Below are 57,671 nucleotides of genomic sequence, written 5' to 3'. Positions count from 1 at the left end.
CACAGGAACGAGCCGCGCGGCATCGGCGGGATTTTTTTCGACGATTACTCGGCGCCGGGCTTCGATCAATCGTTCGCGATGATGAGAAGCGTGGGTGAGGGATTCCTCAAAGCCTACCTGCCGATCATCGAAAAGCGCCGCAACATTCCGTACGGCCAGGCCGAGCGCGATTTCCAGGCTTACCGGCGCGGACGCTACGTCGAGTTCAATCTGGTCTTCGACCGTGGCACACTGTTTGGGCTGCAGAGCGGCGGACGCACCGAATCGATTCTGATGTCGATGCCGCCTGTGGTGAACTGGCGCTACAACTGGCAGCCCGAGCCGGGCACGCCGGAAGCGCGCCTTTATAGCGATTTTCTCGTGCCGCGCGAGTGGGTTTGAGTGCTGTGAGCGCCCCGCAATTCCGGAAGCCCGCACTGCCCGCCACGTCACGACAAAGGATCTTTACCTGAAGCCGAACGCTCATCCCGTTGCGCTGCCTCGCCGGATCGGTCTGCTCGGCGGCACCTTCGACCCGATCCACGACGGCCACCTCGCGCTCGCGCGGCGTTTCGCCCACGTGCTGCGCCTGACCGAGCTCGTGCTGCTGCCGGCCGGCCAGCCGTGGCAGAAAGCGGACGTGTCGCCCGCCGAGCATCGGCTTGCAATGACGCGCGCGGCGGCAAGCGAACTGAAGCTGCCCGGCGTCGAGGTGCGAGTCGCCACCGACGAAATCGAGCACGAAGGCCCGACGTACACCGTCGACACGCTGCAACACTGGCGCGAACGCGAAGGCAACGAGACGTCCATTGCGTTGCTGATCGGCGCGGATCAACTGGTGAAGCTCGACACATGGCGCGACTGGCGGCGCCTGTTCGACTTCGCGCACATCTGCGCGGCCACGCGGCCCGGATTCGATCTCGCGTCGATTCCGCCCGCCGTCGCGCAGGAAATCGACGCGCGCCGCGCCGGCGCCGAGGTTCTGCAAGCCACGCCTTGCGGCCACTTGCTGATCGACACGACGCTCGCGTTCAACGTTTCGGCCACCGACATTCGCGCGCATCTGCGCGAACAGGTGAGCCAGCGGCTTGCCCATGTAGGCGGCGAACAGCACGGCGAGGCCGCAAGCCACGTCCCCACCGCGGTGTGGGACTACATTCTTCAACATCATCTGTACCACCGGTAACCTCATGGATATTCGCAAACTGCAACGCGTGATCGTCGACGCTCTCGAAGACGTCAAGGCGCAAGACATCAAGGTGTTCAACACCAGCCACCTGACCGCGCTGTTCGATCGCGTGATCGTCGCGAGTGGCACCTCGAACCGGCAAACCAAGGCGCTCGCCTCGAGCGTGCGCGAAGGCGTGAAGGAAGCCGGCGGCGACATCATCAGCACCGAGGGCGAGGACATCGGCGAATGGGTGCTGGTGGATTGCGGCGACGCGATCGTCCACATCCTGCAACCGGCGCTGCGCCAGTACTACAACCTCGAGGAAATCTGGGGCGACAAGCCGGTGCGTCTGAAGCTGTCGACGCCTGATCCGTTCGGCGGCGCGCGTTCGAGCGAGCCCGACGAAGAAGACGAGGACGACGAAGCGCCGGCCGTCAAAAAGCCCGCGCGCAAGACCGCCACGCGACGCAAGTGAGCGGGCTTTGCCCGGTTCTCTTCGATCCGTTCACTGTAGACGTCCGCGAGCAGCGCTCTAAAGCTCGATGAAACTGCACATTCTCGCCGTCGGCCACAAGATGCCGGACTGGATCGCGACGGGCTTCGACGAATACGCGAAACGCATGCCGCCCGAGCTGCGCATCGAACTGCGCGAGATCAAGCCGGAGCAGCGTTCGTCCGCGCGCTCGGCCGAAAGCGTGATGGCCGCCGAGCGCGTGAAGATCGAAGCCGCGCTGCCGAAGAACGCGCGCATTGTCGCGCTCGACGAACGCGGCAAGGACTGGACCACCATGCAGCTTGCGGGCGCCCTGCCCGGCTGGCAGCAGGACGGCCGCGACGTCGCGTTTCTGATCGGCGGCGCTGACGGACTCGACCCCGAACTGAAGGCGCGCGCCGACCTGCTGCTGCGCGTGTCGAGCCTCACGCTGCCTCACGCGATGGTGCGCGTGCTGCTCGCCGAACAGCTTTACCGCGCGTGGACCATCACGCAAAATCACCCCTATCATCGCGTGTGAGCAGACGCGGACGGTGACGCGCCACGTCCCGCGCCGCATCGTATTGCATCACCACTCGGCGCACGCGACGCATTGCTTCAATGGCGTCCGTCCCCGCGCCTTTGCACGCGAGCGCAGCGCGATAACGCCTGTCCGCACTTCGCGCCCGACATCATCGCGCTACCGCTAATCCGTTCCAACGAGACTCGTTATGCCAACGTCCGCTGCCTCGCTGCATCCTTTCGTCTATCTCGCGTCGCAGAGTCCGCGCCGTCAGGAGTTGTTGCAACAGATCGGCGTGCGCTTCGAGTTGCTGCTGCCGCGCCCCGACGAAGATGCCGAAGCGCTCGAAGCCGAACTGCCAGGTGAGCGTGCGCGCGACTATGTGCAGCGCGTGTGCGTGGCTAAAGCGCGCGCCGCGCATGCGCGTCTCGTAGCCGGCGCTCATGCCGCGCGACCGATTCTGGTTTGCGGATACAACGGTCACCATCGACGACGCGATTCTCGGCAAACCGCTCGACGCCGACGACGCCGCCGCGATGCTCACGCGCCTCGCGGGCCGCGATCACGAAGTGCTGACCGCGGTTGCCGTCGTCGATGCACAGGGTGAGTTGTTGCCGGCCGCGCTGTCCGTGTCGAAGGTGCGCTTTGCTGCGCTGCACGCGGACGCGATTCGCCGCTACGTGGCGAGCGGCGAACCGCTCGGCAAGGCGGGCGCCTATGGCGTGCAAGGGCGCGCCGCGGAGTTTATCGAGCATATCGACGGGTCCTATTCAGGTATCATGGGTTTGCCGCTTTTTGAAACCGCTGCCCTTCTGCGTGCAGCGCGCATCGACTTCTAGAACAACACCATGAATGAAGAAATCCTGATTAATGTCACGCCGCAGGAAACGCGCGTCGCGCTCGTCCAGCAAGGCGCCGTCCAGGAACTTCACGTCGAACGAACGCTGTCGCGGGGCCGCGTCGGCAACGTCTATCTCGGCAAGGTCGTGCGCGTGTTGCCGGGTATGCAATCGGCGTTTATCGACATCGGTCTCGAACGTGCCGCGTTTTTGCATGTCGCGGATATATGGCATCCGCGCATTGCCGGTGAGCCGCAACATCAAACGCCGCACCAGCCGATCGAAAAGATCGTGTTCGAAGGTCAGACGCTGATGGTCCAGGTGGTGAAGGACCCGATCGGCACGAAGGGCGCGCGGCTTTCCACGCAAGTGAGCATTGCCGGCCGCACGCTCGTGTATCTGCCGCAGGAACCGCATATCGGCATTTCGCAAAAGATCGAGAGCGAAGCCGAGCGCGAAGCGGTGCGCGCGCGTCTGACCGCCGTGCTGCCCGCCGATGAGAAAGGCGGCTACATCGTTCGCACCATTGCCGAAGATGCGACGAGCGAAGAGCTTGCCGCGGACGTCGCGTATCTGCGCAAGACGTGGGCGACGATTCTGTCGCAAGGTCAGCGCATGCCGCCGACCAGTTTGCTCTATCAGGATCTGAATCTCGCGCAACGCGTGCTGCGCGATTTCGTCAACGACGAGACGTCGCGCATCCAGGTCGATTCGCGCGAGACGTATCAGATGCTGGCCGATTTCGCTGCCGAATTCACGCCTGCCGTGTCCTCGAAACTGCACCACTACACGGGCGAGCGGCCGCTCTTCGATCTGTACAACATCGAGGCGGAAATTCAGCGCGCGCTATCGCGCCGTGTCGACCTGAAGTCGGGCGGCTACCTGGTGATCGACCAGACCGAGGCGATGACCACCATCGACGTGAATACGGGCGGCTACGTCGGCGCGCGCAATTTCGACGACACGATCTTCAAGACCAACCTCGAAGCGGCGCATACCATTGCGCGCCAATTGCGGCTGCGCAATCTGGGCGGCGTGATCATCATCGACTTCATCGACATGGAAAACGTCGAGCATCGCGACCAGGTGCTGAGCGAGCTGAAGCGAGCGTTGTCGCGCGACCGTACGCGCGTGACCGTGAACGGTTTTTCGCAACTTGGGCTCGTTGAGATGACGCGCAAGCGCACACGCGAGTCGCTCGCGCATGTGCTGTGCGAACCCTGCCCCGTTTGCCAGGGCAAGGGCCAGGTGAAGACGCCGCGCACGGTCTGCTACGACGTGCTGCGCGAGATTTTGCGCGAGTCGCGGCAGTTCAATCCGCGCGAGTTTCGCGTGGTGGCGTCGCAGCAGGTGATCGATCTTTTCCTCGAGGAAGAGTCGCAGCATCTGGCGATGCTGATCGACTTTATCGGCAAGCCGGTGTCGTTGCAGGTGGAGTCGAATCTGAGTCAGGAGCAGTACGATATCGTGCTGATGTAGCTCCACCTACGGCCGAGGCGTTCCGCGCAGACATCGAAAAACTGCGCGCACTGCGGCCAGCGCAGCAGTTCCAGCAAGGCTGCCCGCTCGCGAGCCTTCACACAGACACACTGTGCCGCGTTTCAATCGTCGGTCAGAAAGTCCGGATGACTGGTGCGAATCTGCTCGATCTGATGCAGGGTTCCCGACAGATGCCCGCGCAGCGCCGCCTGCGCCGCGGTCGCGTCGCCGCGTTCGATAGCATCGACAATTTCTGTGTGCTCCTGCACCACCGCCATCGTCTTGCCCTCGACGGGCAAATGCAAACGACGCAACCGGTCGATATGGCCGCTCAGCCTGCGCACCAGGTCCCACAACTGCGGCACGCCCGCGGCCTCGTACATCTGACGATGAAACGTCTGGTCGAATAACGCGAACCGCTCGTAGTTGTTCAGGTCCAGTAGTTCGGTTTGCCTCGCGATGGTGGCGCGCAACGCCGCGATAAGCGCGGCATCGTGCTGCTCGGCGAGGGTCCGCACCACTTCCAGTTCTATCGAACGGCGCAGGAAATGCGCCTGCAACGCGGAGCTCACGTTGATCTGACTGACGACGGTCGCGTGCTGGGGAAAGATGTCGACGAGGCCTTCTTCACCGAGCTTCATCAGCGCGTCGCGCACCGGCGTCTGGCTCAAACCATAGCGGTTTGCGAGCTCAGCGCGCGAGAGCACCGTGCCCGGTGTCAGTTCGAGTGAAAGGATCATTTCGCGCAGTCGTTCGAATACTTGCGGCGCGGCATGGCGGGACCGGTCGAGCCGGGTCACCACGGAAGAGCTGGCGTTGTTTTTCATGGCAAACCGAAGCGCTAAAAGCGGGAAAGCGGGCGCAGCCGGCAAAGGACACTGGCTAAGACATTAGTACTATAGCCGACGCCCGCCCCTTCCAGTAAGGCCTCGGCGCGTTGCCGCGCCGGCCGCGCCTGAGTAGTTACCCTACTGACGCACTAATACATTAGTGCTTTACCATCGCGTCACCTTGTTCGCTTTCTTCATTGAAGACCTTCACGCCATGACTCGCGACATCACCATCACGCAGGTTCGAATCACTCCGATCGCCTTTCGCGACGGCCCGCTGCTGAACGCCGCCGGGATTCACGAACCTTGGGCGTTGCGCGCCATTCTGGAACTGGAAACGAGCGACGGCCGCGTCGGCATCTCCGAAACTTACGGCGACGAGCCCATGCTGCGCGTGCTCGAAGAGGCCAGGGCGCTCGTGACTGGCCTCTCGCCGTTCGACCTGAACCGCCTGGAAGAACGCGTGCGAGGCGCGATCAAGGCGAGTCCCGGCGCGGTTGAGTTCGAACTGGCGCCCGGCTCCCATTCGGCGAAAAACGCGCCAAAAGTAATCAGCGCGCTCGAAGTCGCCATGCTCGACCTGCAAGGGCAGATTGTCGGCGCGCCGGTCGTGGATCTGCTGGGAGGCAAGGTTCGCGATGCCGTCCCGTACAGCGCCTACCTCTTCTTCAAGTACGCGGAGCACGTCGATAAACCCTATGCGCCCGACGCCTGGGGCGAAGGCCTGAGCCCGGAGCAGATCGTCGCGCAGGCGCGCCGCATGATCGGCCTGTACGGTTTTCAGAGCATCAAGCTGAAGGGCGGCGTATTCGAGCCGAAGCACGAAATAGCATGCATGCGCGCGCTGCACGACGCGTTCCCCGGCATGCCGCTGCGGCTCGACCCGAATGCGAACTGGACGCTCGAAACGAGCATCGCGGCCGCGCCTGAACTCGACGACCTGCTCGAGTATTACGAAGATCCGTGCCCCGGCCTCGCCGGCATGGCGGAACTCGCCAGGCACACGCGCCTGCCGCTCGCGACCAACATGGTGATCACGACCATGGAAGATTTCCGGCGCGGCGCCGAAATGGGCTCGGTCAAGGTGCTGCTGTCGGACCATCACTACTGGGGCGGGCTGCGCGCAACACAGACGCTCGCGCGCATGTGCAAGCTGTGGGATCTCGGCATGTCGATGCACTCGAACTCGCATCTCGGCATCAGCCTGATGGCGATGACGCATGTCGCCGCAAGCATCCCGAACCTGACCTACGCGTGCGATACGCACTATCCGTGGCAGGAAGAAGAAGTCATCAAGGGCGGCCGCGTGAAGTTCGATAACGGCACGGTCCACGTACCGGACACGCCGGGCCTTGGCGTCGAACTCGACCGCGAGCGGCTCGCGGAGTTGCACGCGCAGTACCTGTCGTGCGGCGTGCGCAATCGCGACGACCTGGCGCAGATGCGAAAGTACGACCCGGCCTTTAGCGGCAAGAACCCGCGCTTTTAAAGGACCGTTCGCACCGTGCGTTATGCGGCTTTCCCGACCGCGCGCCGGCGCAACCATCCTCAAGACCTCCGGAGACACAATGAAAATAATGGAAGCCCAAGCCGCCGGCGCGCAAAGCGCGGTCGGCCGCTATAGATGGACGATCTGCGCGCTGATCTTCTTTGCGACGACGATCAACTACATGGATCGTCAGATGCTCGGCCTGCTCGCGCCGCTGCTGCAGAAGGACATCGGCTGGAATCAGGTTCAGTATGCGCAGACCGTCATGGTGTTCACTGTCGCCTATGCGGTCGGCCTCGCGATTTTTGGCCGGATCGCGGACCGCTTCAGCACGAAGGCCGTGTACGGCAGCGCAATGGCAATGTGGAGTCTCGCCGCAATGCTGCACGCGGTGGCGTCGAGCGTACCGGGCTTTGCGGCTGTGCGAGGTCTGCTCGGTTTTGGCGAAGCGGCCAACTTTCCGGTCGCGATCCGCACCACGGCCACGTGGTTTCCGAAGAAAGAGCGCGCGTTGGCGACGGGCCTCTGGAACATGGGCGCCACCATCGGCGGAATCGTCGCGCCGGCTTTCGTGCCGATCGCCGCGGTAATGTGGGGCTGGCGCGCGACCTTCATCGCGGGCGGCGCCACGGGTTTCATCTGGCTCGCGGTGTGGCTGTTCGTGTACCGGCAGCCTGCGCAGCATCCGTCGGTGTCGAAGAGCGAACTCGATTACATCAATTCGGACCGCGACGAAGCCGTCGAACAATCGGTCAGTTGGCTTTCCGTGCTGAAGTATCGGGAGACGTGGGCTTTTATCGTCGGCAAGCTGCTGACCGATCCCGTGTGGTGGTTTTATCTGTTCTGGCTGCCCAAGTGGCTCAATGAATCGAGGCACATCGACATCCGCAATCTGGGCTTGCCGCTGATCGCGATCTACACGATGGCGTCGGTCGGCAGCGTGGCCGGCGGGTGGCTCTCGTCGCACCTGATGGCGCGATATAACAAGCCCAACTTTGCGCGCAAGATCTCGATGGGAATCTGCGCGGTGTGCGTCGTGCCGATTGCCACCCTCTCACATTTCCAAAGCCTTTGGTACGCGGTCTTCGCAGTGGGTCTGGCCGCCGCGGCGCACCAGGGATGGTCGGCGAACCTCGTCACGCTGGTAGGTGATGTGTTCCCGCGCCGCCTGGTGGGCACGGTGGTCGGCATCGGCGGCGTCGCGGGCATGGTCGGCTCGTTCTTCTACTCGGGCGTGATCGGCGAGACGCTGCAGCGCACCGGCCAGTATTGGGCGCTCTTCGCGGTTGGCGCATCGGCCTATCTGGTCGCGCTCGGCATCATCCATCTGCTCATGCCACGCATGGCGCCGGTGAAATTGCGCGATTGAAAAACCCTTTGCAGTAAAACGCGGAGCCTGTGCGGCATGTCGATTCCCGCACTGGTTCCGTTTCGCGACTGGTCAGCAAGCGGCGCGCATATCGAGCGTGCGCGCCGTCGCCTGAATGAATGAGTGAATGAATGGCAGCGTCAGATCGCGAGCCCGCCTGACACCTCGATGCGTTGAGCGTTGATCCAGCGATTGTCCTCCGACAGAAGCGAGGCAATCATCGGGCCGATGTCGTCGGGCACGCCGGGGCGGCCGAGCGCGGTCATCTCCCCGATGCGCCGGTTCATCTCCGGGTTGTCGCGCACGATGCCGCCGCTGAAGTCCGTCTCGACAGCGCCCGGCGCGACCACATTGACCGCGATGCGGCGCGGCCCGAGTTCCTTCGCCAGATACCTGGTCAGCGTTTCGACGGCGGCCTTCATCGAACCGTAGGGCCCGCTCTCCGGTACGATGATGCGGCGTGAGTCCGCTCGAAACGTTGACGATTCTGCCTCCATCGCGAATCAGCGGCAGCAGCTTCTGCGTCAGAAAGAACACGCCCTTGAAGTGGATGTTGTAGAGTGCGTCCAGCTCGGCTTCAGTCGTGTTTTCGATGCGGTTATGATGCGAGTTCCCTGCATTGTTGACGAGGTAGTCGAAGCGGTCGGCGCCCCATTCCCTCAGCGTGTCGCGCAGCGTCGTGACGAATGCATCGAACGCACTGGCGTCGCCGGTATCGAGCTTCAAGGCCGCCGATCTGCTCCCCGTGGCGCGGGCTTTGGCGAGCACTTCGTCGGCGGCCGCGCGATTCACGTGATACGTAAAGACAGTGTCGATGCTGCGCTCCGCGAGCCTCAGCACCGTGTTGCGGCCTAGGCCCCGGCTGCCGCCGGTGACGATTGCGATCTTACTTGCTGGCATGGCGATTCCTCCATTGAACATGCGTCGATCGTAATGACCGGCATGCCGGACGATAAGCCTGCGCACACCGCACGGGCTGTGCGGAATAGACGAACAATGACCATTGCACCGAACATCAAGGATTTGACGGCGTTCGTCGCCGTGATAGAAGCTGGCGGTTTCCGCGACGCTGCGCGCGCAATCGGCAGCAGTCCGTCCGCCGTCAGCGAAGCGGTGCGCCGCCTCGAAACGCGCACCGGCGTGCGGCTGCTGCATCGCACGACGCGCAGCGTCGCTGCGACTGAAGCGGGCACGCGCCTGCTGTCGCAGCTCAGGCCCGCACTCGACGGACTGGAAGCGGCGCTCGACGTGGTCAATCAATTCCGCGACAAGCCGTTCGGCAAGCTCAAGCTGAACGTGCCGGTGGTCGCCGCGCGGCTCATCCTGCCGCGGATACTGCCGGCGTTCCTGTCGATGTATCCGGAGATCGAACTGGAAGTCGTCGCTGACGACAGCTTCGTCGATCTGTTGTCCGCAGGCTGCGACGCGGGCATCCGGTACGGTGAAAGCCTCCAGCAGGACATGATCGCGGTGCCTATCGGCCCGCGCGAGCAGCGCATGGCGCTCGGCGCCTCACCGGCGTATCTGGCACGGCACGGACGGCCCGAACATCCCGACGATCTTGTGCGGCATGCCTGTCTGCGGCACCGCTTCTCAAGCGGCGCAATAGCCGAATGGCTCTTCGAACGCGACGGCAAAACCGTGCGGATCGAGCCGCAGGGGCCGTTGATCGTGCGCACGGGGAGCTCCGCAGAACTGTCGGTCGACGTCGCGCTCGCGGGCAACGGCATCGTGCAGTTATTCGACGACTGGCTCCGTCCGCACTTTGAAAGCGGCGCCCTCGAACCGGTGTTGGAGCCGTGGTGGTTGCGCTTTCCCGGGCCCTATCTTTACTATCCGGGACGCCGCTACCTGCCCGCGCCGCTGCGCGCGTTCGTCGACTTCGTCAAGGCCGAATGCGAGCGCGCATGAATGTAGTTGATGGTTCGATGAGCCGCGAACGCGGCGACCGAATCGGGCTCGCCATATCGCCCGAGATATTGCGGAGATGCGCAGGTCGCATCTAAAACTGAACAGTACGATATCGTGCTGATGTAGCTCCGCCCGACCAATAGTTCGCGATTTCCGAAGCCAACAGGACTACACTTGAGGTACTGAATTCCGGGAGCAGCGCAATGGACGACTCTACCTCTCGAGGCACCTTTCGCGGTCTCCCATTGACTCCCGAGCAGGACGCGGAAGTCAGGCACTATATAAAGACGAAAAGCCGGCGAGGCGAGCCGTGGGACACGCCGGAGCTGGAGCTTCTACTCAAAGACATGCTTGTGCCGCCGTTAGACGAAGACACAGAAGCCGGCGCGACCGTCGACGAAGTGAGATCCGCCGCCGAACGCGCGACAACCTTTTCCGACGAAACAATGGACCCGATTGAAGCAAGCGAGGAGCGCAATGCCGCTATGGAAGCGGAGGGAATGAAAGGCCCGAGGCACTGATCCTGGCTCACGCCGGTAATGCGCGTGGCAATTAAATTGGTGAATCGACAGATACCTGCATATCTGCACGCGTCGAGTCGAACACTGTGAAAGTCTTACATAAAAAAGGAAGTCATCATGAGCAAAGCCCACGACGCGAAAAAGACGGAAAAGAAAGTCGCTACAAAAACGCCGAAGGAAAAGAAAGACGCGAAGAAGCTGAAGAAGGAGGCTTCGAAGCGTCAATAAGTATGACTATGCCAGGAGCACCGCTGAACTCACACTCACGGCGGGTTAAGCGGCGCTCCTGCCAGCATTGGTGCCGCGACGGTAAAAACGGCAGCAGCCGTTACGGTCGCCTGGGCGGTGTACTGCCACTCTGCGAGCCCCGATTGTAGGGCTGTGGTTGGGACGATCGGCCGTCCGCTCCTTCGTCCTTGCGCGTGCTGTTATCGGCGGCATTATTCTTTTTGTTTGGCGCAGCAGTCGGGGCCGTGCGGTTCAAGGTTTGCAGTTGCAGCAGCTTCAAGAGGCGGTCGTCCGCGTGCGCAGTGGCCGTAGCGGCCATGCAGCTCGCGACAAGCAGTCCCATCGTCACTCGTGATCTAAGTATCGTAGTCATCGACGTCTCCCATCGAACGGCAATCGCCAGCGTATTCATCAGGAATGCCGCGCATGAACCGCGCCTGCCCGCTGACGACCGTTTGCCAGTTCCGCTTTCCATAGTACTCGCTGATGTAACCGGTGCAGCAGCACCGCGGAAATTCATCGCTTGCTATTAATCACATAGCCGATGCCGCGGACCGTCTGAATAGCATGTGGTCGACATGTGAGGGAAAAAACACGCGGGCATTTTCACGTGCATGTTTTGTTCGTGACAGACATTGCCGTCGTAATCGACGATCTGTCCGCGAGTAACCGGATCGCGCGTCGCCGGGTGCCTCACATCCTGTGCCGCGCAACCAGTCAGGATCACTACGCATTGCAGCGTAATCAGGAAGCGCTTCATTTCGTGTTTGGTAACTCGCGGCTCTTATTGAGCGTGAGCGCCCGACGCAATGCGGGCTGACGGCGCGGCGGTGCCCGAGCTCGACACGCCGTGCACCATCCCGTCATACTGTTCCTTCGATACCCCGCGCTCGGCGTAGATAAACGCCGCCACCTGCCAGAGCGTCTGGTCAGACTGCGTCTTGCCGAACGACGGCATCGCCGTCATGTTGACGCCATGCTTGATGACCCAGAACATCAGCTCCGGCTTATTGCGGCGTTGCGCAGCCAGCAGCGAGGGCGCGGCCGGCTGAATGCCTTGACCCACCGCGCTCAGCGGACGGTCCGGCGCGCCGTGACAGGTCGCACAGTTGGCGTCGTACATGCGCGCACCGGCCCGAACGTTTTCGAGCGACAGTAGATCGCCAGGTGCGATGTCGCGTCCCCCATGCCGGTGCAGAGACGCTTCGTAGGTCGCATGCAGCGTCGCGGCGAGGTACGGATTGTCTTTCGAACTCGCCGATACGTCGTAAATTCCCGAACGGACGAATGCAAGCGCGCCGCCGCCGATCAGCACGAGCAGACCGACGGCGGTGGCAACAATCTTTGCAAGCGTGGAATGAAGAAAACGCATGACGTGTCTGCCGATAAAGGTTCGAAGACCTCTCATTATCGGCAGCGTTGCTTGCCGGACGCCGTCGTCTGTATTACCGATTTGTCATCAAACCAGCGCGACCGGCCTAGGCACTCCGCGTCGTCACGCGCGCCGCTGCGTCACTGCGTCTTCCCAACCCGTGCGCGCCTCGACCCATTCCGCCAACGCCAGCAAGCCGGCGTCATTCTGCGCGGCGCCCACCAGTTGCGCGCCGAGCGGCAAGCCCGACGGCCCAAATCGCATCGGCACCGTCACAGCGGGCACGCCGAGGAAAGTCCACGGCGCGCAGAACGAGGCGTCGCCCGTATAGTCGAGCCCGCGCGGCGGCTCGCCGGTAGCGGGCGCGACCAGCAGCGCGTCGAGCGTCATGGTTTGCGTCAGCCATGCATGAAAGCGCTGCGCCATCGGCACCTGCGCCGCCTTGATCCGCGCGTAGGTGGTGGCCGGCAACTTGCGCCCTTCATCGACGAGACCGCGCATCGCCGGACTCACGAGTTCGGGCGTGCGCTCGACCAGTTCGCCATGTGTGATCGCGGCTTCCACCGCCATCAGTTGCAGCGCATACGCGGGCGTCGCGAAGACTTCCTCCGGCAAATCCACCGCGACGATCTCCGCGCCGTCGCGCGCGAGTTGCGCCGCCAGCACGTCGAGCGCGGCTTGCTGCGCCGGCTCTATCGCGCCGCCTGCCTGCTTCGACAACACGCCGATGCGCCGCTTGCCTGCGCTAAGCGCGACGGCGGCCACATGCGACGCGTGCGGGTCCGCGACGTCGACGCCCGCGACGAGCTTCAGCACATACGCCACGTCGGCGACGCGTCGCGCGAACAGTCCAACGTGATCGAGCGACCACGCCAGCGGCAACACCCCGGTTCGCGCAATCGTGCCGTACGTAGGCTTGAATCCGACGATGCCGCAATAAGCCGCCGGCCGGATCACCGAGCCCTGCGTCTGCGTGCCGAGCGCGAGCGGCACGATACCGGCCGCCACCGCCGCCGCCGAACCGCTGGACGATCCGCCCGGCGTGAACGCGCCATTCCACGGATTAACCGTCGGTCCCGGATGGCGCCACGCGAACTCGGTCGTCACCGTCTTGCCGATAACCGTCGCGCCGGCGGCCCGCAAGCGCGCCACCACCCACGCATCGCGCTCGGGACGCCGTCCCTTGTACGCCGCCGAGTTGAATTCGGTCGGCATGTCGGCGGTATCGATGACATCCTTCACCGCGACCGGCACGCCGGCGAGCGGCGCGGTTGCATCGGCGAACGTATCCGGCGGTGCGTCGGGCAGATAACAGAACGCGTGCAACGTCGCCTGCGAATGCCGCGCGGCCTCGTAAGCGTCCGAAACATATTGCGCAGGCGTGGCGTCACCGGCGGCGAGCGCCGCGCGTATTTCGCCGATGGTCGGTGCTTGATTGAATAGGGTCATGAGAGCGTCGGAAAGCAGTTTATTTCGCGGCAAGCGCGGGCTGGATATAACTGTGGACGACGAACGTATCGTACTTCGGCTGCTGCTTCAGATTGCCAAGCGCGATTTGCGTATCCATTGCAACGGCCAGCGCTTTCGGCGTGATGTCGACGCTCTTCGGATACACGCCTTCGGTCAGCATGCGCTTGACGGCCGCATCCACCACGGCCGCATCGAGCGTCGGGAATTCCTTGCGCGCGATCGCCTGCGTTTCCGCCGGATTGCTTTGCATGTAGCGCAGCGCGTTTTGCAGGCCCTTCACGAAGCGTGCGGCCGCATCGGGATCGACGCCGCGCTTCGCCGAAATCGACGAAAACGCGTACTCGCCATAGAGCTTCGGAAAGCCGAGCACGACTTTCATGCCTTTTGCCACGGCCTGGTCGAGGCCCGGCTCATACATCACCGCGATCTTCGACTGCCCGGCCACGAGCGGTCCAATCTCGGAACCGAGCGGCACCTGGATCAGCTTGACGTCGCTCTGCGACATGCCGTTTTCCTTCAGCAGCTTGAAGAACAAAGAGGTGCTGGTGGTCGGCATCTGTCCGGACACGACGACCTGGTCCTTCACGTCCTTGATGCTGTCGAATTTGACGCCGGGCGCGGTGGCAATCCATACCGCCGCGCCGTTCACGACGTTGGCGATGATGTCGACATCGGCGCCCTTCTCCGCGGCGACCGCCGTCCACTCCGGTCCGTGCAGCGAGAAATCGGCGCTGCCCGACAGCACGGCCGAAAGCGCCGCGCTCGGGCTGCCCGCCGTTTGCTTGGTGACGTCGAGTCCTTCCTTCGTGAAGAAGCCGCCGTCGATCGCGACATAGAGCGGCAGATAAAGCATCGACTGGAACGCCTGCGAAATCGTCACTTTTTTGTCGGCGGCAAATGCCGGCGATGAAACGGATGCAACGCTCAGCGTGAAAACCGTGGTCAGCGCGGCGAGCGCTTTTTTTGCTGTGAATGCCATCGTCCTGTCCTGGGATAAAAGTGATTGGACTGCGGGAATGCGTTTAAACCTTCAGCGTGCTCGTATTCGACGCCTGCCGCCAGGGCAGCAACTTGCGCTCGACGAGATCGATCAGGAAGTACAGCACGAAGCCGATCGCCATCAGCACGAAGAGCCCTTCCCATACGGTGTTGAGGTCGTACAGGCTCGACGCGGTGAAGATCATGTGCCCGAGCCCTTTCTCCGACGAAATGAATTCCCCCACCACGGCGCCGACCAGACCGAAGCCGACGTTGATGCGAAACGTGGAGATCACATACGGCAGCGTGAACGGCACCACGACTTTCATGAACACGTCGTTCTTGTCGGCGCCGAGCGTGACGAGCAGCGCCTGCAGATCGGGATCGGCGTCTTTCGCGGCCTCGTAGGCGGCAATCAACGCGACGATCGCAGTCAGCGAAATCGCCAGCGCGACTTTCGATATCAGGCCGGTGCCGAACCACAAGATCACGATGGGCGCGAACGCGATCTTCGGCACGCTATTGATCGCGACGATGAACGGCTCGATCAGCCGCGCGACGAATGGCGAGTACCAGAGCGCGAGCCCGCACACCGAGCCGACCGCGGTGCCGAACACAAAGCCAAGAATGGCTTCGAAGAGCGTATAGCCGGTGTCGACGAACAACTGATAAGAGCGGATGTCGCGCAGCAGCGCGTCGAAAATTTTCGCTGGCGAGCCGACCAGAAAATTCGATACCCAGCCAAGGCGCGCCGCCCCTTCCCAGATCGCGAAGAAAGCGACCACCGCCGCGAGTTGCAGCAGCGAGCGGCCCCAGCCGCTGTCGAGCACGAGCCGCCGCGCGCGTGCGCGAGGCGCGCGCCGCGCCCCAGCGCTTCTATCGATGGAAACGGATTGCGTCATGCCGCCCTCACCTCGGTCTGAATATCCAGTTCGCCGCACAACGCGTGGAAATAGCCCGCGAAGTTCGGATCGCTGCGCGCGCCGATCGGCGAACGCGCGGCAATGTCGATGTCGTAGACCTTCTTCACCTGCGAAGGCCGACCGCCGAGCACGACGACGCGCTTCGACAACGCGACGGCTTCGTCGATATCGTGCGTGACCAGCACCACGGTCTTGTGGAACGTCTCGACCGCTTCCATCAACACGCCCTCCAGATACAGGCGCGTTTGATAGTCGAGCGCGGAGAACGGCTCATCGAGCAGAATGATGTCGGGATCGTTGATCAACGTGCGGATCAACGCCACGCGTTGGCGCATGCCGCCCGACAACATGCGCGGATAAGCGTTCTCGAAGCCGGCAAGGCCATACGTGTTGAGATACTCCATCGCCATTTCATGCGCTTCGGCCGCCGGCATGCCGGAAAGCTCGGGGCCGATCAGCACGTTCTGCAGCACGGTGCGCCACGGCAACAACAAATCGCGCTGCATCATGTAGCCGACCTTGCCGCGCAATCCGTCCACGGCTTGCCCGCGATAGACGATCTCGCCGCTGTCCGCCTCGAGCAGCCCGGCGATCACATTGAACACCGTCGTCTTGCCGCAGCCCGACGGTCCGATGATGCTGACGAAATCGCGTTCGTGGATGTCGAACGTGAGACCGCCGAGTACGTCCACCGAACCCAGTTTGTTCGAAAACGATTTACGGATATTGCGTAACGCGAGTTGAACTGACATGCATGCTCCTCGATCACGACTCATGGTGCGTCGGCAGAAGCCGCGGCCGTCGCGTCACACACCCTGCGGCGCGGCAAGAAAACGGCGGCGCATCGGTTTGAGCACGGCAATCGCGAGCAGCGCGGTCACGATGTCGAGCGTGATCGCCGTCGAGAACACCGGCACCCAGCTTCCCGCGTGTTGATGCATCAGCGCCGCGAGCGGCCCGCCGAAGATCGAGCCGATGCCCTGCGAGATGTACAGCCAGCCGTAGTTCTCGGTGGCATGACGGGTGCCGAAGGTGTCGGTGAGCGTCGACGGGAACCAGCGAAAAAATCTCGCCCCAGCCGAAGAACACCACGCCCGACAGCAGCACGAACAGCACCGCGTTATCGCGCGTGAAAAGCCACAGCGCCATCGCGACGCCTTCAAGCGCGAATGCGATGAACATCGTGTTTTCGCGGCCCAGCTTGTCGGACACCCAGCCGAACAGCGGCCGCGTGAGGCCGTTCGTGAAGCGGTCGATGGTCAGCGCGAGCGGCAGCGCCGCCATGCCGAATACAAGCACCTGGGTCACGCCGAAGTCGGCGGCGAAGGTGGCCATTTGCGAGGTGACCATCAGGCCCGATGTGGACATCATCGTCATCATCGCGAACATCAGCCAGAAGACGGGCGTCTTCAGCGTTTGTGACGGACGCAGATTCGCCACCGCCGAAACGCCGGAGCCGGCTGCGCTCGCAGCGACGCTTTCGTGCGAAGGCGGCACGCGCAACCCTTGCGACGCCAGCAAGCCGACCAGCGCGAACGCAATGCCGAACATCCACAACGTGGCGTCGATGCCGCGAGCCTGCAACGACGTCGCAATCGGAAACGTCGTGACGATCGCGCCCATGCCGTAGCCGGCCGCCACGGCGCCCGCCGCGAAGCCGCGCTGCTTCGGGAACCAGCGCACCATCAGACCCACGACGCCAACATAGACGATGCCGGTTCCCAATCCGCCGACCACGCCATACGTCAGGTAAAGCATCGGCGCGCTGTGCACCTGCGAAGCCAGCACCCAGCTCAAACCCGACATGACCGTGCCGATGGAGATCAGCACACGCGGACCGAAGCGGTCGATCAGCTTGCCCTGGAACGGCGAGAAGAAAGTTTGCAGAATGATCAGCAGCGAGAACGTCACCTGCAGTTCGGGCAGCGCAACGCCCAGCTTCGCGGCGAGCGGTTTGGTCATCAGCGTCCAGACGTATTGCGGGCTCGAGATCGCCATCATGCAGACGAGACCGAGTCCAAGCTGTAGCCAGCGGTTGTGCGCGGCGGACGTCGAGACGTCCCCTATTTCCGCGGATGTCATGGGTTGAGAGCGTGTGTTCATCGTGACTCCGGTTACTGAGCGAATGCCCGCCGGTAATCGGCGGACGTGCAGCGTCCTCCGGGCCGATAGGCCGGACCTGCGGTTCGATTGAAAAAACGCCTGTAGGCTTACCAGCCCGCGGCGGCGCCGTCACTGCGCGGATCGTGGCCCGCTTCGATCAATCCATTGGGATACCGAACGATTGCGCCGGCATGTCCCATTGCTTCGTCGTAAGGCTGCATCGTCTCGACCTCGTGGCCCAGCGCTTGAAGCCGCGCCACGGTGCCCGGTGCAAAGCGCGCCTCCAGCTTGAGCGTGTCAGTCGATTGGCCCCATGTGCGGCCGAGCAGCCAGCGCGGCGCGTCGATCGCGGCCTGCGGATTCCAGCCGAAGTTGGCGATGCGGGAGAACACCGCGCTCTGCGATTGCGGCTGACCGTCGCCGCCCATGTTTCCGTAGACCATCGTGCGGCCGTCGTCGAAACATGCGAGCGCCGGATTCAACGTATGAAATGGCCTGCGCAACGGCGTCAGCGGATTGAGCGCGCCTTCGTCGAGCGAGAAACTGCAGCCGCGGTTCTGCCAGTTGACGCCCGATTCCGGCAGCACGATGCCGCTGCCGAACTCGTGATAAATGCTCTGGATGAAGCTCACCGACACGCCGTCGCTATCGGTGACGCCAAGCCACACCGTGTCGCCCGGTCCGCGGCCGGCGCCCCACGGCGCGGCCTGCGTCGGCGACATGCGCGCGGCCATTGCGTCGAGCGCGGTGGGTTCGAGAAACGCGCGCGGATCGGCGCGCATGTGGTCCGGATCGGTGATCGCGGTGTCGCGCACGGCGAAGGCCAGCTTGGTCGCCTCGACGCACGCATGCACGAACTCGGGACCGAGCGGGTCCATGTCGTTCGTCAGCACGCGGTCGAGCATGCCGAGAATCAGCAGCGACACGAGCCCTTGCGTGGGCGGCGGCATGTTGTAGATCGTTCCGAGCGAGTGCTTGAGCGCAAGCGGCGTACGAAACCGCGCCTCGTGCCGTTCGAGATCCGCGAGCGTGAGCAGCGAGCCGGCCGATTGCAGATCGCCCGCCATGCTGCGGGCGAGATCGCCGCGATAAAAATCGTCGAGGCCGACATCGGCGAGATGCTGCAAGGTCGCGGCAAGGCGCGGCGCAATGAACAACTCACCGGTGGCCGGCACGCGCTCGCCATGCAAAAACGTTTCGGCGAAGCCGGCAACCGGACGCAATTCATCGAGGCGGCTCGCGACGCACTGCGACTGGCTGCGCGTGACCGGCACGCCGTGTCGCGCGTAATGGATCGCGTCTTCGAGCAGACGCTTGACCGGCATCTTGCCGCCGAGCGTGTCCGCCGACCAGCGATGCGCGAGTTGCCAACCCGACACGGTGCCTGCCACGGTATTGGCCGCGAGCGGTCCGCGCGTCGGAATCGCTGTGAGCCCGCGCGAACGGTATTCGTCGATGGTCGCGGCAAGCGCCGCCGCACCGCACGCCTCGATCGCGACCGGCGCCGCGCCTGGGCGCGAGATCAGCCAGAAACCGTCGCCGCCGATGCTGTTCATGTGCGGATAGACCACGGCGATCGTCGCGGCGGCGCAGATCATCGCCTCGACCGCGTTGCCGCCGTCGCGCAGGACCGCGAGCGCGCTTTGGGCGGCGAGCGCGTGCGGCGCGACCGCCATGCCGCGAGTCGCGCGCGTTGAATTCAGTTGTTCGGACGACATGTTTTCCCGGCAGATTTGCTTGTATACATGCAGATCAGATATGCGAGAACCATGCCAATAAGCGCCGCGGAGTGAAACGTCCGCTACATAAGGCTTCCGGCGAATCGGCGCTCAGTAGGTGATGACTAGGTGATGACCCTAGGTAGTGCGGCGCGACCTGGGTGGTGCATACGGAGCGCCGTGCGGCTCCATTGCGGTGCGCGCATGTTGCAGGCGTTCGGCGGTCAGGCCGCGCACTTCCGAGCGGCTGCCTTCTATATGACGGCCGACCAACGCGACGCTCTGCTCGGTCTCGCGATTGCGGATCGCGTCGAGAATCGCAATGTGTTCGTCGTAAGTTTCGTCGATGCAGTCGCCATAGACGAGATCGAGCCGCCGCATCACGCGGATGCGATCCGTCACGCGCTGCATCGCGGCGCTCAGTTCCGCGTTGTCGGCGGCGATCACAAGCGCCTGATGGAAGGCTTCGTCGAGCGCGACCATCTCGCGTCCGTCGCGGATACGCTGTGCACGGGGCACTTTCCAAGTTGCATCGAGCCGATCGAGCACTTGCTGCACGCTGCCCGACAACGACGAATCGGCGGCGACCAGCCGGCCCACCGCGAAGGTTTCGATCAGCTTGCGCATCTCGTACAGGTCTTCGAAGCGCTTGAGATCGATCGGTACGACTTCCCAGCCGCCACGCACATAGCCGCGCATGAGGCCGTCGCTTTGCAGACGCTGCAGCGCCTCGCGCGCGGGCGTGCGCGATACGCCGAAGCGTTCGGCGATGCTGCCTTCCGTGAGCCGGTCGCCCGGCAACAGACGCATCTCGAAGATATCGTCGCGCACGCTGTAGTAGACGTGATCAGCGCGCGATGAGGAAGAGCGGGTTGTGTCGTTCACGCACGGAGCCTGGAATTAACGGATCTTTTGGGCCCCGACTATCGTTCAGTGCGGAAAGATTCGTCAATAGAAAATAAAATCGGGCGCCGGCGTGATCGTCATGCTCCAGTAGATCTTACGAATCGGCTTTGGATACGCTCATCGTCGGCGCCGTTCGACGCACGACACTCGCGCCCGCCTGTCTGCGCCGATAGTGGCTGTCGCGCGAAGCGAGCCAATAATACAGCGGCGACGTCAGCAACAAACCGATTAGCCAGGACAGATCCGCGCCGTCCAGATACTTCGGCACCGGGCCCGCATACATCGGCGTATTCATGAACGGAATCTGCACGACGATGCCCACCGCGTACGCAATCAGCGCCTGCGGATTGAAGCGGCCGTAGATGCCGCCGTCCACCTGGAAGATCGACTGAATGTCGTATTTGCCCTTGTGAATGACATAGAAGTCGATCAGGTTGATTGCCGTCCACGGCACCAGCACCACCAGAAGCGCGAGCACGAGGTCGACCAGGTTGCCGACGAAGTTCGTCGAAGCGCCAATCGCGCCGTAGCAGCATGCAAGCAGAATCACAATGGACAACACCGCGCGCGCCTTCGCCGTGGGAACCCAGCGATAGGCAAACGTCTGCATCGACGTAATCGTAGCCAGCACGGCGCCGTACAGATTGAGTGCGTTGTGGCTGATCACGCTCAACAGGAACAGCACGAGCATCGGCAAGCCGAGCGGGCCGGTGGCCTGCTTGACCGCGTCCATTGCGTCGACGCCGGGCGGCACTGCGAGCACCGCCACCGCGCCGAATGCAAACGCGAGCGTCGAGCCGATCGTGCATCCGAGGTAGGTTGCCCAGAACGTCGACGCGACTCGCACGTTCGCCGGCAAATAGCGCGAATAGTCGGACACGTACGGAGCAAAAGCAATTTGCCAAAGAGCCGACAGCGACACAGTCGCGAGCCAGCCGGCGAAATTGAATCCGCCGCGAGTCAGAAAGTCGCCAGTGGAAATATGCGTGAAGATATAGCCGAAGCCGATAACAATGCCGACGCCGAGCACCCACGTTCCAATGCGGTTCAGGATATGAATGAACCGATAGCCGATGATTCCGATCAGCCCCGAACCCACCGCGCCAATCACAATGCCGATGGGCACCGGCACGCCGGCTTCAATGCCATGCAGGGACTTTCCGGCAAGCACGATATTGGATGCGAAGAAGCCGACGTACATCACACCTGCAATCACAGTGACGAGCAGCGCGCCCCATGAACCGAATTGCGCGCGGCTCTGGATCATCTGCGGAATGCCCATTTGCGGACCTTGCGCGGAATGCAGCGCCATCAGCACGCCGCCCACCGCCTGGCCGACGATAATCGCCACGATGCCCCACACCAGGTTCAAGTGGAATATCTGCACGCCGAGCGCGCCGGTCACGATCGGCAACGGAGCAATGTTGCCGCCGAACCATAGCGTGAAGAGATCGCGCACCTTGCCATGACGTTCTTCAGGCGGCACATAACCAATGGTGTGCTTTTCAATCAACGGTGATGCGTTCGCTTGCGAAGTATTCAAGTTTGTCTCCTAAGCGGCGGAAAGATGGTCCGCGAGGCGGGTCAACATTGCGTCGCAGGCGCTCAGTTGCTCGCTCGTGATGAATTCATCGGGCTTGTGTCCCTGGTCCATGCTGCCGGGTCCGCAGACCACGGTCGGGATGCCCGCCTCGTCGAAAAGTCCGCCTTCGGTGCCGAACGCGACCGTGCCGAATTCGTTCGATCCGCTAATCAATGCGAGAAGACGCGCCGCTTCGCTATCGGGCGAAGTAGCGAGGCCCGGATAAGCGGACAGCGAATGAAAGCGGATGTCCGCGTCTGACTTCACGGCACGCATTTTCGGCAGCAGTTCGCCTTCGGCGTAGGTCTGCAATTCGTCGGCTACCTGGTGAGCATTGAAGCCCGGCAGCGCGCGCACTTCGAAATCGAATTCGCACTCCGCCGGCACGATGTTCAGCGCGCGGCCGCCTTTGATCACGCCTGTCTGCACGGTTGAAAACGGCGGATCGAAGCGCTCGTCGTGATGCTCGGGCTGCGCCAGTTGTTCGCCAATTTCCTCGAGACGGCCGATCATGCGCGCCGCGTACTGAATGGCATTGACGCCGTAGGGCGCATACGCCGAATGGCACGGCGCGCCCTTCACATGGCAGCGCATTGCGAGCTTGCCTTTATGGCCGAGCACGGGCTTGAGTTCCGTTGGCTCGCCGATCAAACACAAGGCCGGCTTCGGCGTACGCCGCTGGAGTTCCGCGAGCATCGGCCGCACGCCGAGGCATCCGACTTCCTCGTCGTACGAAAAGGCGAGGTGTACGGGCAGCGTCAATTTGCGTTCGAGAAACGTAGGCACTGCCGCCAGTACCGACGCGATAAAACCCTTCATGTCGGCCGTGCCGCGACCATACAGCCGTCCATCGCGCTCGGTGAGACGGAAGGCATCCACGGTCCACGCCTGGCCTTCCACGGGTACCACGTCAGTGTGGCCGGACAGCACGATGCCGCCTCGCTCGCGCGGTCCGATGGTCGCGAACAGATTGGCCTTGGTGCGCTCGGCGTTGTAGAAAAGCTCGCTTTCGACGCCGAGTTCAGCGAGGTATTGTCGAACGAACTCGATCATGTCCAGATTCGATTCGCGGCTGACCGTGTCAAAGCCGATCAACTCGGCGAGCAGCGCGCGGCTGGATCTGTCATTCATTGCCGGGCACTCCGTAGCTCGGCGCGGCGGTCGGGTTCAACGCCCGCATCAGGTAGTCCTGCATTTGCGGCCGATATGCGCGCCACAAACCGTCGAGTTGACCGATAGGATCGTCGTCGGCCCAATCGACCCGCAAGTCGACCATCGGCCAGCTCACGTCGCCCACTATCTTGAGCGCCGCCGAATGCACGGGCCCCGCCTCGCCGCCGGCGGCCATCGCCGCATGCATCGCGGCGAGCAATCTGTCGGCAAGCGCGCCGGAGGTCTGCTCGAACGCCGGGACCATCGCCTCGATCACGTGGACGCCGGCGAGCATGTTGCCCGCGGCGACGCATTGCATTCCCGCGACGGCGTGATACGTGCCCAACGCTTCCTTGCCGCTGAAGAATGCGACGCGGCCCTGGCTATCGACCACCGTCACCTGCCGGTATTCGCTCCACTCGCTCGCGCCGAGCGCGCGGTCGAGCGCGGCGGCGGGATCGAATTGTCCGCTCGCGAGAAGATCGAGAACCTGCGGGCCAAGCGCGGGCAGCGTGACGTTCTGCGTCGCCACCGCGCCGACGCCGGCCCGCACCCACGGGCAGCGCGCGCCTACCGCGATGCTCGAAGAACTGATCGCGATACCGAGTTGCCCCGTTTGCTGACAACGTCCGACAATAGAGAATGTCATGTCCCGCTCCTTACGCTTGCGGCCGCGTCCATCCATCCGGAATCACGGCGATGACGTCGATTTCCATCAGCCATTGCGGTTGCCCCAACGCGACCACGACGAGGCCTGTCGAAATGGGAAACACGCCTTTGAGCCACTTCCCGACTTCCTGATAAACCGGCTCGCGATAGCGGACGTCGGTTAGATACGTCGTCGTCTTGACGACGTGAGAGAGATCGCTGCCGGCTTCTTCCAGCAATTGCTTGAGGTTCTTCATCGCCTGCTCGGCTTGCGCGCGCGGATCGCCGAGTCCGACGAGGCGCCCTTCGAAATCCGTGCCGACCTGGCCGCGCACATAGACGGTGTTGCCGGCGCGCACAGCCTGGCAAAGATCGTTATCGAGCGTCTGGTTCGGATACGTGTCCTTCGTGTTGAACATGCGGATACGGGTATGCGTCGGTTGGCTCATCAATGCACCTTTGAATGCTGGAAATGCAGGGAGAAATGGATCGCGGGTCGGCGTTGGCGTAGCGATCAGCTCACGCCGATCTCGCTGACTTTATGAACGCGTGAAGCGGCGGATGCATCGTTCGAACTATCCGCATCATCCGCGTTGCTGATCGAAGCCTGAGGTTGCGGCCCATCGTAATACGCCAGATATTTGCGCTGCGTGGCGATGTGATCGGCGATGTGCTTCGCGTCGTGCCACACGCCCCAGATAAACGCCGAGCCGCGGCGCGACAACCACGGCAAGCCGAGAAAATAGATGCCCGGCTCTTTCGATACGCCGCGCTGATGCGTCGGCTTACCCTTTTCATCGAACGCGTTGACCTTCAGCCAGTTGAAGTCCACTGCATAGCCGGTCGCCCACACAATCGACGTGACGCCCGCTTCAGCCAGAGCCAGATCGTGCAGCGGATGCGTGACGCACTCCGGGTCGGCGGGAATGATGCGCGCCTCCGGTTCTTGCGGAAGATCGAGACCGTTGCGCTGGGCGTACGCGTCGGCGGCGTCAAGCAGCGACAGATAGTTTTCGTCGCCACGTCTGATGTTTGCTGCGAGATCGTCTTCGAAGGTCACGACGCCGTCGTTGAACGACTTCGTCAGACCAACCAGTGTGACGCCCTGATGCGCGAGACGCCGGAAGTCGACGGTATGACCGCCGCGCGATCCGCTCACCGCAATCGTGACGTGTTCCCGGCCGGGCTTCATCACTTCGGCGTCCCATTCGCCGAGCACGCCCAGCCACCAGCAGAAGTCGCGGCCGCGATAGGCGCGCGGCGGACGATCATGCGCGCCGACCGACAAATAGACGCGCCGGCCCGCACGCTGCAATTCGTCCGCGATCTGCACGCCCGACGATCCCGCGCCCACCACCAGCACGCCGCCTTCAGGCAATTGCGCGGGATTGCGATAGTCGGCGGAATGAATCTGCGTGAGCGCGGCGTCTTGCGGCGCAATCGGCGGAATGACGGGGCGCTGAAACGGACCCGTGGCGACCACCACGCGGTTGGCCTGAATGATTCCGTCCGACGTTTCCACGGTGAAGCCAGGCCGCCCCGCATTGCGCACGACCTGCTTCACTTCCACGCCGGTGCGGATCGGCGCGTCGAACTTTTTTGCATATGCAACGAAATAGTCCGCGACCTGCTCCTTGCCCGCGAACGCGTCGGGGTCGACGTCGGCGAACTCCATATTAGGGAAACGATCGTGCCACGCGGGACCGTTGGCAACCAGCGAATCCCAGCGTCCTGTGCGCCAGCGCTCGGCGATACGCGCACGTTCAAGCACGAGGTGCGGCACGCCGAGCTTGCTCAGATGTTCGCTCATCGCGACGCCGGCCTGGCCGGCGCCGACCACCAGCGTATCGATTGACGTTGTTTCCACTGTCATGACTGTGTCCTTCTGAAGAGGCGGAAATACTTTCGTGAAAATCTACTCGCCGGATCAGAATCTGAAAAACATATTAAAAAAATGCAGCGCATCGGTTTTCCCTATGCAGCACTTTTTGACGACCTCACAATTGGACGATTGAGAACCTTGAAGAGAGGGAGCGTTGTCGATGGAGAGTCACCCGTTGCGCTACTCATTGCGCCAGTTGCGCTACTTCGTCGTCACGGCGGAAGCGCTGTCTTTCACGGCGGCCGCGAAGCGTCTGCACATCTCGCAGCCGTCGATCTCGACGGCGCTCGCGGACCTGGAAGTGTCGTTCGGCGTGCAACTTTTCATACGGCATCACGCGAGCGGTTTGTCGCTCACGCAAGCGGGGCGCGACCTGCTCGGGCAAGCGCGCAATCTTCTGAAGATCGCGGAAGAACTGCAAACCACCGCGAAGGAAATGGACGGCGGCATGACCGGCGCCATCGCGCTCGGCTGTCTCGTGTCGCTTGCGCCGCCGCTCATGCCGGGGCTTATCAGCCGCTTTACCGGCGAGCATGCGGGCATTTCGTTTCGCACGGTGGAGGCGCATCAGGACGGGCTCTTGCGGGGACTGCACGACGGTTCGCTCGATATCGCCCTCACCTATAGCCTGGATCTGACTGAAGACATCGCCTTCACGCCGCTGCTCTCGCTGCCGCCTTACGCGATCCTGCCGCGGACGCATCGTCTTGCACGCGCACGCAAGGTGTCGCTCGCCGACCTGCTGCCCGAGCCTTATGTGATGCTCGATCTGCCGCACAGCCGCGAGTATTTCGCCGCACTGTTCGACGCGGTGGGCAGCCGCCCGGTGCCCGCGTTCCGCTCGTCGCAGCCGGAAGTGGTGCGCGGCATGGTGGCCAACGGTCTCGGCTATAGCCTGCTCAACTTTCCGCTCAAATCGAATCGCACCGTGGATGGCGAAGAGTTTGTCATCAAGCGCTTCAAGGACAACGTCAACGCAACCATGCTCGGCATCGCGCAATCGCGCACGATGAAGCCGCGCCAGGTCGTGCATCGCTTCGCATCGTTCTGCGAAAACTACATTCGCCGGCTGCACATCGACGCATGATTTGAAGCATGCAATCGCCGCCTTCCAGTACGGCGCGCGCTGCATAGTCAAAACCTTTGCTTTGTATCTGAAAACAATATTTCGGCTTCTAAATTGGCTTGATAGATTGGTGTCCATGTCGAGCGCCACACCGCGAGAACCCGCACCGGCGCGCTCTTATCGTGACAAACCGAGGGGAACACCATGACCGACCCGGCAACGACGATCGCAGTGCAAGCGCTGGTCGACGACCTGCAAGCGGGTTGCGAAAGGCCCTTCGGCGATGCGCATTCGATGCCGCCCGGCGTCTACACGTCGCCCGAATTTCTGGCGCTTGAAGAGCGCGCGATCTTCCAGCGCGAATGGCAATGCGTCGGCCGCGCGAGTTCGCTCAAAGCGCCAGGCGATTACCTGACGGCGCGTCTTGGCGCACAACCTGTCGTCGTATTGCGCGACGATCAGATGCAGCTCAAGGCGATGTCGAATGTGTGCCTGCACCGCATGTCGGTGCTGCTCGAAGGACGCGGCAACGTGCGCCGAATCGTCTGCCCTTATCACGCGTGGAATTATTCGCTCGACGGCGCGCTGCAAGGCGCACCGCTAATGGACCGGCAACAGGGCTTCTGCAAGGAGAGCTACCGGCTTCCGTCCGTGCGTTGCGAGGAATGGCAAGGCTGGCTCTATGTAACGCTCGATGCCAACGCGCCGCCCGTGCACACGCAACTCGCCGGCCTGAACGAGCTGATCGGCGCATACGGCATGTCGGACTACATCGAAACCTTCCATGAAGAGCACGTGTGGGACACGAATTGGAAGATTCTCGCGGAAAACTTCATGGAGAGTTATCACCTGCCGATGCTGCATCGCGCGACGGTGGGTCCGCATTCGCGGCTGGACGAAATGGAGTGCCCGCCCGGCAGTCCCGCTTTCAACTATCACTGGATCACGAAGGAAGCGTCCTTACCCATCGGCAATGCGCATCCGGACAACACGCGTCTCACCGGACATTGGCGCAAGACGACGGCGCTGCTCGCGATCTACCCGACGCACCTCGTCACGCTGACGCCCGGTTACTTCTGGTATCTCGTGCTGCAACCGCAAGGCGTGGGGCGCGTGCACATCCGTTTCGGCGGCGGCCTCGCGCCGGAGTTCATCGCGGACCCTGAAGCGAACGCCCACATGAGCACGCTGAAAAAACTGCTCGACGAAGTGAATGCGGAAGATAAACGCGGCGTCGAAGCGGTCTTTCGCGGCGTGCATGCGCCGCTCGCGAAGCCGGGCCACCTGAGCCATCTCGAGCGCCCCAACTATGACTTCGCGCGCTACCTCGCCGGCCGGATCGCCGCGGCGAAGCTCGCACCTTGATGACGACGCAACAAAGACAGGACGCGATCACGATGTCAAACCCTTCCTTCATCTCGCTCTCGCGCGTGAGCAAAACGTATGACGGCGTTCAGCTTGTCGTGGACGACCTGAATCTCGACGTGAGCAAGGGAGAATTCGTGTCGCTGCTCGGGCCTTCGGGGTCGGGCAAGACGACCACGCTGATGATGCTGGCGGGCTTCGAGTCGCCCACTCACGGCGAGATTCGTCTCGACGGCCGCCGGCTCGACGACAAGCCGCCGCATCAACGCGACATCGGCATGGTGTTTCAGAACTACGCGCTGTTTCCGCATCTGACGATTGCGGAGAACGTCGCATTTCCGCTTTCCGTGCGGCACGTAGGCCGCGCCGAGCAGAAGGCGCGTGTGAAGCGTGCGCTCGAGATGATCGAATTGCCGCATCTGGCGAACCGTCGTCCGGCGCAGCTTTCCGGCGGGCAGCAGCAGCGCGTCGCGCTGGCACGCGCACTCGTGTTCGAGCCGAGCGTGGTGCTGATGGACGAGCCGCTCGGCGCACTCGACAAGCGCCTGCGCGAGACCATGCAATACGAAATCATGCGGCTGCATCGCGAGCTGTCGCTCACGATCGTCTACGTGACGCACGATCAGGCCGAGGCGCTGACCATGTCCGACCGCGTCGCCGTGTTCTCCGATGGACGCATCCAGCAGGCCGCCACACCGAGCGAACTGTACGAGAACGCGCAGAACGCATTCGTCGCCAACTTCGTCGGCGAGAACAATGGCTTGACCGGGCGCGTCGTGAATGCGCACGAAGGCTGGGCCACGCTTGCGCTGTCGAACGGCAGCATGATTCGCGGCCGTTGCGAAAACGGCCTGCACGCCGGCGACGAAGCGATGCTCGCGCTGCGCCCCGAACGCGCGCATATTCCGGGCGCCGAAGGCACGCAGCCGACCGAACATGACAACGTCGTGCGCGCGCGCGTCGACGAACTGGTGTATTGCGGCGATCACCATCGCGTACATCTGACGCTCGGCTCGCGCGATTCGATCGTCGTGAAAGTGCCCAATACGCAGCGTCACGCGTTGCCGACACCCGGCAGCGAGATCGACGTCGCCTGGCGCCATGACGACTGCAAGATTCTCGCGATGAGCGCGCGCGCAGCAGCGCGCCGGCGATTCACGTATCCACACCGCCCTCCCCTTCCATCATCACGACCGCACCAGCAGGAGCCAACTGACATGCGCACTATCATCAAAGCACAATGCGCCGCACTCGCCGTACTCGCATTCGCCACCGTGACCACGCAGGCAGCGGAGACGCTCTCTGTCGTGACCTTCGGCGGCGCGTACGAAGCAGCGGCGAAGAAGGCCTATTTCGAGCCGTTCACGCAGGCGACGGGCGTCGGCTTCTCGACCGAATCGTATGACGGCGGTCTCGCGAAACTCTCCGCGATGGAACAGGCGAAGAACACCACGTGGGACCTGATCGACCTCGAAACCAACGACGCGATCACCGCCTGCGACGAAGGCCTGCTGCAGAAGTTCGACAAGAAGACGATCGGCAAGACGAGCGACTTCATCCCCGGCTCGATCAGCGATTGCGCGGTCGCGAGCATGGTCTGGTCCACGGTCTATGCGTACGACGCGAGCAAGATGAAGACCGCGCCGAGCACCGTCAACGACTTCTTCGATCTGCAGAAATTCCCGGGCAAGCGCGGCCTGCGCAAGTCGCCGAAGGTATCGATGGAATGGGCGTTGATCGCGGACGGCGTCGCGCCGAAAGATGTGTACAAGGTGCTGGCCACGCCCGCGGGCGTCGACCGTGCGTTCAAGAAGCTCGACACGATCAAGAAGAACATTGTGTGGTGGGAGTCGGGCGCGCAGGCGCCGCAGTTGCTCGCGGACGGCGCGGTCGTGATGACGCAGGCCTACAACGGCCGCATTTCCGATGCCGCGCAGAAGGACAACAAGCCCTTCAAGACCGTGTGGGACGCGCAGGTTTACGACTTCGACTGGTGGGGCGTTCCGACCGGCGCGAAGCATGCGGATCTGGCGGCAAAGTTCATCGCGTCGGCTTCGCAGCCGAAGGCCTATGCGGACCTGTCGAAGTACATCGCGTATGCGCCGCCGCGCAAGGACGCGATCGCGCTCGTCGACAAGCAGCGTCTTGCCGATCTGCCGACCGCGCCCGATAACTTCAAGCGCGCATTGCAGATCAACGCGAACTTCTGGGCCGACAACGCCGACCAGATCAACAAGCGCTTCCAGGTGTGGCTGACGCAGTAACACCATCGCATCGTCCGACGAGAGCCCAACGTGACCACCAGCATGCCCACTGCCGCCCGAGCCACGGCCCCCGGCTCTCCGACGAAAGGCGACGGCCGCGCGTCGTTTAACAACGCGCGCCGCCGCGCATCCATGCAGGCGCTGCTGCTTGCGTTGCCGCTGCTCGTCTTTCTGCTGTCGACGTTCATCGCGCCGATCACGCTGCTGCTGGCACGCAGCGTTCAGAATCGCGAAGTGCCCGACAGCATGCCCGCGCTCACGCGTGCGCTGAATGCGTGGGACGGTAACGGCGTGCCCGACGAACACATGTTCGCTCTACTCGCTGCGGGGCTCGCCGAGGCGCGGCAAAGCGGACAGATCGGCACCGTCGCGCGGCGGCTGAACTTCTCGATGCCCGAGTTTCGCAGCCTGTTGATGCGCACCGCCCGGCAACTGCCAACGGACGCCCCGCCCGCGTGGAAGCCCGCGCTCGTCGAACTCGACGAACGCTGGAATTCGCCGGAGACGTGGCGTTTGCTGAAGCGAGCCGCCGCGTCGCCGACGCCCGACTATCTGCTCGCCGCCGTCGATGCGCAGGTGACGCCGCAAGGCGCCGTCGCGTTCGTGCCGGACAATGCGTCCGTCTATCGGGCGGCGTTCGTGCGAACGGTTTCGATCAGCGCGACGGTCACGCTGCTATGTCTCGTGCTCGGTTATCCGGTCGCGTGGCTGCTCGCGAATCTGCCCGAGAAAAGCAGCAACCGGCTGATGCTGTTCGTGATCGTGCCGTTCTGGACTTCGCTGCTTGTGCGCACGACCGCGTGGTATGTGTTGCTCCAACCGGGCGGCGTGATCAATAGCCTGGTGATGAGTCTCGGGCTCGCGACGCATCCGTTGCCGCTCATCTTCAACCGCACAGGCGTGCTGATCGGCATGACGCATGTGCTGCTGCCTTACCTCATTCTCGCGATTTACTCCGTGATGAAGGGCGTGTCGCCGGTGTATATGCGCGCGGCGCAATCGCTCGGCGCGCATCCGTTCACCGCGTTCATGCGGATCTATGTGCCGCAGACGCTGCCTGGCGTCGGCGCCGGCTGCTTCCTCGTGTTCGTGCTTGCGCTCGGCTACTACATCACGCCGGCGCTGCTCGGCGGCGCGGGCGACGAAATGATCAGTCAGCTCATCGCGATGCAGACCAACACGCAGTTGAACTGGGGCCTTGCCGGTGCGCTGTCGGCCTATCTCGTGATCTTCACGGCGATCTTTTATTTCCTGTTCAACCGCATTGTCGGTATCGACCGCCTGCGCTTCGGTTGAGTCGATGAGTCGAACAATCGACGACTCGATCGAAAAAACAGGCACACGACGAAGGAACGACATGCAAGATCAACGCAACAAGATGCTGACCGAACGCATCGCCGCGCGCTGGGTACGGGTGCATACCGCGCTCGTGCTGCTCTTTCTCGTCGCGCCGATTCTCGCGATCATTCCGCTCTCGTTCAATTCCGGTTCGTACTTCTCGTATCCGATGCAGGGCTTCTCGCTGCGCTGGTACGAGCAGGCGCTGACAAGCCCGGACTGGCAGCGGGCGCTGCTTAACAGCATCGGCATCGGCGCGGCTTCCACGCTGATTGCCACCTGTCTCGGCACGCTCGCGGCGCTCGGTCTTTCGCGCGCGCAGTTTCCACTGCGCTCGCTGATCATGCCGCTCATCATCTCGCCGATGATCGTGCCTATCGTGGTTGTCGCCGCCGGCTTCTATCTGATCTTCGCGCCGCTCGGCCTGGTGAATTCATATCCAGGTGTGGTGCTCGCGCATGCGGCGCTCGGCACGCCATTCGTCGTGATCACGGTGACCGCCTCATTGCTTTCGTTCGATCACAGCCTGTTGCGCGCGGCTTCCGGGCTCGGCGCGCGCCCCTGGGTCGCGTTCAGACGCGTGACCTTGCCGCTCATCACGCCGGCCGTTGCGACCGGCAGCGTGTTCGCTTTCGCGACCTCGTTCGATGAAGTGATCGTCATTCTGTTCATCGGCGGCCCGGATCAAACGACGGTGCCCCGGCGCATGTGGAGCGGCATTCGCGATTCCATCGACCCGTCGATTCTCGCGGTCGCGACCATGCTGATCGTGTTCGCCGTGCTGCTGCTCGCGAGTATCGGCTGGTTGCGCGGGCGTCATGCCGCGGCCGGCGAAGGGCTCTCTTGATGCAGCTTTCCTTTTCAGCATGACACGCGATACCGCAGCCCCGCTGCGCCCCGCCGCCATCAATGGCCGAAGAAGATCGACTTGCCGTTGCCCGATGAATGGTCCGATGACGCGCGCGTGGTCGTCGCGCCCGACTGCGACGAGCCCTCCATTGCAACGCCGCCCTTCGACGTCATGCTGAGCGCCGAATCCGCTGCGGCCACTTTCGCATCGGCAGCCTGAATGTCGGCGGGATACGACGCATCAGAAGCGACCGGCTGGTAGCCTGCCTGTTCGACACGCGTGAGATCGGCCCGCACTTCGGCGCGTGTGACGGGACCATTGGTGGTTTGCGCAAATGCAAGAGCGGGTGCGGCCAATGCGCAGGAGACGAGGACAGCGTTCAAAAGTGCTTTCATGATGGTTCACCTATCGTTGAGTAGCGGCTGCGTTCACGATAAACGGAGCCTTTGAAACCTTCACCGCTAGTCGTGAAGGAGTGGTTGCATTCTGCGCAACCGCTGCTGACTCAATGGTGACTCCCGCATTACATGCTTGTCATCTTTAGCCCTTTATCGGGTTCATACGGTTATCCCAACGCCGATCCATTCGTTACGGCGCTCTCATCTGCATAGATGACGGACTTGTAATGTGTCCGTCACTCGCGAGTAAGTGCCTGCCCGGCACACTGCCTCCCATTACGAAGCCCCGTTTGCGTCGCTTTCGCACAGGGCATTCCGACCGCCATCGTCCAGGAAAACGTTATGTGGATTGTCAGACTCGCGCTGCAGCGGCCGTACACCTTCATTGTTCTGGCCGTGCTGCTATTTATACTCGGGCCACTTGCGATCATTCGCACGCCCACGGACATCTTTCCGAACATCGACATTCCCGTCGTCAGCATTGTCTGGTCGTATAACGGCTTCTCCGCCGAAGACATGGCGCGTCGCATCACGTCGAACTACGAGCGCGCGCTGACTTCCGACGTGGACGACATCGAGCACATCGAATCGCAGTCGTTGAACGGCGTGTCGGTCGTGAAGATCTTCTTTCACCCTGGCGCCGACATCAATCGCGCGATCGCGGAAGCAGCGTCGAACTCGGCGTCGATTCTGCGCGTGCTGCCGCCCGGCACGTTGCCGCCGAACATCATCACGTACAACGCATCGACGGTGCCAGTGCTGCAGCTTGGCCTTTCCAGCGATACGCTGCCAGAGCAGTCTCTTTATGACCTCGGCAACAGTTTCATCCGCACACAACTCGCCACGGTTCAGGGCGCCGCGGTGCCGCTGCCATTCGGCGGCAAGATTCGCCAGATCATGGTCGAACTCGATCCGCGAGCGCTACAGGCAAAAGGACTCGCACCGATCGACGTGGTCAACGCAGTCAACGCGCAGAACCTGATACTGCCGGGCGGCACAGCGAAGATCGGCTCGCGCGAATATAACGTCGAGATGAACGGCAGCACCGACACGGTCGCGAAGCTCAACGATCTGCCGATCAAGACGGTAAAAGGCGGCGTCGTGTATGTGCGCGACGTCGCGCATGTGATCGACGGCTATGCGCCGCAAACCAACATGGTGCGCAGCGACGGCAAGCGTGCCGCCTTGCTGCAAGTCGAAAAAACCGGAAGCGCGTCGACGCTGACGATCATCCAGCAGGTCAAGGCCATGCTGCCCAGGATCGCCGCGGGTCTGCCGAAGGCCTTGAACATCGTGCCGCTGTCCGATCAGTCGGTATTCGTGAAGGCCGCGATTTCCGGCGTTGTGCGCGAAGGTCTGATCGCCGCGTGTCTCACAGCCGCGATGATCCTGCTGTTTCTCGGCAGTTGGCGCGCGACGCTCATCATCGCCGTGTCGATTCCGCTCGCGGTATTGACGTCGCTGATCGCACTGGCCGCGCTCGGGCAAACCATCAACATCATGACGCTCGGCGGACTCGCGCTCGCGGTCGGCATTCTCGTCGACGACGCGACCGTCGCGATCGAAAACATCACGCATCACCTTGAAAAGGGCGCGCCGCTGCATGACGCGATTCTGAACGGCTCCGGCGAAATCGCGGTGCCCACGTTCGTGTCGACGCTGTCGATCTGCATCGTATTCGTGCCGATGTTTCTGTTATCCGGTGTCGCCCGTTACCTGTTCGTGCCGATGGCCGAGGCCGTCGTCTTCGCGATGTGCGCGTCGTACTTTTTTTCGCGCACGCTGATCCCGACGCTCGCCATGTATCTGATGCGCGCGCCTTCGAAAGCGGGTGACTCCGCGCAGCGCCGCAAGAACGTGTTTGCCGGCTTCCAGGCGCGCTTCGAGCAGCGCTTCGAAGCGCTGCGCAATCGCTATCGCTCCGTGCTGCAACGCGCGATCACAAACCGCCGCCGCTTTCTGCCGATTTATCTCGCGCTCTGTCTCGCTTCGCTCGCGCTGATTCCGTTCGCGGGACGTGACTTTTTCCCCGCTGTCGATACCGGAGAAATCCGTCTGCATCTGCGTGCGCCGACAGGCACGCGCATCGAGGAAACCGCGCGCCTGACCGATGAGGTCGAAGCAAAGATTCGAACCGTGATTCCGCAGTCGCAGCAGGCTGCCGTGCTCGACAACATCGGCGTGCCGGTGAGCGGCATCAACCTGACGTACGACTCGTCGGACCCGATCGGCTCCGAAGACGCGGACATCATGGTCACGCTGAAGCCGGATCACAAACCCACCGCGCAATATGTCGCGCAACTGCGCGACGTACTGAACACGGCTTTTCCCGGCGTGACATTCGCGTTCCTGCCCGCCGACATCGTCAGCCAGATTCTGAACTTCGGTTTGCCCGCGCCGATCGACGTGCAGATTGTCGGCAACAAGCTCGCGGCGAATCGTGTCGTCGCCGACCATCTGTTGGCGCAACTGCGCGGCGTGCGCGGACTCGTCGACGCGCGTATCCAGCAGCCCGGCGACGCGCCGGCCATCAACGTCGACGTGGATCGCACGAAGGCGATGCAGGCGGGCCTCACGCAGCGCGATGTCGCGCAGAACCTGTTGATCGCGCTGTCCGGCAGTTCGCAGACCACGCCGAACTTCTGGCTCGACCCGAAGAACGGCGTCAGCTATCCGCTGCTGGCCGAAGTGCCGCAATACGACATTCATTCGCTGCAAACGCTGTCGAACATTCCGTTGACGACGAATCAGCTCGGCGTCGATCCGCAAAATCAGCTCGGCACGCTCGGCACGATGTCGCGCGGCTCGCAACAGGCCGTCGTCTCGCACTACAACGTGCAACCGGTGCTGGACATTTTCGCGTCGACGCAAGGACGTGATCTCGGCGGCGTCGCTGCGGACGTCACGAAGCTCGTCGATGAAGCGCGCGCGCAATTGCCGCCCGGCTCGTCCATCGTGATCCGCGGCCAGGTGCAGTCGATGAACGAATCGTTCGCGGGCCTCGGCGCAGGGCTCGTGTTCGCGATCGCGCTCGTTTATCTGCTGATGGTCGTGAACTTTCAGTCGTGGCTCGATCCGTTGATCATCATCAGCGGTCTGCCTGGCTCGCTGGCCGGCATTGCATGGATGCTGTTCGCGACGCACACGACCTTGAACGTACCCGCGCTGACAGGAACCATTCTTTGTATCGGCATCGCGACGGCGAACAGCATTCTGGTGATCAACACCGCGCGCGAGTCGTTGCAAAACGGCATGGAGCCGCTTGCGGCCGCGCTCGATGCGGGCTTCAACCGCTTTCGTCCTGTGTTGATGACGGCGCTCGCGATGCTGATCGGCATGCTGCCGATGGCGCTCGGTCTCGGCGACGGCGGCGAACAGAACGCGCCGCTCGGACGTGCGGTGATCGGCGGCCTCGCGATCGGCACGCTGTCCACGCTCATGTTCGTTCCCGTCGTGTTCGGGATGGTGCATGCGTGGCTCGCCAAGCGCCGCGCGCACCGTGCCGCCGATGCGTCGCTGACACCACACGCTCAATAAGGAACCGCCATGACTACGTCCGATCTGCCGCCGACGCCCGATGCGGCCACGCGCACCAACGCCCTGCCCGTTTCGCGCGCCGCTGCGAATAACGAAGCCGTGAAGCGCCGTCGCTTGATATTGCCCGTTGCGCTCGCCGCAGTCGCCGCCGCATTGCTGGCACTCGGCATCGTGCCGCGTTTGCATGCAAGCACCGCGCTCACCGAGCAGGTCTACGCGCAGCGCGAAGTGCCCGTCGAAACAGTCGCGCCGACGCGCGCACCGGCATCGCAGGAACTGTTGTTGCCGGGTTCCGTGACGCCGTACGCCGACGCGTCGATCTATGCACGCACGAGCGGCTACGTCCAGCACTGGTACGCGGACATTGGCACGAAAGTCAAAGCCGGGCAGACGCTCGCAGACATCCAGACGCCGGAACTCGACGCGCAACTAAAACAGGCGCGCGCCGACGAAGCCACGGCAAAAGCAAATTACGCGTTCGCGAACAGCACCGCTCAGCGCTGGCAAACGATGCTGAAAACGCAGTCCGTTTCGCAGCAGGACACCGATGCGAAGACGAGCGATAGCGAAGCCAAACTCGCTGCGTTGCAATCCGCGCAGGCGAACGTCGCACGGCTCACCGAACTGGTGTCGTATGAAAAAGTCACCGCGCCGTTCGACGGCGTGGTCACCGTACGCAACGTCGATGTGGGCGCATTGGTGACGTCGGGCGGATCGCCGGGGCTCGCGGGGATGCCTGGCGAACTCTTTCATATCGAACAGACCGACCGCCTGCGTATCTTCGTCAACGTGCCGCAGGACGACGCGAGCAGCATCTCAACGGGCACGCTGCTTTATCTGACGACGCAGCAATATCCCGGACGCCGCTTTGCAGCTACCGTCGCGCGCTCGGCCAATGCGATCGATCCCGTGAGCCGCACGCTGCGTGTCGAAGTCGATGTCGACAATCACGACGGCGCGTTATTGCCAGGTGCGTATGCGCAGGTGCATCTCGCGTTGCAGACCGCGCATCCCGCGCTCGAACTGCCCGTCAGCGCATTGCTGTTCAGGCCCGACGGCGTGACCGTCGCGGTGATCGGCAAGAGCAATACGGTGCAGCTCAAGACGGTAACGATCGGCCGCGATTTCGGCACCTATGTGGAAATCGCTACGGGCGTCGAAGCAACGGATCGCGTGATCAACAATCCCGGCGACGCCATCAGCAACGGTGAAGCGGTACGCGTCGTGGCATCCGCTGCGCTCCACGGCTAAGCGAGGCGCATGACCATGCTCAACGTACCCGTCGCATCCATTCGCAGGAACCTTGCAATCGGCGTTGCGTGCGCGCTGACTGCGTGCTCGACGCTGCCTTCTTATACGCATCCCTCTGTCGATGTGCCCGATCACTATGCAGGCACGGCCGCGCCCGGCTGGGCTGTCGCGGCTCCGGCCGATGCACAGCCGCGCGGCCCCTGGTGGACGCTCTTCAACGACGACGAATTGAACCGTCTCGAAGCCCGCGTCGATGTGTCCAATCAGACCGTGGCCAAGGCAGTGGCGCAGTTGCAGGCAGCGCGCGCGATGATCGACTATCAACGCGCAGGCTACGCGCCGACGATCACCGCCGGCGCCGCACAATCGCGCGCGCGTTTGTCGCAGAACGTCCTCGGCCATTCGCTCGCGGGCAAGACGGTGCCCGATTATTCGGTGGGCGTGTCGGCGAGCTGGGAGCCGGACCTGTTCGGCCGCGTGAAAGATGCGACCGTCAACGCACGCGACAATGCGCAGGCAAGCGAGGCCGATCTGGAATCGGTGCGCCTCTCCATCGCAAGCGATCTCGCGCTCGACTACTTCGATCTGCGCTCGCTCGACCGGCAAAAGAAACTGCTGGACGATTCCGTCACGGCGTACACCGCTGCATTGAAGATCGTGCAGCAGCAGTTGAACGACGGAGCCATCGATGCCTCCGCCGTCGCGCAAGCTCAGACCCAACTCGAAAGCACGCGCACGATGGACAGCGATATCGACGTGCAACGCGCGCAGTTGCAACACGCGATTGCGACGCTGATCGGCGTGCCCGCTTCGTCGTTCGCGCTGCCGCAACAGGTGCGCGACATCGCGCTGCCGCAGATCCCCGCGGGACTGCCGTCGCAATTGCTCGAACGCAGACCCGACATCGCCGCCGCCGAGCGGCGCGTCGCAGCGGCCAATGCGCAGATCGGCGAGGCGCATGCGGCCTTTTATCCGGACCTGACGCTTTCGGCCACCGCGGGACTCGAAAGCACGTTCTTCGCACCGTGGCTCACCGCGCCGAGCCTCTTCTGGTCGATCGGCTCGCAACTCGCCGGCACGCTATTCGACGGCGGCCGCCGCAATGCCGCGCTCAAAGGCGCGAACGCACAGTACGACGGCGCGGTCGCCGATTACCGTCAAACGGTGCTGGTTGCGTTTCAGCAAGTGGAGGACAACCTCTCGGCGCTGACCACGCTCGCCAGTGAAGCGGATAGCGAGCAGCGTGCGACATCAGCGGCGGAACTCGCGCTGAAGCTCACGACGAACCGTTATCAGGCGGGCGCCGTCAGCTATCTCGATGTCGTCACGGCGCAGACCATCGCGCTCACCAACGAGCGCACGGCCGAGCAGATCGACGCGCGCCGCGTCGATGCGAGCGTGCAGTTGCTGAAGGCGCTAGGCGGCGGCTGGGATCGCGCGACGCTTACCGATGCGCAAAGGTCAGAATGAAGCGCGTGCTCTGTGCGTCGCTTTCGGCGTGCGCCGAGCCGCCATGTAACTCCATGATCGTGCGCACGATGGCGAGCCCGAGTCCCGTCGAACCCGTCGACTCGGGATCGCTCTTGCGCGAAGGATCGACGCGATAGAAGCGGTCGAAGATGCGTTCGAGCAACGAAGGGTCGAGCGGCGCACCCTGATTGGCGACGGTCACGCGCAAGCCGTGCGGCGTACCCTGCGCGCCGAGTGTGATCGTGCCGTCACGCGGCGTATAGCGGATCGCGTTCGCGAGCAGATTGCTGACCGCGCGGCGGAACAGCTCGGCATCGGCGTGAACGCGGCCGCCGCCCGTCACTTGCAGATGCACGCCGGCATCGTCGGCGACGCCTTCGAAGTATTCGGCGATGCGCGCGAGTTCCTTCGCGGCATCCAGTTCGCTCAACGTCGTAACGAACTGCGGATGCTCGGCGCGCGCGAGAAACAGCACGCTTTCGATCATGCGCGAAATCCGCTCGCATTCCTCGAGATTCGATGCGAGCAGCGACTGATATTCGTCGGCGGAGCGCGGACGTGCGAGCGCGACTTCGGTCGAGCCGCGCAGATTGCCGAGCGGCGTGCGCAGATCGTGAGCGAGATCGGCCGTGTATTGCGACATGCGTTGAAAGCCGCCATGCAGCCGGTCGAGCATCGCGTTCACCGAGACCACCAGCGTGGCGAGTTCGCTCGGTACGTTATCGACTTTTATGCGCGTGTCGAGCTTGTCGACGGTGATCGTCGCGGCCTTGCCCGCCATTTCGCGCAAAGGCTTCAGCGACTCGCGCACCAGCATCCAGCTCATCAGGAACGCGAGCAGCATGCCGGCCAGGCCCGCGCCATAAAGACGCTCGCGATAGTAATCGAGCAGACGCCAGCGGTCCGTCATATCGCGCGCGATGACCAGCGTGACGGGCGTGCCGTCGCCCAGCACCGCATCCGCTGCGAGCCCGCGCACAGGCACGCCGCGCGCGTTGTGCCATTCCACGATGTTGGTCTCAGCGATACGCTGTGACGCACCAAGCGGATTCGCCAGGGTCGGCGACGGCACGGCCGGATCGGCGATGCCCGCCGTGTTGTGCTCGAACACGAGCTTGCGGTCGGGGCCGCGCACTTCCATCGACATGGCGAGATTGCCCAGCACCTGGCTCGTCAGCCGGTCTTCATGGGCGCGCAAATCGGCAAGCGTCGCGATTTCCTGCGCGAGACGCCGGGTATGGCGCGCGATCAGCACGATGTCGAGATCGTCCTGCTGCTTGACCTCGCGGTCGAGCGCGAAATACAACACGCTGCCGACCAGCGCAAACACCATCAACGTCGTTCCGGCGAAGGCAAGCGCAAGCGTGGTGGTCAGCGAGCGCGCCGCCATCAATCGGTCTCTTTCAATTCGATCACGTAGCCGACGCCGCGCACCGTTTGTATCAGCTTGACCGGGAAGTCGTCGTCGATCTTCGCACGCAGCCGGCGAATCGCCACTTCGACTACGTTCGTGTCGCTGTCGAAGTTCATGTCCCACACATACGACGCGATCTGCGTGCGGCTCAGCACTTCGCCCTGACGGCGCGCGAGCAGTTGCAGCAGCGAGAATTCACGCGGCGTCAGATCGATGCGCGTGTTGCCGCGGCGCACGCGCCGACGGTTCACGTCGATTTCCAGATCGCCCACTTTCAGCAGTTCGCTTTCGCGCGGCGGGCCGCGTCGCGCCAGTGTGCGCACGCGTGCGAGCAGTTCGACGAACGCGAACGGCTTGACGAGATAGTCGTCGCCGCCGAGTTCGAGACCGCGCACGCGGTCGCTCACGTCGTCGCGCGCGGTGAGGAACAGCACCGGCGTGGTGCGCGTGGCGCGCAGGACTTTCAGCACGGCCCAGCCGTCCATGGTCGGCAGCATCACGTCGAGCACGATCACGTCGTAGTCCTGCTCCTGCGCGAGCAGCAGACCATCGGCGCCGTCGTTGGCGACGTCGACGGAATAGCCCGATTCTTCAAGGCCCTTTTTCAGGTAGGCGCCCGTTTTCGGTTCGTCTTCGATAATCAGTATTCGCATGACAGCCTCCGGCGCTTTAACGCACTTCAACGCACTTGGACGCGCTTTAACCGCGCTGAATGCGCGGTGGCGTAGTCGTGCCTTGTGGCGGTTTGACGCCGAGCGCTTCGGCCTTCAGCACGAAATCGGCAAGCGAGCGCGACTCCATCTTCTTCATCGCCTGACCGCGGTGAATCTTGACGGTGATCTCACTCAGGTTCATTTCGGCGGCAATCTGCTTGTTCATCAGGCCGCTCGCGACGAAGGCCATCACTTCGCGCTCGCGCGGCGTGAGCGATGCGTAGCGGCGGCGCAGGTCCGCGACCGAGCGGTCCGCTTCGCGCCGTTCCTCGTCCTTGCCGAGCGCACTCGCCACGGCGTCCAGCATGTCCTGATCGCGAAACGGCTTGGCGAGAAAGTCCATTGCGCCGGCCTTCATTGCCTTGACCGACATCGCGATATCGCCGTGCGCGGTCATGAAGATAATCGGCACGCGCAATTCGCCCGCGGCAATCTGTTCCTGCACGGCGAGGCCGCTTTGCCCTTTGAGCCGTACATCGAGAATCAGACAGCTCGGCACGTCCGGTCTCGGGAACGCAAGGAATTCCTGCGCGGACGCGAACAGTTCAACGCGCAAGCCGACGGAGCGCAGCAACATGCTGACGGCTTCGCGCATCGACGCGTCGTCGTCGACGACATAAACCATCGCGCTAGTCGCGTTGACCGGTTCAGTGCTCATTGCGCTTTGCCTCATCGAGCGGCAGAACGAACTGCATCACGGCACCCTTTCCCCCTTGAGATTCCGCCCAGATCCGGCCGCCGTGCGCCTCGACAATCGAGCGGCAGATCGACAGTCCCATTCCCATGCCTTCCGCCTTCGTCGTGAAAAATGCGTTGAAAAGCCTCCCGGCGTTCTCTTCGCTGATGCCCGTGCCGGAGTCTTCCACGACCACCAATGCGTGCCGCGCGTCGAAAGAGCGCGTGCGAATCCGCAATTCCCGCGGCCGGGCCGTGATGCCCGACATGGCCTGCACGCCGTTCATCACGAGGTTGATCACGACCTGCTGCAACTGCACGCGGTCGGCGCACACCGACGGCGCGGGACTCGCGTAATCGGCATCCACTTCGACGCGGTGCGCATCCAGTTCACGCCGCACGAGTTCGATGGATTCTCTCACTATAGCGTTCAGATCGAGTACCGCGTGGCTCGGATCGCGCTTTTGCGCCATCGACCGTATCTGGCGGATCACATCGCTCGCGCGCCGCGCGTCGTGAATCATCTGGTTAATCGACTGGCCGACTTCCTTCAGATCGGGCTGCGGACGGTTCAGCCAGCGCAGCGCGGCGTCGCCGCACGTGGCGATCGCCGCAAGCGGCTGCGTGACCTCGTGCGCGATCGACGCGGCCAGTTCGCCGAGCATCGTCACACGCGTGACGTGCGCGAGTTCGGCCGTCGAGCGGTCGAGCGCTTCCTGCGCCGCCCGCCGTTCGGTCACGTCCATCAGCGCGCCGACGTATTCGGGATTCGCCGATTGCGGTGCGGCGAGACGCGCGACGTAGTGCACATGTTTGACGCTTCCATCGGGCATCGCGAGGCGATGTTCGAGATCAATCAACGGCACGCCCGCGAGACTCTGCTGATAAGCCTGCCTCATCAGCGCGATGTCTTCCGGATGCGCGCGCGCGAGGATCAATTGGAAGCTGGGCGCGACGTCTTTCGAATAGTCGAAGATTCGATACGTTTCGTCGGACCACCACATCTCGCCGCCGGGCAGTTTCGTCGCGATGCTGCCGGTGCGGCTCAAACGCTGCGCGTCGGACAGAAACGCCTCGCTGCGCGCGAGCGCCTGCTCGGCCTGTTTGCGTTCTTCGATATCGGTGTTCACGCCATACCAGCGCAAAATCTTGCCGGCGCTATCGCGCAGCGGTTCCGCGCCGATATGCATCCACCGGTAGACGCCATCGCTGTGCCGGATGCGCGACACGCTTTCGAACGGCGCGCCCGTTGCAATGGCTTCGTGCCAGGCGTGCTGCATCGCGCCGCAGTCGTCGGGATGAACGATCGAGCGCCAGATGTCGCCGTCGTTCTCCACGCACGTCACGCCCAGTTCGTTCCAGCGACGGTTGATGAAGACGAGCCGCCCATCGCTCGACGAACTCCAGACCATGCCTGGAATCGCGTCGATGGTCGCGCGCAATTCGTCCTTCTGGCGCCGCAACTCGCCTTCCATCTGCTTGCGGACGGTAATGTCGTTGTTGGTGGCGAGCACGGCGCGCGGCTTGCCTTTCGCATCGCGCCACAGCGCCCAGCGGCTCGAAATGACGACCGTTGTGCCGTCATTGCGCACATGCTGCAGTTCGCCTTGCCAGCGCCCGGAACGCAACAACTCGCGGCGAATTTCGTCGAGCGAGACCGACGAGCGCGTTTGCGTCAGCTCATGCACCGGCTGACCGATCGCCTGTTGCGTAGTCCATCCATAGAGTTGTTCCGCGCCCTGATTCCAGAACGTGATCAGATCGTTCATGTCGTACACGACAATCGCGTCATGCGTCAGATCGAGTAACTGCAACTGCTCCTGCAGCGTCGCCGTGCTCTTCTGATTGCGCAGCGCGAGCACCGACGCCGTCGCGATCGCGAGCAGGCTCACGAGACAGCGCGCGACCGGGCCGCCCGAGTAGTGCTCGTCGTGGGACATTGCAAAGGCGATCACCGTGAGCGCCACGCAACCCCATGACGTGAGAATCGCAGCGGGCCGCGAACTCGTCGACGCGACGAGCAACACCACGACCACGTACAGCACGGCGATCGCAATATCGAGTGGCGTGAATGCGTCGATCAGGAATACGACGAGCGCGACTGCCGCCGCGAGAACGTACAGCACGCGTGGGTCATGCCGCATCGGTTCGTCGGCGCGTGAGCGGAATATCATGTCGGCGATTGAGCGCGCCGCGCGAGAAGGAGGGAGACGAAACGAGGCGATGCAGGCATAGGCATTCGAGGTAAACGTTCGTTGACGAGTACCGGGGACCCTGTCTCGCGCCGCCATAACGGCGCATGGAAGTCAGACACGCGGGACGCCGACCCATTTAATCCGGCAGTTATCTTATCTGAGTTTTTCGGTATCCAACCGTTAAGTCCCTTCCCGACGAAGCCTTAATCAAGGCTCGCCGCGTTCCGCCTGCAGCGTTTCGAGGCAACGCAATATCGCCGCGCCATCGACGGGTTTGCTCAGCACGCACAGCGCGCCATCGTCCAGCGCCTGGCGGCGCACCGCGTCCGATGCGAACGCGGAGATAAAGATGACCGGCAGAGTGATTCCGTCGTCGATCAGACGGCGTTGCAACTGAAGCCCGCTCATGCCCGGCATCTGGACGTCGGAGATGACGCACGCGACATCCGCGATCTGGCCGGAGGCGAGAAAATCTTCGGCCGACGCATAGAGCCGCACGTCCCAACCCAGCGAACGAACCAGACTCGATGTGGCGATGCGGACGGATTCGTCGTCGTCGATAATCGAAGCTATCGGATGGGAATGCAAGCGACTGATCCTCTGCCATACATGCGGTTACGGCGGCACGCTGTTGCTTCGCCCGCCGTTCAGGTGTTCCCATCTTAGGGAGAAAAGCCTGCCGGGAAAATTATATGTGTGTATAGGGTGGGTGCGTGGAGTCGGCGTTGCTACCCGAAAAGCCGCGCCCACACCTGCCGCACACGACGCGCGCGGTCTTCGAAAAGATATGACGCAACCAGCGCCAGAAGACCTGAAATAGCCCCCGTCAGGATGTGCTCGACGTAGGGGATTCGGTAGTGACTCGCGTGGGAGTAGGCGTCGCCTATCGCTGTCAGGACGCCGACGACAAGCGCATTGCCGTAGCGATGCCCGTAGAGTTTCGCTGCAGGTGTGAAAGTCAGAAGTATGGCCAGGAGCCCGGTGAGCAAACCGGTGCGGAATGCAATCGTCCAGTGGACAAGGCTCATGATATTGCCCCAGCTACCCGGCATGCAGGTCATGCATGCGCTTGTGGGCTGCCAGAAACGCTGGATAAACAGCCTGATGCGGCGCTTCCACTCGCTTGACATGATCGATGCCCTTGTCACGGCCGACGCCAATATACGGTGGAATACTACACTCGCAACGGCAGCTTCACTTCCCCTTGACGTTACGTTCCTGTCCCGGCGTGACGTCAAAGACCTTCCGATAACACCGCCCCAGATGCGAAGCGCTGGCAAACCCGCACTGCATCGCAATGTCGAAGATGGAAGCGGTCGATTCATGCAGGAGCTTTTGCGCCGCCTTCAGGCGCACGCCCAGATAGAACTGCGACGGTCCCATGTCGAAATGCTTGAGCCACATGCGCTCGAACTGGCGAGGCGAGATACCGACCAGCGAGGCGAGTGTCTGCACAGGAACGGGGCGCTCTATGTTCTGCTCCATCAGCGTGATCGCATTGACGATGCGCCGGTCCTCGATACCGTAGCGCCACTGGATCGCCATTTTCTGGCTTTCCTGCGACGCGCGAATCCGCGTATGCAGGAACTGATCGGCGACATCGGCGGCGAGCCGATGGTTATGCGCGCGCGCGATCACGTCGAGCATCAGATCGATCGCCGCGGTGCCGCCGCCGCATGTCAGCCGGTCGCCGTCGATGCAATAGAGGTCGCGCGTGACCGCGAGCGAAGGGAACTCGTCGGCGAGTGCCTTCAACGCTTCCCAATGAATCGTGCAACGCCGCTTGTCGAGCAGCCCGGCGCGCGCGAGGATCATCGTGCCGAGGCTCACGCCGCCGAGCGGTTTGCCTGTCGCAGCATAGCGGCGCAAAAAGTCGAACACCCGCTCGTTGCGGTAGTTCTCCACACCGATGCTCGCCACCACGAACAACTGGTCCACGGCAATCGACGACGTCATTGCGGATTCAGGCTGCAGCGAAAATCCGGAACTCGACGACACGGGCTCGCCGTCGGCGCTGATGAGATGCCAGCTATACAGCGGCTTGCCGCTCACCCGGTTAGCCGCGCGCAGCGGCTCGCTCGCGGAGCTGAGCGCCATCATCGAGAAGTTGGGTACGAGGAAAAAGCCGATGCGTTCCGTGTCGGGCCGTCGCTCCCGGCTCGAATCCGCCGTGCTTTCCGTGGGCGCGGCGGCGAGTGCGGCGGCCAGTGCGCCCTTTCCCGCCACCGGCCACTTTTGACTGCGGGCGGAAGCCGGTTGCGGACCCTCATCGTTCATTTTCCTGCGCATGTCCATGCTGGATTGGCCAAGGTGAGGAAACTGTCGCATATCGGGCCGCGCCGGTCCATCGCCGCATGAGTGCGCAAGCGCTATCGGGCCCGCCTCAATCGCCGGTGTAATTCGGCGGACGCTTTTCGAAAGTCGCGGCGAGCGCCTCGCGATGATCCTCGGTGCGATGCGCGATGCCCTGAAAAGCCGCCGAGAGTTCCAGCAGGCTCGGCAGGTCCATCCGCTGTCCTTCGCGGATGAGGCGCTTGCTCATGCGCAGCACGTTGGGCGGATTGACGGCGATTCGCGCCGCCAGTTCCTTCGCCGCGGACAGCAGTTCCGCGTCCGGCACCACCCGCGAGACGAGCCCCCACGCGAGCGCGCATTGGGCATCGATAGGCGTGCCCGTGAAAATCATTTCCGCGGCGCGCGAAAAACCGATTGCACGCGGCAGCAGCCACGCGCCGCCGTCGCCCGGAATGATGCCGACCTTGGCGAAGCTCTCCGCGAACAGCGCGCTTTCTGCGGCGATACGGATATCGCACATCAGCGCGAGATCGCAGCCCGCGCCGTGCGCCGGTCCGTTGACCGCGGCGATGCAAGGCACGTCCAGTTCATGAAACGCGCGCGGAATGCGTTGAATGCCGCGCCGGTAGTTCTCGCGTATTCGTGCCGCGTTGCCGGCGAACGTGCCGAGTTCGTCGCGCATGTGTTTGATGTTGCCGCCCGAGGAGAATGCCGGGCCCGCGCCCGTCAGCACGATTGCGCGGACGCTCAGATCGGCTTGCGCGCGCGCGAGGCTCGCTACCAGCGCGTCGACCACTTCCATTTCGGTGAGTGCGTTGCGCGTTGCCGGACGGTTCAGCGTGATCGTAGCGACGCCACCGTCCAGTTCGTAAAGTACCGGTTCGTTCATGTTCATGTTCCCGTGCGCAGAAGTTCTTCGGCAACCGATGCGGCCAGTTCGCGGCGCAGCACCTTGCCGCTCGGGTTCAGCGGCAAGCGGTCCACGAACAGTATTTTCTTTGGCCGCTTGTATGGCGCGAGGTCGTCGCTCGCCTTGCAAAACGCAATGACGGCGTCTTCCGTCAACTGTGCGTCGCTGCGCACGACAAACGCCGTGACCGCCTGGCCCCACTTCGGATCGGGCACGCCGATCACCGCGGCCTCCTGCACGCCGGGACAGTGATACAGCACCTCTTCGACTTCCCGCGGATAGATGTTTTCGCCGCCCGAGACAATCATGTCGTCGGCGCGGCCGTGAAAGTGGAAATAGCCGCCCGAGTCGACGCTGAAGAGATCGCCCGTATAGAGCCAGCCGTCGCGAAACTTCTTTGCCGTTTCGATTGGATTGTTCCAGTACGCGCGCGCCAGTTGCGGGCCGCGTACGATCAGTTGACCGACTTCGCCAGGCGCCACGCTTTCCGTGGATGGCACGACGCGCTCCGTATCGTTCGTCACGACGCGGCAGGTGCTGATCAGCGTCGGCTTGCCGCACGACCCGAGGCGCGACAGCGCATCGCGTGGATGCAGCAGCAGCGTCAGGCTCGCTTCGGTCATGCCGTAGCCGTTGTAGACATTCGGACAGAACTCGTCGATGACGCGTTGCATCGCTGCGGCGGGAATGGCCGCGCCGCCCGTGGTGATCATCCGCAGGCTGCTGTGATCGGTCCGCGTGAACGATGGATGGAACAGCATGTCCTGGATCTGCGTCGGCACGGCAAAGAGCGTCGTAATGCGATGTTCGCCGATCGCGGCGAGCGTGCGCTCGGGATCGTAGCGCGGCAGAACGATGTTGGCCGCACCGACCATCAGGTGCGGCATGAAATACGCCTGCATGCCGCCGACGTGGTACAGCGGCGCGATATGAAGCGCCGAATCGCTGCTCGTCAGGCTGTATTCCATCACGCAGTTCGTGGCGATCGCGACGTCGTTGCTATGCGTATGGATCGCGCCTTTCGGGCGCCCCGTCGTGCCGGACGTGTACACCAGCGCCGAGATGTCCTCGGGCGTGACGGGAGGCAGCGGCGCATCGCGATGACGCGTGCCGTCTATCAGCGAATCGAAGTCGTGATGATGCGATGGCGCATCGCCGTCGCCGGGAAGTTCATCGCCGTGGCCGCCGTGCCCTGTCACACGCACATAGATGCGCAGATCGGGCAAGCCCTGTTCGACCTTCGCGACGACGGCGTGCATCGAATCGTCGTAAATCAGTGCCCGCGCGCCGGCATCGCGGATGATGAACGCCGCGTCGTTCGCGGACATCCGGTAGTTCATTGGAACTGCAATCGCGCCGAGTAACTGACAGGCGAGATACGCGGTGGCCGTTGCATCCGATGTCTTCTGGAAGATGGCTACGCGATCCGTTTGCCGCACGCCCAGATCGAACAGCGCCTGCGCGAGTCCGCGTACGCGCACGTCCCATTGCGCGTAGGTCAAGCGCGCGTCGGCGCAGACCAGCGCGAGACGGTCGGGGTACTTCGCAACCGTGTTTTCGAACAGCGAGGTAATGGTCAGCATGATGGAAATGGAGTGCGCTCAGAGGTTGATCTTCAGATCGGGCAGATCGCGCGAGGCGATCAGGTATTTCGCCATTTCCGACGTTCCGCCGACAATCGTCAGCGCGCGCGCGTCGCGATAGAGCTGTTCGGCCCGGCCGTATTCTTTGGTAAGGCCGTCGCCGCCCAATATCTGCACGGTTTCGTTGACACAGAAATTCGCCGTCTCTGTCGCGACGAGCTTGGCCATGGCCGCTTCCTTCATCAGCGCCTTGCCGTCGGCGCCCGCGTCGTACATCTTCGTGGCGCGGTACGTGAGAAGTTCGGCGGCGTCGATCCGCCAGCTCATCTGCGCGATCTTGTCCCAGATCAGTTGCTTGCAGCCGAGGAGCTGCCCGAACGTCCTGCGGCTTTGCGCATGCGCACGGGCGATGTCGAACGCACTGCGCGCGACGCCGAGGCCCGAGCCGCCCAGAATCGCGCGCTCGAAGTTGAACATGCCGCGCATGATTGCGAAGCCCTCGCCGGCCACGCCCAACAGGTGATCCGCGCCGACCCGGCAATCGTCGAACTTCACTTCGCCGACGATGCAGCCGTGCCGGCCCATGAACGTATAGTTGCGCGGAAAGCTGATCCCGCGCGCGTCTTTGGGCACGGCCACGGCGGTGATGCCCGGCCTTTCCAGGCCATCGCGCGGCGTGATGCCGTAGGCGATATAGACGTCCGCAACCGACGCGTTCGAGATATAGCGCTTGAAGCCGTTGATGACCCATTCGTCGGTGCGGGCGTCGTATTCGACACGCGTTTGCATGTCGGCGGAATCGCTGCCCGTGCCGGGCTCGGTCACGCAAATCGCGCCGATCGCGCGGCCATCCAGAATCGGTTCGAGATACGCTTCGCGCACTTCCCTGCTGGCATGACGATGCAGCGGATAGGCGCAGCTCAGCGCGGTGGCGATGGTGGTCTCAAACGCATAGTTGATGGCGGACGCTTCCTCGGAGAGGATCGTCGCGTGCGTGAGACCGGGCTTTGTCAGCGAGCCGCGATACAGGTCCGCGAACATCAGCCGCAAATAGCCGGCTTCGCCCAGCGCGCGCACCACGCGTTTGACGGCGTCCCAGTCGCGGCGCTCTTCTATGTCCGCGGCGCGCGGCGCGAGTTCGCGTTGCAGGAACGCGCGCGCTTCGGCGCGAAACGCGCGGTCTTCGTCGGTAAGGAGAAAATCTTGCATGGCAGACGACGCTTCAGGTATTGACAGGTGAATGAGCCGCGCGGATGCCCCGCGCCGCATAGACGCGTGCATCGCGCACGGTCGGCAGCAGAAAGCGCGCTTCGCGCAGCGCCGCATAGTCGAGTTCGCCGACCACCAGTTCTTCGTCGGTCGTCGAGCCCATCGCGACTGTGTTGCCGAACGGATCGAGAATGCGCGAGCCGCCCCAGAAACGCAGCATGCCTTCGGTGCCGATGCGATTCGCCATGACCACGGCGACCCCATACGTGACCGCATAGAAGCGCAGATTCAGTTCCCACGCGGACGGATTGTCGAAGCCGCCGCCCACCGCTTCGCGCGCGGAACTGATCGGCGCGGCGAGCAGCGTGACGCCGTCGCACATCAGGTCGTGAACGAGCGCGGGGTTCCACAGGTCGTTGCAGATCGGCGTGGCGACGCGCCAGTCGCGGTCGATGCCGAACGCGCCGAGATCCGCTCCCGGCGCGTAATAAAGGCCATCGCGCAGCTTGCCGTAGGTCGCCAGTTGAATCTTGCGATGCACGTGCACGATTGCGCCTTCCGTCACGCTCGCCTGGCTGTTGTAGAACTGGCCACCAGGCGCTTCTTCGATAAAACCAAACGACGTATGCAGACCAACGCTCGCTTGCGCAAGCGCCGCAATGGCCGGGTGATCGACACGCATTGCAAGCTGCAGCGCGTCCTTGCCCGCGCTATGCCCGCATAGGGACAATTCCGGAAAGAGCAGCATCGCGACGCCGCGCCGGCGCGCTTCGTCGATCATGCTCAGATGCTTGCGGAGGTTGGTGTCGAGATCGCCATACGAACTGTCGATCTGCGCGGCCGCGACTTTTAGCGCGCCGTCTCGCGGCGCTTCGGGGGAAGGCGAAGGCATGTTCTCGTCTCTCTGATCTGATCGGGTCGCGTGCGTTACAGCAGACCGGCTTGCTTCAGGAAATCATGCGAGACCTCGCTGAACGATTTCTTCTGCACGTCGACGGATGCGTTCAGACGCGCCATCGTCGGTGCGTCGAGTTTTGCGGACAGCGAGTTGAGGATCGGCCCGAGCTTCGGATTGGCGTCGAGCGTCGCCTTGCGGATCACCGGCGTGAGCGCATAAGAGGGAAAGAAGCCTTTGTCGTCCTTCAGAATGACGAAGTTGAAGGCGGGCACGCGGCCATCGGTCGCGAAGACGAGCGCGATATCCACCTGACGATCCTTCAGCGCCTGATACGTGAGGCCGGAGTCCATCCGCTTGACCTCGTCCTGCGAAAATTCGAAGCCGTACAGCTTTTGCAGCGGACGCAACCCGTCGGGGCGCGCATAGAACTCCGAATTGGACGCGAAGGTCAGCGTCTTGCCTGCTTTAATCGCCTTGGCAAGATCGCTCAGGGTCGCGATGCCCAGCTTCTTCGCTTCGTCCTGATTCATCGCGAACGAGTACGTGTTGTTCGCACGCGAAGGGTCGAGCCATACCAGGCCCTTGCCTGCATCGAGTTCCTTGACCTTCCTGTAGGTGTCTTCCGGCGACAGGCGGTCATTGATCTTGTTGTACGTAATGAGCGACGTGCCCGTGTATTCCCAGTACATGTCGACCTGTCCATTCTCTTGCGCCGAGCGCAGCACCGCACTGCCCAGGCCGTCCTTCTTCGTGACGGTGAAGCCTTTTGCCTGCAGTAGCTCCGTGGTCATTTCGGCGAGCAGTTGCTGCTCGGTGAAGTTCTTGCCGCCGACCACCACGCTGGCCGCCGCGCAACTGATGGCCCACGAGGACGCAAAAGAGAGAGCGACGAGCGCGCAGGCCCGCTTGAAAAAAGTAGTCTTCATGAATTCCTCGGAAAACGCGTATGCGTGGATGGAACTAGCGTTGGGAAGCGACGCCTCGCGACACGAGATGCACCTGCATCTGTCCGACGAGCACGTCTGTGAGAACCGCGAGGACCGCGGTTGGAATAGCGCCCGCCAGCAGCATCGAAAAGTCGTTCATGTCGATGCCGGTAAAGATCAGCTCACCGAGCCCGCCGCCGCCGACGAGAAACGCGAGCGGCGCGGTGCCGACCGTAATGGCGAGCGCGGTGCGAATGCCCGCGAAGATCACGTACAGCGCATTGGGCAATTCCACCTGCCATAGAACCTGCGCAGGCGTCATGCCCATGCCGGTGGCCGCTTCGATCAGCGCACGCGGAACCGCGCGCAGACCTTCGAGCGTGTTGAGCACGATGGGCAGCAAGGTCGCCACCCACAGCGCGAAGATGGACGGCCATCGTCCAATGCCGAGCACGCTCATGGCGAGCGCGAGCAGCGCGAGTTTCGGCACGGCCTGCCCCATGTTGAGCGTCTGCATGAGTGCCTGAGCGACGCGAGCCTGTTTGCCCGACTCGCGGCTCAGATAGATGCCGAGCGGCACCGCGACGACGATCGCGAGGCTGCCCGCGATGGCGACCATCGTCATCTGCGCGATGGACTGGTAGACGATATCGCTGCGATATTGCGCGATCGACGCGAGCCAGTTGTGCCAGTTGTCCGCGCGGGCCTGCAGCGGCGCAGCGCACGCAAAGAGGACGGCGCAACGTGAAAGCAGTGTTCTCATGTTTTTCATGCACAGACCTCCGCGGGCAAACGCAACATGTCGACGATGTGCGCCTGGTTCACGTAGCCGACGAAGCGGCCCTCGTCGTCGACGGTGGGCAGCCATGCTTGTCCGAGCGCGAACATCGACGAAATCACGCTGCGCAGATCGTCGCAATCGCGCGCCACGCCGCGCATGGGCCTGGCATGCGCCGCCGTCAGCGTGCCGTCTATTGCCGCGAGTTCCGCCGCGCCGAAATACCCTTGCGGCTTGCCCGCGGCATCGAGCAAGACGATCTGCTCGACGCCGTGCCGCTCGAGCAGCGCCCGCGCTCGAACGCTGCTGTCGCCTACCCGCGCGGCGCACTCGCAGGCCGACAAAGCGTCTTTTGCACGCACGAGGCGCAGCCGCTTCAATGCCCGGTCCGCGCCGACGAAGCCGGCGACGAACGGACTAGCGGGCCTCGCGAGAATCGTGTCCGGCGTATCGAACTGTTCGAGCCGGCCTGCGCGAAAGATCGCGATGCGGTCGGCCATCTTCACGGCTTCGTCGATGTCGTGGCTCACGAACATGATCGTCTTCTTGACCTGCTGCTGGATGCGCAGAAACTCGTCCTGGATCAGCTCCCGATTGATCGGGTCGATCGCGCCGAACGGTTCGTCCATCAGCATGACGGGCGGATCGGTTGCCAGTGCGCGCGCGACGCCGACGCGCTGCTGCTGCCCGCCGGACAGATCCTTCGGATAGCGCGACAAATAGATCGACGGATCGAGTGCGACGATCTCCAGCAATTCGGCCGCGCGGCGCTTCGCTTTCGTCTTGTCCCAGCCGAGCAGACGCGGCACCACGCTGATGTTTTCCTCGACCGTCATGTTGGGAAAGAGCCCGATCTGCTGGATCACATAGCCGATCTGACGGCGCAATTCGACGACTTCGAACTCGTCCGTATCGCGGCCGTCGATGAAAATCTTTCCCGACGTCGGCTGGATCAGACGGTTGATCATTTTCAGCGTGGTCGTCTTGCCGCAGCCCGACGGGCCGAGCAAAACGCAGATTTCACCCGCGCCGACTTCCATGTCGATGCCGTCGACCACCGGGGCGCTGGCGCCTTCATAGCGCTTCGAGATGCTGGAGAGCTTGATCATGGTTATTGCGCGTGATGAGGAGATTTACGGAACGACGCCCACGCGCCGAGACGCACTGCAAGCCTGCCGGTACGCGACGGGCTGCGAAGGCCCTTCGGCGTCAACAGGCGCTGCACCCAGCCGAGGCCATAGTCGGCGGCGATCGCCAGAACGCTCACGAGAATCGCGCCGGCAATCAGCTGACGCGGGTCCGACTGCGAGATGCCGCGACTGATCAGCTTGCCGAGGCCGCCCGCGCCGATATAGGCGGCGACGGCGGCAATGCCCACATTGATCACCACGGCCATGCGCACGCCCGCCATGATGATGGGCAGCGCAATCGGGATCTCGACTTTCCACAGACGCTGGCGCGTGGTCATGCCGATGCCGCGCGCCGCTTCGCGCAGCGCCGGATCGATGTTAGTGATCGCCGTGTACGTGTTGCGCACGATCGGCAGTTGCGAATAAAGGAAGAGCGCGATGACCGTCGGCAGAAAGCCGATGCCCTGGCCGATCAACGACAGGACCGGAATCATCAGACCGAATAGCGCGACTGACGGAATAGTCATCAGGATCGCCGCGAGGTACAACACCACTCTCGCGGCGCGCTCATTGGCCGTGATCGCGATGCCGAGCGGCACGCCGGTGAGGATGGCAAAACCGACGCCCACCCCGACGATCTCGATGTGCTCAACGGTGAGCCTGATGATCGACGCAAGGTTGTCGATCATGAAAGCAAGGGTATCCACGTTGTCTCCGTTCCGCTGTTGCGTGTCCGTGTGCTTCGCCACCGGGCAAAGATATCCGGACAAAACCCGGAACCCTTCATCTGCATTCGACGTCGTTTGTCACGGAAGCGACATCGCGATTGAGCCGTGGTGCGTTTCCCTTGCGGCACGGGGAACGGGCTATGCATCGCTAAGGGTTATCCCCGTCCTTTAAGCGACAGGTCGGTGCGGTGACTGAATCAGGAAGAAGCGAGAAGAGGCGCTGGCGGCGGGCAAATCGGCGGGCAACTAAGCGCATGGTTGGCGAGGTCGCCCATGACCAGGCGCGGCTTTGCGTTACCTTCCCTGCTGGCGCCAGACGCTGCGCAGCGTGAACGTGGCAAGCGCGCCTGTGACGAGCGCGGTGAACAGATAAAGCCCCGCCGGACCCGCGAGCGCCATCGTCGCGGAAGCGAGAGTCGGGCCGGCGCTCGCGCCGACGGAGAAGATCAGCAGAAGGCCGGCGCTCACGGCGATGCGCTGATCGGCGGGAATGCAGTCGTTCACATACGAGGTCACGACGCCGTACATGGAAAAAGCCACCGCGACATAGAGGTAGCCGAAGGCCCGGACCAGAGCGCCGTCGCGCAGCAGAAACAACAGCACGCTCAGCAATCCGGCGATGACCGCGAGACACAACAACACCTTGCGCCGATCGAAGCGGTCGGCGAGCCGTGCGACGGGCCATTGCGGCACCAGCGCGGCCAGCAGCGCGAAGCCCATGAAATGCGACACCTCCGGCACCGGATAGCCGAGGCGCCGCATGAACACCGGCTGCATCGTATAGAACGCGCTATTGAGCACACCCGCCGACAGGCACGCGAGCACGCCGAGCGGCGCCCAACGGTAGATGGTCTGCAGCCCCGACAGTCCGCGCGCGAGGCGAGAGCCGCAGGACGCAGCGGCCGCCTCGAGCGCGTGGCCGGGTGCGGGCGCGGTGCCTGCCAGCGCGACGGGAATCAGGGACGCCGCGAACAACGCGGCGACCGCGCTGAAGAGTTCGAAGCCGCCGGGGTCCGCGAGTCCGATCAGGAACTGTCCGGTGCCGACGCCGAGATAATTGGTGATCAGATAAGCCGAAAATACGCGGCCGCGTTGAGCGTTCGTCGCGACCTGATGCAACCAGCTTTCGACGATCGTAAAGATGCCGACGAGACAGAAGCCCGTTACGAAGCGCAAGGCCACCCACATCGAGGCCGCGCTCCACACCGCATAGCCGAGCGCGCAGCATGCCGACGACGCAGCCAATGTCACGAATGCGCGGTGATGACCGACCCGCGCGATGAGCGCGCCACCGTACAGCGCGCCGAACAGGAAGCCGACGTAATACGCCGACTGCACCACGCCCATCACGATCGACGGCGCCTGCTGCTGCGAGAGGCGCAGCGAGATGAGCGTGCCCAGCAGGCCGTTGCCGGTGATGAGAATCGCGTAGCCGAGAAGCAGGACCGCGGTGGAGCGCAAGCTTCCAAAGGCCGGCTCGCGTGACTCGACAGCGGCAGCGAGGGGCGCGGCCCTTTCTCCGCAATCGGCGAGCGGTAGCAAGTCCGTTAAAGAGGACGTGCCCGTTGGTTGACACACAGCCGGTTCCGGTGCCTGTTTCATTCGTGCTGAGTCTCGTTCGTCCTGCGCGGCACCGTTTAGCGACGTTGGGGCTTTCGAGTTCCGAATGTAGCGGTCCGCCGCCTCGCCGGCATATCGCGAATGCGACGTCGGTTAGCAGCATAACGACATTATGTTTTGCGCTTCATCGCGCTGCGCGCCTTCGGGTCCAAACACCGGAGCGTCAAGCGGTGTGAAACGCGGCGCCGCTCTTCCGCGGTGGCACAAAAGGGACACCGGCTGCGATCGGCAAATCAATGAAAAGAGGCCGGAAAAAAGGCCTGTTCGCCACGTAACGCGCGCACACCGCCGATAGAATTTCGTCCTATAGGCAGTTACACACCGCCACACGTTCGACTCCGGTCGGATCGCTTTTTCACATCGGATTTCCGGTTAATTCAGCATGACACGGCTTGCACGGCACTACGTCCCAGAACAACCGCAGCACGTTATCTTGCAGGGGTTCACGGGGCACGCGTTTTTGGATGAAGGCGACTATCTGTACTTCATCGCCTGCCTCGCAGACGCAGCGCGCGTCGCCGGTCTGGCCGTCCACGCGTGGGTCCTGATGCCCGACGCGGTACAGCTGCTCGTCACGCCTTCCTATGAGTCGAGCCTGGCGATGGCGATGCAAGCGGTCAGCCGCCGCTATGCCGAGACCTTCAACCGACGCCACGGACGCCGCGGCATGATCTGGCGTGGCGGGTACTCGGCGACAGTGATCGAGCCCGAGCGATACTTTCTGCTCGCGAGCCACGTCATCGATCATGCGCCGGTGCGCAACCGCCTTGCGGCTGAGCCAGGACAATACCCGTGGTCGAGCTATGCGCACCACGTCGGGCTGCGCATCGACAGGTTCATCAAGGAGCATCCGGTCTACCGGGCGCTCGGCGATACGCCGATCGAGCGCCACGAGGCTTACCGCAATCTGGCCGCGCAGCGTCTTGACGATCACGACGTCGATAACCTGATGCAGTCGACCCTCGAAGGCTGGGTGCTCGGCGGCGCCGCGTACTGCGAATGGGCGGCGCAGACCGCGAATCGGCGTTTGATGCCGCTGTTGCTACGCGACCGGCAGCCGAAGGTGCGCGCGACGCGCGCCGTCGCGCATCGGACGAATGAAAAGAAACAGGAGCGAGGAGCGAGCGTCGAACTATCGCAGCCAACGTGAGGCCGCGATTGTGGTGATCGCCCGCTGAGGTCCACGACCCCGCGCGTCGCCGCCCTTTCTTACACGCCTTCCACTAGAACGGCGCGATACTTGGCGCCCTTGAATCGATGCTGTGCGACTTCCTGATACGCAGGGCTGTCGTACCACGCACGCGCGGTCTCAGTCGACGGAAACTCGACAATCACGACGCCCTCCGGCGCGTCACCCTCGAGGACCTGCTGAGGTCCGTATGCGGCGAGAATCTTCACGGGATGACCTTTGAAGGTCTCGCCCACCTTGCTTTGGTAGATGTCGAGCTCGTCCTGAGCCTGCGTGCTTTCCCTCGTGAAGACAATATAAGTCGTCATGGCTACGCTCCTGAGC

49 protein-coding genes and 4 pseudogenes (1 of these 53 only partly in view) are annotated in these 57,671 nt (G+C 63.1%); 20 read left to right on the top strand and 33 right to left on the bottom strand.

Annotated elements, in window-relative coordinates:
- The 6 genes and pseudogenes from hemF to rng form a co-directional block, all read left to right on the top strand.
- A protein-coding gene (gene hemF / locus ABIE53_RS07525) for an oxygen-dependent coproporphyrinogen oxidase (protein ID WP_107710159.1) crosses the window boundary here: on the top strand, positions 1-381 show its end. 543 nt of this gene lie to the left of the window's left edge; 381 of the gene's 924 nt are visible here — the last part of the coding sequence; the start codon falls outside the window, past its left edge; it ends in the stop codon at positions 379-381.
- 67 nt (positions 382-448) lie between these two features.
- Positions 449-1,165, top strand: a complete 717-nt coding sequence (locus tag ABIE53_RS07520) for a nicotinate-nucleotide adenylyltransferase (RefSeq protein WP_107710161.1) — start codon at positions 449-451, stop codon at positions 1,163-1,165.
- Between the two features lie 4 nt (positions 1,166-1,169).
- Positions 1,170-1,625: a ribosome silencing factor gene (rsfS, locus tag ABIE53_RS07515; protein ID WP_006048254.1), complete on the top strand. Its 456-nt coding sequence runs from the start codon at positions 1,170-1,172 to the stop codon at positions 1,623-1,625.
- A 67-nt stretch (positions 1,626-1,692) separates the two neighbouring features.
- Positions 1,693-2,163, top strand: a complete 471-nt coding sequence (rlmH, locus tag ABIE53_RS07510) for a 23S rRNA (pseudouridine(1915)-N(3))-methyltransferase RlmH (RefSeq protein ID WP_006048255.1) — start codon at positions 1,693-1,695, stop codon at positions 2,161-2,163.
- A gap of 190 nt (positions 2,164-2,353) precedes the next feature.
- A pseudogene (locus tag ABIE53_RS07505) lies at positions 2,354-2,984 on the top strand (Maf family protein).
- A gap of 9 nt (positions 2,985-2,993) precedes the next feature.
- Positions 2,994-4,463: a ribonuclease G gene (rng, locus tag ABIE53_RS07500; RefSeq protein ID WP_029969842.1), complete on the top strand. Its 1,470-nt coding sequence runs from the start codon at positions 2,994-2,996 to the stop codon at positions 4,461-4,463.
- Between the two features lie 122 nt (positions 4,464-4,585).
- On the opposite strand, the gene ABIE53_RS07495 is transcribed toward rng, so the two are convergent.
- Positions 4,586-5,290 carry a GntR family transcriptional regulator gene (locus ABIE53_RS07495; RefSeq protein ID WP_006048258.1) on the bottom strand — a complete coding sequence of 235 codons (705 nt, stop codon included), beginning with the start codon at positions 5,288-5,290 and terminating at the stop codon, positions 4,586-4,588.
- A gap of 217 nt (positions 5,291-5,507) precedes the next feature.
- Between ABIE53_RS07495 and ABIE53_RS07490 the strand changes: the two genes are divergently transcribed.
- Positions 5,508-6,782: a glucarate dehydratase family protein gene (locus tag ABIE53_RS07490; RefSeq protein ID WP_107710307.1), complete on the top strand. Its 1,275-nt coding sequence runs from the start codon at positions 5,508-5,510 to the stop codon at positions 6,780-6,782.
- 79 nt (positions 6,783-6,861) lie between these two features.
- Positions 6,862-8,151, top strand: a complete 1,290-nt coding sequence (locus ABIE53_RS07485) for an MFS transporter (RefSeq protein ID WP_006048260.1) — start codon at positions 6,862-6,864, stop codon at positions 8,149-8,151.
- Positions 8,152-8,291: 140 nt separating this feature from the next.
- Here the strand turns inward: ABIE53_RS07485 and ABIE53_RS07480 are convergent.
- Positions 8,292-9,051, bottom strand: a pseudogene (locus ABIE53_RS07480) (SDR family NAD(P)-dependent oxidoreductase).
- 96 nt (positions 9,052-9,147) lie between these two features.
- On the opposite strand from ABIE53_RS07480, the gene ABIE53_RS07475 reads away from it, so the two are divergent.
- A complete protein-coding gene (locus ABIE53_RS07475) occupies positions 9,148-10,062 on the top strand; it encodes a LysR family transcriptional regulator (RefSeq protein WP_374710221.1) in 915 nt (304 codons plus the stop codon).
- Positions 10,063-10,265: 203 nt separating this feature from the next.
- Positions 10,266-10,583, top strand: a complete 318-nt coding sequence (locus tag ABIE53_RS07470) for a hypothetical protein (protein ID WP_006048264.1) — start codon at positions 10,266-10,268, stop codon at positions 10,581-10,583.
- A gap of 1,012 nt (positions 10,584-11,595) precedes the next feature.
- Here ABIE53_RS07470 and ABIE53_RS07465 read toward each other — a convergent pair.
- The 13 genes and pseudogenes from ABIE53_RS07465 to ABIE53_RS07405 form a co-directional block, all read right to left on the bottom strand.
- On the bottom strand, positions 11,596-12,183 hold the full coding sequence (locus ABIE53_RS07465; RefSeq protein WP_107710164.1) for a c-type cytochrome: 588 nt from the start codon (positions 12,181-12,183) through the stop codon (positions 11,596-11,598).
- A 123-nt stretch (positions 12,184-12,306) separates the two neighbouring features.
- A complete protein-coding gene (locus ABIE53_RS07460) occupies positions 12,307-13,632 on the bottom strand; it encodes an amidase (protein WP_192700176.1) in 1,326 nt (441 codons plus the stop codon).
- Positions 13,633-13,651: 19 nt separating this feature from the next.
- Positions 13,652-14,632 carry an ABC transporter substrate-binding protein gene (locus tag ABIE53_RS07455; protein ID WP_107710168.1) on the bottom strand — a complete coding sequence of 327 codons (981 nt, stop codon included), beginning with the start codon at positions 14,630-14,632 and terminating at the stop codon, positions 13,652-13,654.
- A 43-nt stretch (positions 14,633-14,675) separates the two neighbouring features.
- On the bottom strand, positions 14,676-15,533 hold the full coding sequence (locus ABIE53_RS07450) for an ABC transporter permease (RefSeq protein ID WP_107710170.1): 858 nt from the start codon (positions 15,531-15,533) through the stop codon (positions 14,676-14,678).
- Positions 15,530-16,306, bottom strand: coding sequence for an ABC transporter ATP-binding protein (locus ABIE53_RS07445; RefSeq protein WP_006048271.1), 777 nt, complete (start codon positions 16,304-16,306; stop codon positions 15,530-15,532). The genes ABIE53_RS07450 and ABIE53_RS07445 overlap by 4 nt, the downstream gene beginning before the upstream one ends.
- Positions 16,307-16,360: 54 nt before the next feature.
- Positions 16,361-17,657, bottom strand: a pseudogene (oxlT, locus tag ABIE53_RS07440) (oxalate/formate MFS antiporter).
- Between the two features lie 107 nt (positions 17,658-17,764).
- Positions 17,765-19,375 carry a gamma-glutamyltransferase family protein gene (locus tag ABIE53_RS07435; protein WP_107710174.1) on the bottom strand — a complete coding sequence of 537 codons (1,611 nt, stop codon included), beginning with the start codon at positions 19,373-19,375 and terminating at the stop codon, positions 17,765-17,767.
- A 138-nt stretch (positions 19,376-19,513) separates the two neighbouring features.
- Positions 19,514-20,260: a GntR family transcriptional regulator gene (locus ABIE53_RS07430; RefSeq protein WP_107710175.1), complete on the bottom strand. Its 747-nt coding sequence runs from the start codon at positions 20,258-20,260 to the stop codon at positions 19,514-19,516.
- Positions 20,261-20,375: 115 nt separating this feature from the next.
- Entirely contained in the window at positions 20,376-21,824 is a 1,449-nt protein-coding gene (locus ABIE53_RS07425) for a purine-cytosine permease family protein (RefSeq protein ID WP_192700175.1), read from the bottom strand.
- A gap of 9 nt (positions 21,825-21,833) precedes the next feature.
- The gene (gene argE, locus ABIE53_RS07420; RefSeq protein ID WP_107710179.1) at positions 21,834-22,994 is read right to left on the bottom strand and encodes an acetylornithine deacetylase; all 1,161 of its coding nucleotides are present in this window, start codon (positions 22,992-22,994) and stop codon (positions 21,834-21,836) included.
- Positions 22,987-23,664 (bottom strand): DUF1028 domain-containing protein, encoded by a 678-nt coding sequence (locus ABIE53_RS07415; protein ID WP_107710181.1) that lies wholly within the window; start codon positions 23,662-23,664, stop codon positions 22,987-22,989. The genes argE and ABIE53_RS07415 overlap by 8 nt, the downstream gene beginning before the upstream one ends.
- Positions 23,665-23,674: 10 nt before the next feature.
- Positions 23,675-24,112: a RidA family protein gene (locus tag ABIE53_RS07410; RefSeq protein ID WP_006048278.1), complete on the bottom strand. Its 438-nt coding sequence runs from the start codon at positions 24,110-24,112 to the stop codon at positions 23,675-23,677.
- A 65-nt stretch (positions 24,113-24,177) separates the two neighbouring features.
- Positions 24,178-25,536 carry a flavin-containing monooxygenase gene (locus ABIE53_RS07405; RefSeq protein WP_107710183.1) on the bottom strand — a complete coding sequence of 453 codons (1,359 nt, stop codon included), beginning with the start codon at positions 25,534-25,536 and terminating at the stop codon, positions 24,178-24,180.
- 169 nt (positions 25,537-25,705) lie between these two features.
- Between ABIE53_RS07405 and ABIE53_RS07400 the strand changes: the two genes are divergently transcribed.
- The 6 genes and pseudogenes from ABIE53_RS07400 to ABIE53_RS07375 all read left to right on the top strand — a co-directional run bounded on the left by ABIE53_RS07400 (position 25,706) and on the right by ABIE53_RS07375 (position 32,425).
- The gene (locus ABIE53_RS07400) at positions 25,706-26,632 is read left to right on the top strand and encodes a LysR family transcriptional regulator (RefSeq protein ID WP_029969870.1); all 927 of its coding nucleotides are present in this window, start codon (positions 25,706-25,708) and stop codon (positions 26,630-26,632) included.
- A 183-nt stretch (positions 26,633-26,815) separates the two neighbouring features.
- Positions 26,816-27,976, top strand: coding sequence for an SRPBCC family protein (locus tag ABIE53_RS07395; protein WP_006048281.1), 1,161 nt, complete (start codon positions 26,816-26,818; stop codon positions 27,974-27,976).
- A gap of 32 nt (positions 27,977-28,008) precedes the next feature.
- A pseudogene (locus ABIE53_RS07390) lies at positions 28,009-29,192 on the top strand (ABC transporter ATP-binding protein).
- Position 29,193: 1 nt separating this feature from the next.
- Entirely contained in the window at positions 29,194-30,240 is a 1,047-nt protein-coding gene (locus ABIE53_RS07385) for an ABC transporter substrate-binding protein (protein ID WP_006048284.1), read from the top strand.
- A gap of 42 nt (positions 30,241-30,282) precedes the next feature.
- On the top strand, positions 30,283-31,536 hold the full coding sequence (locus tag ABIE53_RS07380) for an ABC transporter permease (RefSeq protein ID WP_107710185.1): 1,254 nt from the start codon (positions 30,283-30,285) through the stop codon (positions 31,534-31,536).
- Between the two features lie 61 nt (positions 31,537-31,597).
- Positions 31,598-32,425 (top strand): ABC transporter permease, encoded by an 828-nt coding sequence (locus ABIE53_RS07375; RefSeq protein ID WP_006048286.1) that lies wholly within the window; start codon positions 31,598-31,600, stop codon positions 32,423-32,425.
- 59 nt (positions 32,426-32,484) lie between these two features.
- Here the strand turns inward: ABIE53_RS07375 and ABIE53_RS07370 are convergent, their stop codons facing one another.
- On the bottom strand, positions 32,485-32,823 hold the full coding sequence (locus tag ABIE53_RS07370; protein ID WP_107710186.1) for a DUF4148 domain-containing protein: 339 nt from the start codon (positions 32,821-32,823) through the stop codon (positions 32,485-32,487).
- A 345-nt stretch (positions 32,824-33,168) separates the two neighbouring features.
- On the opposite strand from ABIE53_RS07370, the gene ABIE53_RS07365 reads away from it, so the two are divergent.
- Genes ABIE53_RS07365 through ABIE53_RS07355 form a run of 3 tightly spaced genes read left to right on the top strand, consistent with a single transcriptional unit; the run spans position 33,169 to position 39,084 of the window.
- Positions 33,169-36,363: an efflux RND transporter permease subunit gene (locus tag ABIE53_RS07365; protein ID WP_107710188.1), complete on the top strand. Its 3,195-nt coding sequence runs from the start codon at positions 33,169-33,171 to the stop codon at positions 36,361-36,363.
- 9 nt (positions 36,364-36,372) lie between these two features.
- Entirely contained in the window at positions 36,373-37,614 is a 1,242-nt protein-coding gene (locus ABIE53_RS07360; RefSeq protein ID WP_107710190.1) for an efflux RND transporter periplasmic adaptor subunit, read from the top strand.
- A 15-nt stretch (positions 37,615-37,629) separates the two neighbouring features.
- Positions 37,630-39,084: an efflux transporter outer membrane subunit gene (locus ABIE53_RS07355; RefSeq protein ID WP_107710313.1), complete on the top strand. Its 1,455-nt coding sequence runs from the start codon at positions 37,630-37,632 to the stop codon at positions 39,082-39,084.
- Here ABIE53_RS07355 and ABIE53_RS07350 read toward each other — a convergent pair.
- The 16 genes from ABIE53_RS07350 to ABIE53_RS07275 form a co-directional block, all read right to left on the bottom strand.
- Positions 39,059-40,474 (bottom strand): heavy metal sensor histidine kinase, encoded by a 1,416-nt coding sequence (locus ABIE53_RS07350; RefSeq protein WP_107710192.1) that lies wholly within the window; start codon positions 40,472-40,474, stop codon positions 39,059-39,061. The two genes, ABIE53_RS07355 and ABIE53_RS07350, sit on opposite strands and share 26 nt — an antisense overlap.
- The gene (locus tag ABIE53_RS07345) at positions 40,474-41,151 is read right to left on the bottom strand and encodes a heavy metal response regulator transcription factor (RefSeq protein WP_006048292.1); all 678 of its coding nucleotides are present in this window, start codon (positions 41,149-41,151) and stop codon (positions 40,474-40,476) included. The genes ABIE53_RS07350 and ABIE53_RS07345 overlap by 1 nt, the downstream gene beginning before the upstream one ends.
- Positions 41,152-41,197: 46 nt before the next feature.
- Positions 41,198-41,869, bottom strand: a complete 672-nt coding sequence (locus ABIE53_RS07340; protein WP_006048293.1) for a response regulator transcription factor — start codon at positions 41,867-41,869, stop codon at positions 41,198-41,200.
- The gene (locus ABIE53_RS07335; protein WP_258196187.1) at positions 41,859-44,030 is read right to left on the bottom strand and encodes a sensor histidine kinase; all 2,172 of its coding nucleotides are present in this window, start codon (positions 44,028-44,030) and stop codon (positions 41,859-41,861) included. Before ABIE53_RS07335 ends, ABIE53_RS07340 begins: the two co-directional genes overlap by 11 nt.
- A 258-nt stretch (positions 44,031-44,288) precedes the next feature.
- Positions 44,289-44,669, bottom strand: a complete 381-nt coding sequence (locus ABIE53_RS07330; RefSeq protein ID WP_006048295.1) for a response regulator transcription factor — start codon at positions 44,667-44,669, stop codon at positions 44,289-44,291.
- Positions 44,670-44,809: 140 nt separating this feature from the next.
- Positions 44,810-45,211, bottom strand: coding sequence for a hypothetical protein (locus tag ABIE53_RS07325; protein ID WP_107710198.1), 402 nt, complete (start codon positions 45,209-45,211; stop codon positions 44,810-44,812).
- Positions 45,212-45,275: 64 nt separating this feature from the next.
- A complete protein-coding gene (locus tag ABIE53_RS07320) occupies positions 45,276-46,358 on the bottom strand; it encodes a GlxA family transcriptional regulator (RefSeq protein WP_310075691.1) in 1,083 nt (360 codons plus the stop codon).
- Positions 46,359-46,464: 106 nt separating this feature from the next.
- The gene (locus ABIE53_RS07315) at positions 46,465-47,265 is read right to left on the bottom strand and encodes a crotonase/enoyl-CoA hydratase family protein (RefSeq protein ID WP_107710203.1); all 801 of its coding nucleotides are present in this window, start codon (positions 47,263-47,265) and stop codon (positions 46,465-46,467) included.
- A gap of 2 nt (positions 47,266-47,267) precedes the next feature.
- A complete protein-coding gene (locus tag ABIE53_RS07310; RefSeq protein WP_107710205.1) occupies positions 47,268-48,869 on the bottom strand; it encodes a class I adenylate-forming enzyme family protein in 1,602 nt (533 codons plus the stop codon).
- A gap of 18 nt (positions 48,870-48,887) precedes the next feature.
- Positions 48,888-50,078: an acyl-CoA dehydrogenase family protein gene (locus tag ABIE53_RS07305; protein WP_192700174.1), complete on the bottom strand. Its 1,191-nt coding sequence runs from the start codon at positions 50,076-50,078 to the stop codon at positions 48,888-48,890.
- Between the two features lie 13 nt (positions 50,079-50,091).
- Entirely contained in the window at positions 50,092-50,970 is an 879-nt protein-coding gene (locus tag ABIE53_RS07300) for a nitrilase-related carbon-nitrogen hydrolase (RefSeq protein ID WP_107710210.1), read from the bottom strand.
- 35 nt (positions 50,971-51,005) lie between these two features.
- Entirely contained in the window at positions 51,006-51,902 is an 897-nt protein-coding gene (locus tag ABIE53_RS07295) for a glycine betaine ABC transporter substrate-binding protein (protein ID WP_107710212.1), read from the bottom strand.
- A 34-nt stretch (positions 51,903-51,936) separates the two neighbouring features.
- Positions 51,937-52,674 (bottom strand): ABC transporter permease, encoded by a 738-nt coding sequence (locus ABIE53_RS07290; protein WP_006048303.1) that lies wholly within the window; start codon positions 52,672-52,674, stop codon positions 51,937-51,939.
- Positions 52,671-53,789 carry an ABC transporter ATP-binding protein gene (locus ABIE53_RS07285; protein ID WP_006048304.1) on the bottom strand — a complete coding sequence of 373 codons (1,119 nt, stop codon included), beginning with the start codon at positions 53,787-53,789 and terminating at the stop codon, positions 52,671-52,673. The genes ABIE53_RS07290 and ABIE53_RS07285 overlap by 4 nt, the downstream gene beginning before the upstream one ends.
- A 2-nt stretch (positions 53,790-53,791) precedes the next feature.
- Positions 53,792-54,517: an ABC transporter permease gene (locus ABIE53_RS07280; RefSeq protein ID WP_029969901.1), complete on the bottom strand. Its 726-nt coding sequence runs from the start codon at positions 54,515-54,517 to the stop codon at positions 53,792-53,794.
- Between the two features lie 315 nt (positions 54,518-54,832).
- Positions 54,833-55,999 carry an MFS transporter gene (locus ABIE53_RS07275; RefSeq protein WP_244230973.1) on the bottom strand — a complete coding sequence of 389 codons (1,167 nt, stop codon included), beginning with the start codon at positions 55,997-55,999 and terminating at the stop codon, positions 54,833-54,835.
- A gap of 541 nt (positions 56,000-56,540) precedes the next feature.
- On the opposite strand from ABIE53_RS07275, the gene ABIE53_RS07270 reads away from it, so the two are divergent.
- Positions 56,541-57,308, top strand: coding sequence for a transposase (locus ABIE53_RS07270; protein WP_107710214.1), 768 nt, complete (start codon positions 56,541-56,543; stop codon positions 57,306-57,308).
- 59 nt (positions 57,309-57,367) lie between these two features.
- On the opposite strand, the gene ABIE53_RS07265 is transcribed toward ABIE53_RS07270, so the two are convergent.
- Entirely contained in the window at positions 57,368-57,655 is a 288-nt protein-coding gene (locus ABIE53_RS07265) for a DUF1330 domain-containing protein (RefSeq protein ID WP_107710216.1), read from the bottom strand.
- Positions 57,656-57,671: the final 16 nt, after the last annotated feature.

The organism is Paraburkholderia sp. OAS925 (assembly GCF_040543975.1).
Lineage (GTDB): Bacteria > Pseudomonadota > Gammaproteobacteria > Burkholderiales > Burkholderiaceae > Paraburkholderia > Paraburkholderia graminis.
Note: the sequence above shows the minus strand (reverse complement) of the source record. Positions and strands in the feature narration are given on the sequence as shown.

Bases quoted from the DNA above. Each gene is read 5' to 3' on its own strand.
- ABIE53_RS07490 (WP_107710307.1), top strand. From the start codon at position 5,508: ATGACTCGCGACATCACCATCACGCAGGTTCGAATCACTCCGATCGCC.
- ABIE53_RS07410 (WP_006048278.1), bottom strand. From the start codon at position 24,112: ATGAGCCAACCGACGCATACCCGTATCCGCATGTTCAACACGAAGGAC.
- ABIE53_RS07460 (WP_192700176.1), bottom strand. From the start codon at position 13,632: ATGACCCTATTCAATCAAGCACCGACCATCGGCGAAATACGCGCGGCG.
- ABIE53_RS07325 (WP_107710198.1), bottom strand. From the start codon at position 45,211: ATGTCAAGCGAGTGGAAGCGCCGCATCAGGCTGTTTATCCAGCGTTTC.
- argE (WP_107710179.1), bottom strand. From the start codon at position 22,994: ATGAATGACAGATCCAGCCGCGCGCTGCTCGCCGAGTTGATCGGCTTT.
- ABIE53_RS07415 (WP_107710181.1), bottom strand. From the start codon at position 23,664: ATGACATTCTCTATTGTCGGACGTTGTCAGCAAACGGGGCAACTCGGT.
- ABIE53_RS07405 (WP_107710183.1), bottom strand. From the start codon at position 25,536: ATGACAGTGGAAACAACGTCAATCGATACGCTGGTGGTCGGCGCCGGC.
- ABIE53_RS07395 (WP_006048281.1), top strand. From the start codon at position 26,816: ATGACCGACCCGGCAACGACGATCGCAGTGCAAGCGCTGGTCGACGAC.
- ABIE53_RS07320 (WP_310075691.1), bottom strand. From the start codon at position 46,358: ATGAACGATGAGGGTCCGCAACCGGCTTCCGCCCGCAGTCAAAAGTGG.
- ABIE53_RS07375 (WP_006048286.1), top strand. From the start codon at position 31,598: ATGCAAGATCAACGCAACAAGATGCTGACCGAACGCATCGCCGCGCGC.
- ABIE53_RS07450 (WP_107710170.1), bottom strand. From the start codon at position 15,533: ATGACGCAATCCGTTTCCATCGATAGAAGCGCTGGGGCGCGGCGCGCG.
- ABIE53_RS07355 (WP_107710313.1), top strand. From the start codon at position 37,630: ATGCTCAACGTACCCGTCGCATCCATTCGCAGGAACCTTGCAATCGGC.
- ABIE53_RS07335 (WP_258196187.1), bottom strand. From the start codon at position 44,030: ATGCGGCATGACCCACGCGTGCTGTACGTTCTCGCGGCGGCAGTCGCG.
- ABIE53_RS07340 (WP_006048293.1), bottom strand. From the start codon at position 41,869: ATGAGCACTGAACCGGTCAACGCGACTAGCGCGATGGTTTATGTCGTC.
- ABIE53_RS07455 (WP_107710168.1), bottom strand. From the start codon at position 14,632: ATGGCATTCACAGCAAAAAAAGCGCTCGCCGCGCTGACCACGGTTTTC.
- ABIE53_RS07290 (WP_006048303.1), bottom strand. From the start codon at position 52,674: ATGAAAAACATGAGAACACTGCTTTCACGTTGCGCCGTCCTCTTTGCG.
- ABIE53_RS07385 (WP_006048284.1), top strand. From the start codon at position 29,194: ATGCGCACTATCATCAAAGCACAATGCGCCGCACTCGCCGTACTCGCA.
- ABIE53_RS07475 (WP_374710221.1), top strand. From the start codon at position 9,148: ATGACCATTGCACCGAACATCAAGGATTTGACGGCGTTCGTCGCCGTG.
- rlmH (WP_006048255.1), top strand. From the start codon at position 1,693: ATGAAACTGCACATTCTCGCCGTCGGCCACAAGATGCCGGACTGGATC.
- ABIE53_RS07470 (WP_006048264.1), top strand. From the start codon at position 10,266: ATGGACGACTCTACCTCTCGAGGCACCTTTCGCGGTCTCCCATTGACT.
- ABIE53_RS07300 (WP_107710210.1), bottom strand. From the start codon at position 50,970: ATGCCTTCGCCTTCCCCCGAAGCGCCGCGAGACGGCGCGCTAAAAGTC.
- ABIE53_RS07350 (WP_107710192.1), bottom strand. From the start codon at position 40,474: ATGGCGGCGCGCTCGCTGACCACCACGCTTGCGCTTGCCTTCGCCGGA.
- ABIE53_RS07270 (WP_107710214.1), top strand. From the start codon at position 56,541: ATGACACGGCTTGCACGGCACTACGTCCCAGAACAACCGCAGCACGTT.
- ABIE53_RS07365 (WP_107710188.1), top strand. From the start codon at position 33,169: ATGTGGATTGTCAGACTCGCGCTGCAGCGGCCGTACACCTTCATTGTT.
- ABIE53_RS07310 (WP_107710205.1), bottom strand. From the start codon at position 48,869: ATGCTGACCATTACCTCGCTGTTCGAAAACACGGTTGCGAAGTACCCC.
- rng (WP_029969842.1), top strand. From the start codon at position 2,994: ATGAATGAAGAAATCCTGATTAATGTCACGCCGCAGGAAACGCGCGTC.
- ABIE53_RS07445 (WP_006048271.1), bottom strand. From the start codon at position 16,306: ATGTCAGTTCAACTCGCGTTACGCAATATCCGTAAATCGTTTTCGAAC.
- ABIE53_RS07400 (WP_029969870.1), top strand. From the start codon at position 25,706: ATGGAGAGTCACCCGTTGCGCTACTCATTGCGCCAGTTGCGCTACTTC.
- ABIE53_RS07265 (WP_107710216.1), bottom strand. From the start codon at position 57,655: ATGACGACTTATATTGTCTTCACGAGGGAAAGCACGCAGGCTCAGGAC.
- ABIE53_RS07345 (WP_006048292.1), bottom strand. From the start codon at position 41,151: ATGCGAATACTGATTATCGAAGACGAACCGAAAACGGGCGCCTACCTG.
- ABIE53_RS07295 (WP_107710212.1), bottom strand. From the start codon at position 51,902: ATGAAGACTACTTTTTTCAAGCGGGCCTGCGCGCTCGTCGCTCTCTCT.
- ABIE53_RS07305 (WP_192700174.1), bottom strand. From the start codon at position 50,078: ATGCAAGATTTTCTCCTTACCGACGAAGACCGCGCGTTTCGCGCCGAA.
- ABIE53_RS07380 (WP_107710185.1), top strand. From the start codon at position 30,283: ATGCCCACTGCCGCCCGAGCCACGGCCCCCGGCTCTCCGACGAAAGGC.
- ABIE53_RS07485 (WP_006048260.1), top strand. From the start codon at position 6,862: ATGAAAATAATGGAAGCCCAAGCCGCCGGCGCGCAAAGCGCGGTCGGC.
- ABIE53_RS07465 (WP_107710164.1), bottom strand. From the start codon at position 12,183: ATGCGTTTTCTTCATTCCACGCTTGCAAAGATTGTTGCCACCGCCGTC.
- ABIE53_RS07435 (WP_107710174.1), bottom strand. From the start codon at position 19,375: ATGTCGTCCGAACAACTGAATTCAACGCGCGCGACTCGCGGCATGGCG.
- ABIE53_RS07495 (WP_006048258.1), bottom strand. From the start codon at position 5,290: ATGAAAAACAACGCCAGCTCTTCCGTGGTGACCCGGCTCGACCGGTCC.
- ABIE53_RS07370 (WP_107710186.1), bottom strand. From the start codon at position 32,823: ATGAAAGCACTTTTGAACGCTGTCCTCGTCTCCTGCGCATTGGCCGCA.
- ABIE53_RS07315 (WP_107710203.1), bottom strand. From the start codon at position 47,265: ATGAACGAACCGGTACTTTACGAACTGGACGGTGGCGTCGCTACGATC.
- ABIE53_RS07285 (WP_006048304.1), bottom strand. From the start codon at position 53,789: ATGATCAAGCTCTCCAGCATCTCGAAGCGCTATGAAGGCGCCAGCGCC.
- ABIE53_RS07360 (WP_107710190.1), top strand. From the start codon at position 36,373: ATGACTACGTCCGATCTGCCGCCGACGCCCGATGCGGCCACGCGCACC.
- rsfS (WP_006048254.1), top strand. From the start codon at position 1,170: ATGGATATTCGCAAACTGCAACGCGTGATCGTCGACGCTCTCGAAGAC.